Genomic DNA, 57671 nt, shown 5'->3' with positions numbered 1-57671 from the left:
CACCACCACGGCCGATGCCGAGGGTGAAGTTTTGCTGGAGCGCCCGGTGACCGTTGGTCGCGCCGATGTCGAAGCGGTACTGCCAAAATTTCGTGGGCAAATCAGCCAGATACCGCCCATGTACTCGGCGCTCAAGCGTGATGGCCAGCCGTTGTACAAGCTGGCCCGGGCAGGTGAAGTAGTGGAGCGCGAACCGCGTTCTGTTACTATTACGCGCTTGGAATTACTGGCCTTTGAAGGTGATACTGCGCGGCTTGCAGTGGATTGCACCAAAGGTACCTATATCCGCACCCTGGTGGAGGATATCGGTGAGCAACTCGGTTGTGGCGCATACGTTGCTGAGCTGCGACGTACCCAGGCCGGGCCTTTCACGCTGGCACAGACAGTCACGCTGGAAGAGTTGGAAGCAGTACATGCCGAAGGCGGCAACGAAGCGGTCGACCGCTTTTTGATGCCTTCGGACAGCGGCCTGCTGGATTGGCCTCTGTTGCAGTTCTCGGAGCACAGCTCGTTCTACTGGCTTAACGGCCAACCGGTACGAGCCCCGGATGCACCGAAGTTCGGCATGGTACGGGTACAGGATCACAATGGTCGCTTCATCGGTATCGGTGAAGTGAGCGAAGACGGGCGCATCGCGCCGCGTCGACTGATTCGGTCAGAATGACCGGACGAGGGTGGCTGTTAACAGGCACGGTCACTACTCATTTTTAGATACAGGGATTTGTCCCTGGCCTGTTGAAACTGTTTTTTTGAAACAGTTTCCTGATAAAAGGATTGCCTCATGGCTCTCGACGTTCAAGAAAAAGCTCAAATCGTAGCTGACTACCAGCAAGCTGTTGGTGACACTGGTTCGCCAGAAGTGCAAGTTGCACTGCTGACCCACAACATCAACAAGCTGCAAGGTCACTTCAAGGCCAACGGTAAAGATCACCACTCCCGTCGTGGTCTGATCCGCATGGTAAACCAGCGTCGTAAGCTGCTGGACTACCTGAAAGGCAAGGATCTGGGCCGTTACCAGGCTCTGATCGGTCGCCTGGGTCTGCGTCGCTAATAAGCGATTGCGCTAGAGGTTGGTTGTCTGTCGTACGTCAGTGGGTTTCCCGCTGGCGCATGGCAGGCTCCCAGCCTCAAGTTTTATCTGGATACCTGCTTTACCTGGACAATGACAGTCGGGCCGATTCCCGGCGTTGCCCAAGAATTTCGCAAGAAGACAAGTTCCCCAAGAGCCACAAAAGAAGGTAGGACACCGTGAACCCGGTAATCAAAAAATTCCAGTTCGGTCAGTCGACCGTTACCCTCGAGACTGGCCGTATCGCCCGTCAGGCCTCCGGCGCAGTATTGGTCACCGTTGACGACGACGTCAGCGTATTGGTGACTGTGGTCGGCGCCAAGCAAGCCGATCCAGGCAAGGGCTTCTTCCCTCTGTCTGTTCACTACCAGGAAAAAACTTACGCTGCCGGTAAGATCCCTGGCGGTTTCTTCAAGCGTGAAGGCCGTCCTTCCGAGAAAGAAACCCTGACTTCCCGACTGATCGACCGTCCGATCCGTCCGCTGTTCCCAGAAGGTTTCATGAACGAAGTGCAGGTTGTCTGCACCGTTGTTTCCACCAGCAAGAAGACCGATCCGGACATCGCTGCGATGATCGGTACCTCGGCTGCGCTGGCCATCTCCGGCATCCCTTTCGATGGCCCGATCGGCGCTGCCCGCGTTGCGTTCCACGAAAGCACCGGCTACCTGCTGAACCCGACTTACGAACAACTGAAAGCGTCGAGCCTGGACATGGTCGTTGCCGGTACTTCGGAAGCCGTGTTGATGGTTGAATCGGAAGCCAAAGAGCTGACCGAAGACCAGATGCTGGGCGCGGTACTGTTTGCTCACGACGAGTTCCAGGTGGTGATCAACGCCGTTAAAGAACTGGCCGCTGAAGCTGCCAAGCCGACCTGGACCTGGGCTCCTGCGCCTGAAGCCACTGCTCTGCTGGGCGCTATCCGTGCCGAGTTCGGCGACGCGATCTCCCAGGCTTACACCATCACCATCAAGGCCGACCGTTACGCTCGTCTGGGCGAACTGAAAGACCAGGTGGTTGCCAAGCTGTCCGGCGAAGAAGGTCAACCGACTTCCGCTGAAGTCAAAGCTGCTTTCGGCGAAATCGAATACCGCACCGTTCGCGAAAACATCGTTAACGGCAAGCCACGTATCGACGGCCGCGACACCAAGACCGTACGTCCGCTGAACATCGAAGTTGGCGTTCTGCCGAAGACCCACGGTTCGGCTCTGTTCACCCGTGGCGAAACCCAGGCTCTGGTTGTTGCAACACTGGGCACCGCCCGTGACGCACAGCTGCTGGACACCCTGGAAGGCGAGAAAAAAGACCCGTTCATGCTGCACTACAACTTCCCTCCGTTCTCGGTAGGTGAGTGTGGTCGCATGGGTGGCGCTGGTCGTCGTGAAATCGGTCACGGCCGTCTGGCTCGTCGTTCGGTTCAGGCCATGCTGCCTGCTGCTGACGTGTTCCCGTACACCATCCGTGTTGTGTCGGAAATCACCGAGTCCAACGGTTCGAGCTCCATGGCTTCGGTCTGCGGCGCTTCCCTGGCTCTGATGGATGCCGGTGTTCCGATGAAGGCACCGGTTGCCGGTATCGCCATGGGTCTGGTTAAAGAAGGCGAGAAATTCGCCGTCCTGACCGACATCCTGGGTGACGAAGACCACTTGGGCGACATGGACTTCAAAGTAGCGGGTACCGCCAAAGGTGTGACCGCGCTGCAGATGGACATCAAGATCAAAGGCATCACCGAAGAAATCATGGAAATCGCTCTGGGCCAAGCCCTGGAAGCGCGCCTGAACATCCTCGGTCAGATGAACCAGATCATTGGCCAGTCGCGTACCGAGCTGTCGGAAAACGCTCCGACCATGATCGCGATGAAAATCGACACCGACAAAATCCGTGATGTCATCGGTAAAGGCGGCGCGACCATTCGTGCGATCTGTGAAGAGACCAAGGCTTCGATCGACATCGAAGACGACGGCTCGATCAAGATCTTCGGCGAAACCAAAGAAGCTGCTGAAGCTGCACGTCAGCGCGTTCTGGGCATCACCGCAGAAGCTGAAATCGGCAAGATCTACGTCGGTAAGGTTGAGCGCATCGTCGACTTCGGCGCATTCGTCAACATCCTGCCGGGCAAGGACGGTCTGGTTCACATCTCGATGCTGAGCGACGCTCGCGTAGAGAAAGTGACCGACATCCTGAAAGAAGGCCAGGAAGTGGAAGTACTGGTACTGGACGTGGACAACCGCGGCCGTATCAAGCTGTCCATCAAAGACGTAGCAGCAGCCAAGGCTTCGGGCGTTTAATCACTCCCCACGCCTGACCGCTTCAACGTTGTAAAAAATGCCCCGCAGTGAAAGCTGCGGGGCATTTTTTTGCCTGCGAAAAAATGATGCGAGCCATGAAGTTGCCTGACCCCAAAGTCAGTGCTAGGTTTAGCCCACTGCCCGTGTAGCTCAGTTGGTAGAGCAGCGCACTCGTAACGCGAAGGTCGCAGGTTCGATTCCTGTCTCGGGCACGAGCGACACGTTGTTTTCAGATGATCCCGAATGGTTCTGAAGGCCAGACAAACCGGGCTTCAAACGGTTTTTTTGCGTCAGAGAGATCCTTGATGATCCAGATCCATCTTCCATTCCTCAGATCAAAGAGAACGCCATGACCGTTAAAGAATTGACCCAAGAAGCCAGACACGCAGAAGCGCTGAAGAAGTATTTGCTGGATTCGCCCCAGCTAGCCGAAGAAATCAAGGACCTGCCCGCCGACGATCAGAAAGACCAGATCCAGTGGGCATTCGAGGATGAGGCAGAGTCCCAGGGCTTGCAGCCGTGGGAACTGACGCTCAAGTACACCTCAACGCCTGAAGAGTTCGAGGCTGCGCGCCTTGTTCTGCACAAGGAGGCTGCCGAGGTGTTGGGCGTCGAGTGGGAAGAGTACTGCGAGATGAATAATCTGGTGGTCTGACCTGTGGGAGCGGGCTTGCTCGCGAAAGCGGTGAGTCAGGCGACAATTGCGTCGACTGACACGCCCTCTTCGCGAGCAAGCCCGCTCCCACCTTTGAAACGGGCGTTTCTCAATCAAAGGCTCAGGCGCATCGACAGATCGACAGCCTTCACATCCTTGGTCATCGCACCAATCGAGATGTAATCCACCCCGGTCTCGGCGATCGGTAGCAGCGTGCTTTCGTTGATACCGCCGCTGGCCTCCAGTTTCGCCTGGCCTGCGTTCAGACGCACGGCTTCGCGCATGTCATCCAGACTCAATTCATCGAGCATGATGATGTCGGCACCGGCCGCCAGGGCTTCCTTCAGCTCGTCCAGGTTTTCCACTTCGATCTCCACCGGTTTGCCCGGGGCAATCTTGTGCGCGGCTTTGATGGCCTCCGGGATGCCACCGCAGGCGGCAATATGGTTTTCCTTGATCAGGAAGGCGTCGTACAGGCCGATGCGGTGGTTATGGCACCCGCCGCAGGTCACGGCGTACTTCTGCGCCAGGCGCAGCCCCGGCAAGGTTTTACGGGTGTCGAGCAACTTCACCTGAGTCTCGGCAACGTAATCCGCCAGGTACTGCGCGCGCGTGGCCACGCCAGACAGCAACTGCAGAAAGTTCAGTGCACTGCGTTCGCCCGTCAGTAGCGAGCGCGCCGGGCCTTCGAGGTGGAACAGCACCTGATTGGGTTTCACCCGCTCGCCATCGCGCACCTCCCAGTGCACCGCAACACGTGGGTCCAGTTGCCGAAACACTGCATCAACCCAGGCTGTGCCGCAGATGACGGCAGCGTCGCGGGTGATGATCGTGGCTTTGGCCAGGCGTTCGGCCGGGATCAGCTGAGCGGTGATGTCGCCGCTGCCGATGTCTTCGAGCAACGCACGGCGCACGTTGGCTTCGATTTCGGCGGTCAAATCGGCGAGACGTAGATTCGGCATAACGGACTCCACAAACAAAGTGGCCCGATTATAGGGCCATGAAGCTGGGCAACCCAAGGCATCAGAGGCGTTCCCATCGCTCTGTGACCTGCATTTGGTCGATTCGCCTGAGCAATTGGCACTCAGTCAGCGTTTGTCATAAGCGTCTATTTCAATGGGAAACGCAGAGTCTGCTGGTAGAGGGGACATCTTTTGCAAGATAATCCGCCTTGCTTTTGACGTCATGGCTTTGACGTGGATTTGGATTGACGACTTCGAAGACTCACCTTTTCAGGAGGCCTGAATGCACAACGACGGGAATGTAGTGCCTTTGCACAAGGTCGCTACCGACCAGGCGACTCTCTCGCCGCTCGCCCGCCTGCCTGTGATTCTGCTTCAGGTTCGCGACAAGGCCGCTCAACAGCTCAGGCATGGCTTGCAAGAACTGTTCGATAACGCCGACGACACGCTGTTCGAAATGGCCGACCGGGCCCGCAATGACGTCGAACAAAATCTCTTCTTCGAAGCCATGCGCGACTTGCGCCTCAAGCGCAAAAACATCGAACGCGGCTTTCTCGAGCAATTCTTCGCGGCTTTTGTCAGCCTTACCCAGTACGACATCGCTCAATCTGCCTTGCCCCAGACGTTGGCCTTCGACGCCTCGGTGGCGCTGCCCGATGACGACGTGGAGCGCAGCGTGGCAGTGGAGGCGATGGTCAGCAAAGTGCTGAACCGCGACGGCTTCGCCCTGGACCAACTGACCGCCCGACTCAGCGCACTGTTGGGCAGGGAACTGCTCGATCAGCACAATCCCATGGGGCCGGCGATGCTCTGCGAGTACTTTATGCAGGCCGGGCGCAACCTGGGGGTGGAGATCAAGGTCAAGCTGATCATCCTCAAACTGTTCGAGCGCTATGTGCTCAGGGATGCCAATCAGCTCTACACCGAAGCCAATCAGTTGCTGAGCGCCACCGGTGTTCTGCCTGACCTTAAGCCCGCGCCTGCGCGTCGTGCCACGGATCGTGTAGCGGCCAGCGTCGGAGCTGAACCCGCACAGGCCAACACTCGCGCCAGTGGCCCGCCGACCGACGACAGCGTGCAGGAAGTCTTCGCGGCGTTGCAGGAGTTGCTGCTTCACGTGCGTGGCAGTGTCGCGCCGACCCTTGAAGCCAGTGCCCAGACACAGCCGATTTCCACCCGTGATCTCATGCGCCTGCTCTCGCACTTGCAGCAATATGTGCCGGCGCCGGAAGCCCAGGACGACTTCGATCTGCGAAACCAGCTCGAACAACTGCTGACCCGGGTCAGCGTCAAAAGTGGCAAGTCACGCGTGGTCGGGGTGGCTGACGAAGACGTGATCAACCTGATCGCCATGCTCTTCGAATGTATCCTCGATGACCGCAACCTGCCGGATTCGCTCAAGGCGTTGATCGGCCGTTTGCAGATCCCGATGCTGAAAGTGGCGGTGATCGACAAGAGCTTCTTTAGCCGCAGCAGTCACCCGGCCCGACGCCTGCTCAATGAAATCGCCACCGCCGCCATGGGCTGGGGTGAGTGCGATGACCATGAACGCGACAGCCTGTATCTGCGCATCGAGCAAGTGGTGCAACGGTTGCTGAACGATTTTGTCGATGACCCGGCGGTCTTTTCCGAGTTGCTCGCGGATTTTCTCGCCTTCACCAGCGATGAGCGCCGTCGCAGTGAGCTGCTGGAGCAACGTACCCGTGACGCCGAAGAAGGCCGCGCCAGGACTGAGCTGGCCCGTCAGTGCGTCGAGCAGGTGCTGAACCAGGCCTTGTTGGGCAAAGTATTGCCGCAGCGGGTGGTGGTGTTTGTCCAGGAAGCGTGGAGCCAGGTGCTGCTGCTGACCTGTCTCAAGCACGGCGATCAGTCGGCCGAGTGGCACGCCGATGTGCAGTCCATGGAGCAATTGATCTGGAGCGTGCAACGTCATGATGAATCCGATGCGAGCCTGCGCTTGCTGGCACTGGTGCCTGGATTGCTCAAGTCGTTGCGCGACGGGCTGAGCAGTTCGGCCTTCGATCCGTTCGCCACCAGCGAATTTTTCAGTGAGCTCGAAGCCTTGCACGTTCAGCTGTTCGAACGACCAGGGCAAAAGCTTGAACGGCCTGTCGATACGCCGGTAATGGTCGAAGTGCGGCAGGAAGTCGTCCTGCGAACCGCCGACGAAGGTCCGGTCGATGCGGCGTCAGTGCGCTTGCCGGAAGACGATGCCGGCCTGCTTCAGGTCGATCAACTGCGCTTGGGGTGCTGGGTCGAGTTTCAGGAAGACGAAGAAAACACCCTTCGCTGCAAGCTGGCGGCGATCATTGAAGCCACCGGTAAGTACATTTTCGTCAACCGCACCGGGATGAAAGTGCTGGAGCGCAGCCGTACCGGTCTGGCACTGGAATTCCGTCGTGGCGCGGTGCGCGCGCTGGACGACACTTTGCTGTTCGACCGGGCGCTGGAGTCAGTGATCGGCACCCTGCGGCGCCTCAATCACGGCAAGTGATCGCGCCCCGAGGGTCTATCGCGGCATACTGGGCGCCTACACAGTCGTCGTTGAAGGAACCTGTATGCAGTTGGACCCCGCGAGCGGTTGGTGTCAGGGCGTAGATATTTGCCCCTCGCCCAACTTCAATGCGCGCCCCTCGGACGAAATTTCCCTGCTGGTGATCCACAACATCAGTTTGCCGCCTGCGCAATTCGCCACCGGCAAGGTGCAGGAATTTTTCCAGAATCGTCTGGATGTCACGGAGCACCCCTATTTTGAAGGGATCGCCGACCTGCGCGTGTCTGCGCACTTTCTGATCGAACGTGACGGCACCGTCACTCAGTTTGTCTCTTGTCTTGAGCGTGCCTGGCATGCCGGCGTCTCGAGTTTCGAAGGGCGGGAAACCTGTAACGATTTTTCCGTGGGCATTGAACTTGAAGGCACGGATGATCTGCCGTTCACCGATGCTCAGTATCAAGCGTTGACGACCCTGACCCGGCAGCTGCAAAGCGCGTTCACGGCCATTACCGCACAGCGCATTTGCGGGCATAGCGACATTGCACCCGGGCGTAAAACCGATCCTGGGCCTGCGTTCGACTGGGCACGCTATCGCGCCGCCCTGGCAAAAGAGGAACAACAATGAGTTTTCTGGTGTTGCTGTTGGCGGTCTGGATCGAGAAGTTCTCGGCCCTGCGTCATCGAATTCAGCGCGATGGTGGATGGGTTCGCGAGCTGAACAAGCTTGAGGTCAGTCCGCGTCTGGCGAAAAGTCCGTGGCTGATCCTGGTGATCCTGGTGTTGTTGCCGGTGGCACTGCTGGGTTTGCTGCTCCTGGTACTGGACCCGGTGGCTTACGGTCTGCTGGCGTTGCCGGTGCATCTGCTGGTGGTGATTTACAGTCTGGGCCGCGGTGATCTGCTGGCCGGTCTCGGGCCGTTTCGCGATGCCTGGCGCCGGGAAGACCTGCAAGCGGCCGCTCATGTGGCGAACCGCGACCTGGGTATTTGTGCCGATAGCGGCGAACAATTGCTGGAACGGGTCGAAGGGCATCTGCTGTGGGAGGCTTACCAGAGCTTTTTCGCGGTGATTTTCTGGTACTTCCTGCTGGGGCCGGTCGCAGCCCTGAGCTATCGACTGCTGGCCCTGGCCGAAGAACACGGGCAGACCCCGGCCGTGGTCGAGCGCGCCGCAAAACTGCGTCATGCGTTCGACTGGGTGCCGGTGCGTCTGCTGGCAGCGAGTTTTGCGTTGGTCGGCAACTTTGTCGCGGTCGGCCGGGTGATGCTGCACGAACTGCTGAACTGGAACATCAGCGCCGCCCAATTGATCGAGAAAGTCGGGCTGGTGGCCGGTGAAATCCCGGCGCCGGTGGTCGGGCCTGATGGCATCAACAGCCTCGACCGGATCTGGGAACTGCTGCTGCGCGCGGCGGTGCTCTGGTACGCCGGTTTTGCGCTGTGGACCGTCCTTCCGTAAGCACGCTGAACCCCTGTAGCTGTGTTGAGGGGATAAATCCCCTCGCCACAGGGATATCAATCGTCCCAAGTGGGCGTCTCGCCGTTAACCTTAAGTTACAAAACCTCCCGTCGATTTAGGCTATACAGAGACAGCGCCGAATAGTGGCTATCTGCTCTCGACCCGCGCCTGCGAATAAAAATAAGAAATCAAAGGGAGACTTCCAGTGAAGAGCTTGCTCTATCCCGCCGTGGCGCTGATGAACCGCCTGAGCTTTGGCATGAAGTTCAGCCTGATCAGCGTGCTGTTCCTTGTGCCGATGTTGGTGACCAACTTCTATCTGGTGCGCGATTCTTATCGAGAATTCCAGGGCACCCGGATCGAGCTGCAGAGCCTTGATCTACTGGGCAGCAGCCTGACGTTACGACGCGATCTGGAAACCCTGAACAACCTGGTGCAGATCAACGTCACCCTTGGTCAGTCCGGCAAGGCCGGCAATGTCGAGTCGCAGATCAGTACCGTGGGGCAAAATGTGCTGACCCGTTTGCAAGGGCTGACGGCGATGACCGCTGACCCTGAGCAAATCATGGTTTTCGATGGCAAGCGCGATGAAATGATCGCCGCGTTCAAGGCCCAGCAAACGGAAAACTCCCTGCAAAGCAAAAGCGCGATGATCGGCAAGTTGCTCGGTAACGCACAAATTTTCAGCCAGATTATCGCCAGTCAGGCCGGCCTCAGCCGCGACCCCCAGAGCGACATGCGCCAGCTGAGCGAACTCATTACCAATGTCACCCCGCCCGTGACCCAGCTTCTGGGCGAAGGCCGGGCGATGGGTTCTTTTTCGCTGGGGCAGGGCTTTCTCAACTCGGCATCGAGCACCCGTTTTGATGAGTTGCTGGCGCAGATCGAAAAACTGCAGGCCGAATATGCCCTGAAGTTACAGGACGCGCTGGGCTCCAGCAAAGCGGCACGGGAAACCCTGGCCGCTCAGGCCGATATCAGCAAGGCATCGTTGAAAAAGGCCAGTGAACTGTTCGAAGAGCAGGTCGTGATGGCCGACACGCTGGATGCGCCGTGGCAGGGGTTTTACGATCAAGTCACGGGCCTGATGGACCAGACCTACCAACTCAATGAAGCCACCCTGAAGTTTCTCGGCACCCAGTTGCAACAGCGACTGGAGCAGAACCGCACCCACATGGTCTTGCAGGCCATGGCGTTGTCGGTGGTGTTTGTGCTGATTTTTTACCTTTACGGCGGCTTCTACGCCTCGACCCGCACCACCCTCAAGCGTCTTGGCGCGGTGATGGACAAGGTCGCGGCCGGCGACATGACGGTGACCTTCAGCGCTAACAGCCGCGATGAACTGGGCGAGTTGGGCGAGGTGTTCAACGGCACCGTGAAGAAAATCCACGACCTGATCGAGCGGGTCGGCCAGACCGTCAGTGAGGTCGAGCGCCAGGCCGGGCAGGTGGAGAACGTTTCCGCCCAGAGCAACCAGGCGGTGGCGGGGCAGCGCACGCAGATCGAGCAGGTCGCCACGGCCATGAACCAGATGTCCGCGACGTCCCTTGAGGTGGCACGCAGTGCCGCGGCAGCGGTCAGCAGCGCTCATAGCGTCAACGATGAGACCATCAGCGGTCGCGGGCTGGTGGAATCCCAGCAGGGCAGCATCGCGGCACTGGCCAGTGAGATCGACCAGTCGGTGCTGGTGATCAACCAACTGGCCAGCGACAGCCAGTCCATCAGCCGTGTGCTGGAGGTGATCAAGAGCATCGCTGAACAGACCAACCTCTTGGCGCTCAACGCGGCCATCGAAGCCGCTCGGGCCGGTGAGCAGGGTCGTGGTTTTGCGGTAGTGGCGGACGAGGTCCGGACCCTGGCCAAGCGCACCCAGCAATCGACCGAGGAAATCGAGCAGATGATCGCCAAGCTGCACAGCGGTGTTGGCGCTGCGGTGAAGGCGATGGGGACCAGTCATCAAATGGCCAACGGCACGGTGGGGCAGTCGGAAAAGGTTCAGCAAGCGCTGGAAAACATCCTCGGTGCCGTCGGCATGATCGTCGATCAGAACCAGCAAATCGCCGCCGCAGTAGAGCAGCAGACCGCCGTGGCCCACGACATCGACCAGAATATTGTGGAAATCAACCGCGCCGGTGAGCGTACCGCCGAAGGTGCACACCAGACCGAGGATGCCAGTCGCGCATTGTCGGCTCAGGTGGTGGAGCTCAAGCAGCTGATCAGCGCGTTCCGGGTCTGAAACCACCCCGGCACACCTGTGGGAGCGAGCCTGCTCGCGAAAGCGGTCTGTCAGTCGACATCAATGTTGAGTGATAGACCGATTCGCGAGCAGGCTCGCTCCCACAGGTTTTTATGCTCCGTCTGTAGTATTTTTTCCCTTTGTTTGTGGCGTTTTTCCTGTTTTCCTCCACCGTCTGGTTTTTGGTCTTTAATGAAGGAAGATCAATCACTTGGACCCGCCCTGAGGAGGCTCGGTAATGTCAGCTGTAACGATTGGAATCCAGGGTCATTGCGCTCATTGCGGGAGCACACTCCTGCTCAAACCCTGGCAACTCAACGCCATTGCGATCAACGAAGCGTTCGCGTGTTCCCACTGCCAGAAAGCGCTACAACTGAACGATCCGAAACAGATCAAGCGCTTCAAGTCCCTCGACTCACTGGCATTGTTGCGGGCCAGCACATCGCTCATGGTTTGCACCGCGTTGCTGGTGGCGTTGGTGGCGGAATGGATCGGGATATTCAGCGTCGTGGAGCAGCTGAATTTTTCGCTGTTGGCGATTTTCGTCTACTTCGCCGTCATGCGGATTGCCCGGCACCGATACCACATGACGCTGACGCTGGAAGCCGCCAAGGCCCACGCCGACTGATTACCAGTTGAACAGCTCACAAGCGTTGGCCGTGCTGGCGGCGGCCAATTGTTCGGGGCTGATCGCCATGATCCCCGCCAGTGCCGAGCAGATGGCCGGCAGATGCGCCGGGCTGTTGCGTTGGCCGGGGAACATGGCGGGCGCCATGTCCGGAGAATCGGTTTCCAGTACCACCGATTCAAGCGGCAACTCGGCCAGCACACGATGCATGCGCAGGGCCTGAGGCCAGGTCGCGGCACCGCCCAGGCCCAGTTTGAAACCGAGCTTGATGTATTCGCGGGCTTCTTCTTTGCTGCCGGCGAAGGCGTGAATGATCCCCGCACGTTTCAAGCGAAACCGCTTGAGCGTGGCAATCACCGCCGCATGGCTGCGTCGCACATGAATCAGCGCCGGAAGATTGAAGTCCGCCGCCAGTTGCAGCTGCGCATCGAACAGTGCCTGTTGGCGTTCACGGTCCAGGGTTTCGATAAAGTAATCCAGACCGATCTCGCCCACCGCGCACAACTGCCGATGACCCGCCAACCGGGTCAGCCAATCACCCAGTTCGTGTAAGTCTTCAGGGCGATGATCATCCAGATACACCGGGTGCAGGCCGAACGCCGCATACAGGTCGGGATCGCTTTGCACCAGATCCCAGACCCGCTGCCAATTGCCCTGATATACCCCCAGCACCACCATCCGCCGCACTCCAAGAGCGCGGCTCTCGGCCAACAACGCCGTGCGATCCTCGTCGAAGTCCGGAAAATCCAGATGAGTGTGGCTGTCGATCAGCTCCACGGTTCAGTCCTGGCGAATACGCTGCTTGAAGGTCCGCGCGATGGCCTGCACGCCGGGTCGGTAATCCGATTGCTCGATGGCGGCGAGGGCCAGTTCCAGCGCTTTGTCGGCGATGAGCTGATGCTGCTGGGCCATGGCGTTGACCGGCAGCGGCAGGAAATCCAGCAACTGCGTGTCGCCAAAGGTGCCGAGGCGCAGCGGGCGGGTTTTGAGCGGGAAGTCGTGCAAGGCATCGAATACGCCCTGAAGCAGCACGTAGGACGTGGTCAGCAGCGCATCCGGCAAATGGCCCAGACGCTGTAGCAGTTCTTCCATCAACTGTTTGCCACATTCACGGCTGAACGACTCGCCGTGTTCGATCAGTACCTCGCCTTTGAACCCGTCCAACGCGTCTTTGAAACCGCCCGCCCGCTCCTGGCTGATGCTCAGTTCGGGGCGTGCGCCGATCAGTGCGATCTGTTTGGGCAGCGGGTCCAGTAGACTGCGGGTCAGTTGCAGGCTGGCCTCGCGGTCATCACTGATCACCGAACAGAAATGTTCAGGCTCCATGACCCGGTCGATCGCGATGATCGGAATGCCCTTGGCCTGCAATTGGCGGTAGCTGTCATCGCCGGACGGCAGGCAACTGGCAACGATCAATGCATCGCAGCGCCGGGCCCGGAACAGTTTCAGCAATTGCCGTTCGCTGTCTGGCGCATCGTCGGAACTGGCGATCAGCAGCTGATAGCCGCGAGCTCGGGCGCCTTGTTCCAGCAGTTTGGCGATGCGCGCGTAACTGGGGTTTTCCAGGTCCGGCAGAATGAAACCCAAGGTGCGGGTGTGCCGACTGCGCAGCCCGGCAGCTTGGGGGTTGGGCGTAAAGCCATGTTGTTCGACGACCGCGCGCACGCGCTCGACGGTGGCACTGCTGATACGTTGTTGTTCTGCCTTGCCATTGATGACGTAGCTGGCGGTGGTAACGGACACACCGGCCAACTGGGCGATATCACTGAGTTTCAACCCGGTTTTTCCTTGTTTTTTCGAGCTTGCCTCGACATTTTCGCCAATCCTACCCGATTAAGGCAGACGACCATCGTCGCGACGCATCCGACAATTGGACTTCAAGGATGAGACATTATCGAGTAACGTGCCAATCATTCTAGATTAAACGTTTCAGCAAGCGTATTTTCTACGTTATGGGCTCCTTTGCCGGTTCTGCCGCGAAACCGCCAAAAGTTGTGACTAAGGGCCTAAGCTGAATCATTCAAAACAATACCTGGCGTCACAAGACGCCAAAAAGGAGAAAGCATGCTCGAGCTCACCATAGAGCAGATATCCATGGGTCAATCGGCTGTGGATAAGTCCGCAGCGTTGCACCTGCTGGCGCAGCATCTGGTCACCGATGGCCTGGTGGCCGAGGGTTATCTCGCCGGATTGCAGGCGCGCGAAGCCCAGGGCTCGACCTTTCTCGGTCAAGGTATTGCCATCCCCCACGGTACGCCGGAAACCCGCGATCTGGTGTTTTCCACCGGCGTGCGACTGATGCAGTTCCCCGAAGGCGTGGACTGGGGCGACGGTCAGATCGTCTACCTGGCGATCGGTATTGCGGCCAAATCCGACGAACACCTGCGCTTGCTGCAATTGCTGACCCGTGCCCTCGGCGAAACCGACCTGGGCCAGGCGCTGCGCCGCGCCAGTTCCGCCGAAGCCTTGTTGAAACTGCTGCAAGGCGCGCCGCAAGAACTGGCGCTGGATGCCCAGATGATCGGCCTCGGTGTGTCGGCCGATGACTTCGAAGAGCTGGTCTGGCGCGGTGCGCGTTTGCTGCGTCAGGCCGATTGTGTGAGCAACGGTTTCTCTGCCGTGTTGCAGCAAGTCGACGCGCTGCCCCTGGGCGATGGCCTGTGGTGGTTGCACAGCGAGCAAACGGTCAAGCGTCCGGGCCTGGCCTTCGTTACGCCGGACAAACCCATGCGTTACCTCGGCCAGCCGCTCAGCGGACTGTTCTGCCTGGCCAGCCTCGGTGAGGCCCATCAGGCCTTGCTCGAACGCCTTTGTGCGTTGCTGATTGAAGGTCGCGGCCACGAATTGGGCCGCGCCACCAGCAGCCGTAAGGTTCTCGAAGTCCTGGGCGGTGAGCTGCCGGCGGATTGGCCGAGCGCTCGCATCGCCCTGGCCAACGCTCACGGCTTGCACGCGCGTCCGGCGAAGATCCTCGCGCAACTGGCGAAAAGTTTTGAAGGTGAAATCCGCGTACGCATCGTCGATGGCCTGGACAGCGCCGTGTCGGTGAAGAGTTTGAGCAAACTGCTCAGCCTCGGTGCCCGTCGCGGTCAGGTGCTGGAATTTGTCGCCGAACCGAGCATCGCCGCCGATGCCTTGCCAGCCTTGCTGGCCGCCATCGAAGAAGGCCTCGGTGAAGAAGTCGAGCCGCTGCCAGCCGTGAGCCAGCAGCGCGAAGTGATCGCCGATGTGGCCGAGGTAATCCTCGCGCCAGCCTCCGGCAGTCTGGTTCAGGCCATCGCCGCCGCTCCGGGCATCGCCATCGGCCCGGCGCACATTCAAGTGCTGCAAACCATTGATTACCCGCTGCGCGGCGAGTCTGCCGCGATCGAGCGCGAGCGTCTCCAACAGGCGTTGGCGGACGTGCGTCGCGACATCGAAGGCCTGATCGAACGCAGCAAGTCCAAGGCCATTCGCGAGATTTTCATCACCCACCAGGAAATGCTCGACGACCCGGAATTGACCGATGAAGTCGGCACCCGTCTCAAGCAGGGCGAAAGCGCCGAAGCGGCATGGATGGCGGTGATTGAAGCGGCGGCCAAACAACAGGAATCGCTGCAGGACGCCTTGCTCGCCGAGCGTGCCGCCGACTTGCGTGATATCGGCCGCCGAGTGCTGGCGCAACTGAGTGGCGTCGAAACCCCGAGCGAACCTGAGCAACCGTACATTCTGGTGATGGATGAAGTCGGTCCATCCGATGTCGCCCGCCTTGATCCGGCGCGCGTCGCCGGCATCCTCACCGCCCGTGGTGGTGCTACCGCGCACAGTGCGATTGTCGCCCGAGCCCTCGGTATTCCGGCGTTGGTCGGCGCCGGCCCGGCCGTGTTGCTGCTGGCACCGGGTACGCCGTTGCTGATTGATGGCCAACGCGGTCGCCTGCACGTGGACGCCGACGCGGCGACCTTGCAGCGTGCCACCGAAGAGCGCGATACCCGCGAGCAGCGTTTGAAAGCCGCCGCCGAACAACGCCATCAACCGGCACTGACCACTGACGGTCATGCAGTCGAAGTGTTCGCCAACATCGGCGAAAGCGCGGGCGTGACCAGCGCGGTGGAGCAGGGCGCCGAAGGCATTGGCCTGCTGCGCACCGAACTGATTTTCATGGCCCACTCGCAAGCGCCGGACGAGGCAACCCAGGAAGTCGAATACCGTCGCGTCCTTGATGGCCTGGCCGGTCGGCCGCTGGTGGTGCGCACCCTCGACGTTGGCGGTGACAAACCGCTGCCCTATTGGCCGATCGCCAAAGAAGAAAACCCGTTCCTCGGCGTGCGTGGTATTCGCCTGACTCTGCAACGTCCGCACATCATGGAAGCGCAATTGCGCGCGTTGCTCCGTGCGGCGGACAACCGTCCACTGCGGATCATGTTCCCCATGGTCGGCAGCGTCGACGAATGGCGCCAGGCCCGGGACATGACCGAACGTCTGCGTCTGGAAATTCCGGTTGCCGACTTGCAATTGGGGATCATGATTGAAGTGCCGTCGGCTGCATTGCTGGCGCCGGTGCTGGCCAAAGAGGTCGACTTCTTCAGCGTCGGCACCAATGACCTGACCCAATACACCCTGGCCATCGACCGTGGTCATCCAACCTTGTCGGCCCAGGCTGACGGTTTGCACCCGGCGGTGCTGCAACTGATCGACATCACCGTGCGCGCGGCGCATGCCCACGGCAAGTGGGTCGGCGTGTGCGGCGAGTTGGCGGCCGATCCGCTGGCGGTGCCAGTGCTGGTCGGTCTGGGTGTGGACGAGCTCAGCGTGTCGGGTCGCAGCATTGCCGAGGTCAAGGCGCGGGTTCGCGAACTCAGCCTGGCCCAGACCCAAATCCTTGCCCAACAGGCCCTGGCCGTGGGCAGCGCCAATGAAGTGCGCGCACTAGTGGAGGCCCTGTAATGGCCAAGATCCTGACCCTGACCCTCAACCCGGCGCTGGACCTCACGGTCCAGTTGCCGCTGCTTACCCCCGGCCAAGTCAACCGTAGCGACGAGATGCACACGCATGCCGCCGGTAAAGGCGTGAACGTGGCACAAGTGCTGGCGGACCTTGGGCATCAGCTCACGGTCAGCGGTTTCCTCGGGGAGGACAACCTTCAAGCGTTCGAAACCCTGTTCGCCAAACGCGGCTTTGTCGACGCGTTCATCCGTGTACCGGGGGAGACGCGCAGCAATATCAAACTGGCGGAAAGCGATGGGCGCATCACCGACATCAACGGCCCCGGCCCCTTGGTCAGTGAAGCCGCACAGCAGGCGTTGCTTGATCGACTTGATCAAATAGCGCCCGGTCATGACGCGGTCGTCGTTGCTGGCAGCCTGCCTCAAGGCATCAGTGCGCAATGGTTGCAGGCGTTGATTGTGCGTTTGAAAAATCTCGGTTTGAACGTGGCGCTGGACAGCAGTGGTGAAGCCTTGCGGGCCGCGCTCAATGCCGGTCCGTGGTTGATAAAACCGAACACCGAAGAGCTGGCCGACGTGATGGGCTGCGAGATGGTTTCGGTCGCGGCACAGGCTGAAGCCGCGAGCCGCTTGCATGCTCAAGGCATCGAGCACGTGGTGATCTCCGACGGCGCCGATGGCGTGAACTGGTTCAGTGTCGGCTCGGCGATGCATGCCACGCCGCCCAAGGTCAGTGTCGTCAGCACCGTGGGCGCTGGCGATTCGTTACTGGCCGGCATGCTCCACGGTCTACTCAGCGCCGACACGCCTGAACAGACCCTGCGCACCGCCACGGCGATTGCCGCGATGGCGGTCACCCAGATCGATTTCGGTATTGGCGACGCCACGCAGTTGGCGCGGCTCGAACAGGGCGTGCGCGTGCGCCCCCTGACAGAACAATAAGAGGGTTTGTCATGAAGTTAGCCATTGTTACGGCCTGCCCGAACGGCATGGTCACCAGTGTGCTGTGCGCCCGTTTGCTCGACGCGGCGGCCCAGCGTCAAGGCTGGAGCACCAGTGTCGAAGTCAACGATGCCGCGCACCCTGAACGCCAATTATCGGCGGCCACGATCGAGGCGGCCGAGTGGGTATTGCTGGTGACCAGCGCGCCGGTGGATATGTCGCGATTCGTCGGCAAGCGGGTGTTCCAGAGTACCCCGGCGCAAGCCCTGCAAGATGTTGAAGCGGTGCTGCGTCGCGGTGCTGAAGAGGCTCAGGTTTACGTCGCCCCCGAAGCTGTGGTCGAGCCTGCCGCCCTGGTGAAAAACGCTCCGCGTCTGGTCGCGATTACCGCGTGTCCGACCGGCGTCGCTCACACCTTCATGGCCGCTGAAGCCTTGCAGCAAGCGGCCAAGCGTCTGGGCTACGACCTGCAAGTGGAAACCCAGGGCTCGGTCGGTGCGCGCAACCCGTTGAGTGCAGAGGCGATTGCCGATGCGGACGTGGTGCTGCTGGCCTGCGATATCGAAGTCGCCACCGAGCGTTTTGCCGGCAAGAAGATTTACCGTTGCGGCACCGGCATCGCCCTCAAACAAGCCGAGGCGACGCTGAACAAAGCGTTGGCCGAAGGCACGCAGGAAACTGCTTCGAGCGGTGCCAAAGGCCCGGCCAAGCAAGAGAAAACCGGCGTCTACAAGCACCTGCTGACCGGCGTGTCGTTCATGCTGCCGATGGTGGTGGCGGGTGGTCTGATGATCGCCTTGTCGTTCGTCTTTGGCATCACCGCGTTCAAGGAACCGGGCACGCTTGCGGCGGCGCTGATGCAGATCGGCGGCGAGACCGCGTTCAAGTTGATGGTGCCGCTGCTGGCGGGTTACATCGCCTACTCGATCGCCGACCGTCCGGGCCTGGCTCCGGGGATGATTGGCGGTCTGTTGGCAAGCACTTTGGGCGCCGGTTTTATCGGCGGGATCATTGCCGGTTTCATCGCCGGTTACGCGGCGCAGGCGATCAACCGTTATGCGCGCTTGCCACAAAGTCTTGAGGCGCTCAAACCGATCCTGATCATCCCGTTGCTGGCGAGTCTGTTCACCGGTCTGGTGATGATCTACGTGGTCGGCAAACCGGTAGCCGGGATGCTCGAAGGGCTCACGCACTTCCTCGACAGCATGGGCACCACCAACGCGATTCTGCTCGGTGTATTGCTGGGCGGAATGATGTGCGTCGACCTTGGCGGGCCGATCAACAAAGCCGCGTATGCGTTCTCGGTGGGGCTGCTGGCGTCGCAAAGTTATGCACCGATGGCCGCGACCATGGCGGCCGGCATGGTGCCACCGATTGGCCTGGGCATCGCTACGATTATTGCGCGGCGCAAGTTCGCCCAGACCGAACGCGAGGCCGGTAAAGCGGCGTTGGTGTTGGGGCTGTGCTTCATCTCCGAAGGCGCGATTCCGTTTGCTGCGAAAGACCCGCTGCGGGTGATCCCGGCGAGCATTGCCGGTGGTGCGCTGACCGGTGCGTTGTCGATGTATTTCGGCTGCAAACTGATGGCGCCGCACGGCGGATTGTTCGTGCTGGCGATCCCGAATGCGATCAACCATGCGCTGCTGTATTTGCTGGCGATTGTGGCCGGGAGTTTGCTGACGGCGGTGGTTTATGCGGTGGTCAAGCGACCGGAAGTCGTTGAGCTGGCAATAGAGCCCGTCAGCGCCTGACACCTACCCCTTGTAGGAGCCGAGCTTGCTCGCGATAGCGGTGTATCAGTCACCATTTTCGGTGAATGTTAAACCGCTATCGCGAGCAAGCTCGGCTCCCACAAGGGATCTGCTGCACCGGCAGATTTCTGTGTCATGTCCGATAACGTCGTCATGCTTCATTTTTCTTTGAATCCCGGCAAGCCCTGAGCTGCACGCCATTCCTTGATTTTGCGTGTGATGCCTTCTGCCGAATCATCAGCTTCGTCTTCCGGGTAGAAGATCAAATCAGAGCCTGCGGGATGCCCACATATGGTGTTGAAGTGATGCACAAGCTTGTTCTCTTCCTCTTCGCTTTCATCGTTCCCCAGGATGCGTTGAAGCATCCCAATGAATTCTTCTTCTGTGTAATCTGAAACACTACTTTTTATGGTCATTGCCTGTCCTCCCGGTGAATTTCGACGTGCCGCTTCGGTGTAACTACTGAGAGATTGTCCACGTCATAAACTGCACCTCCATTCTTGATGTGCTCAATATGATGTATTTCGTAGCGAGCGTTTTCTCCGTTGTGTTCCGGCCTTTGGGCAAATGGTGCTTTGCCATTCAAGAGCTTGCTTCTGTTATTCGGTTTGAACTGGTTGAATAGCTCGGGATCATTTCCAACGGCAGTCCAAAATGCGGCCCTGAAAGTGTCGAAGTCTCTGAATTTTTGTCCTCGTAGCACATCAGCAATCCGCGTTGGAATGGGGGCGCCTAGCCCGGTGCCAGCCCCAGCAAGCCAAATCCCTGCCACATCCTCACCCACGCCCGTAACACCACCCGGCTCATACCGAGCGTTGAGCACGATGTAAATCGGCTCAAGCCCGGCATCCGCCGGAAACCAGATAATCGCATCCTGATACTCGGGCGGATGCTCCGGGTTCACCAGTATCTTGTTGGCCTGCTCGGTGGGTGGGTAGACCCAGATCGTCGGCAGCGGTGGGGCGCCTTCCAGGGCAGGGACCTTGGGGGCGTCGTCAGGATCTGCCGCGGGCGTCCAGGTCAGGCCGATGCCATTGCCGATATCGGCGACAAATTGCTCGCCTTCCTTTTTTGCCTTGATGACCGGGACAAACTCCCAGTCTTTTTTCCCGCCTGTGTAAAAGCCGTAAGCGTTGACTGAGCCATCCGGCAATGTCTTCACGTTGATGCGCACACGGGTTCGCCCCGCATCCAGCGCCGCGTATTGCTCGTTTTTGTAGAAGGCGCTGTCGGGTGAAAGGCTGGTGTTCGGCATTAATAGCGCAACTGTCCCGACCGCGGTACCAGTCGCCACAACGGCTGATCCTGTTAGTAGACGCAGTGCTAGCGAACCGCCGAGACGTTGGGCAATGGCACCGCCTGTTGCTGAGCCTCCCACCAGTTTCAAGGGAATCCCTTCGGCGGTGATTGCTGCGCCGGTGCCAAGCACGGCCCACAACCCGTAGTCAGCCAGTTTCTCGACGGGGACAAAACCGGCCGGGTTGTCGTGATTAATGACGCCGTCGGGGAGGTTGCAGCTTTTGGCGAATACGCAGCCTCGTGTGGCGAACTGTTTGCTCTGTTCGACATCTTTGAAGATGCGATCTTCATAAGCCTGTTGCCGGGCGAGCATGTCGTCGTAAGTCTTTTGCCTCGCCTCACGCTCGGCTAACTCAGTCGGGGTCATGTCTCGCAGGTAACGGTATCCAATGCCCGAGCCGCCGCCACCAGTGCTGTGTTCCCAGACTTGCGGGATGTCCTTGTCGCGTGGCATTGGCGTCCTTTTTCGCGTGTGTCCGGAGCAGCCTCGAACTTATCCAGGGCGCTCGGGTATTGGCGTTAGGACGTTTCCTAAAAGCGGCGCTGAAATTTCCTATTTCTTGGTGTTGCAGGGGTTTTGGTGGCGAGTCAGCATGACCGCGTTATCCTTCATCGCGGGCAAGCCACGCTCCCACAAGGGATTTGCGGTGTTGGTTAATTTTTGTGTCATGTCTGAGTCACACGTGCATGCTTAAGTTTTCCTTTTCAGGGAGAGCACCATGAGCGAATTCGACCTCGGCCGTCGTCGTGTCATACAAGCCGTCGGTGCCGGGCTGTTGTTGCCTGGCCTGGCACCGGCGGTGATTGCCTCGGTCAAGGATCGGCCGCAACTCACCGATGGCGTGCAGTCCGGCGACGTGCTGGGCGATCGGGCGATGATCTGGAGCCGATGTGATCGTCCGGCGCGCATGGTGGTGGAATGGGACACCCGCAGCCTGTTCAGTAACCCCCGTCGTTTTGTCTCGCCATTGGCCGTGTCCGATACCGATTTCACTGCCCGGGTCGAACTCACTGGCCTGCCCGCCGACCAGGCGATTTTCTACCGCGTGCACTTCGAAGACGCCCAGAGCGGCGTCACCAGCGAACCCTGGTTCGGCCACTTGCGCAGCATGCCGCAAACCCGTCGCGACATCCGTTTCGTCTGGAGCGGCGACACCGCCGGTCAGGGTTTCGGGATCAATCCGGACATCGGCGGCATGCGCATCTACGAAGCCATGCGTTTGCGCCTGCCAGACTTCTTTATCCACAGCGGCGACACCATCTACGCCGACGGCCCGATACCTGCGCAGCTCACCACAGAGAGCGGCCGCGTGTGGCGCAACATCACCTCTGAAGCCAAGAGCAAAGTCGCCGAAACCCTCGACGACTATCGCGGCAATTACCGCTACAACCTGATGGACGAAAACATCCGCCGCTTCAACGCCGAGGTTCCGCAGATCTGGCAGTGGGACGACCATGAAGTGGTCAACAACTGGTCGCCGGGCAAGCAACTGGATGATCGCTATAAGAGCAAAGATATCCACAGCCTGGTCGGTCGCGCGCGTCAGGCCTGGCTCGAATACGCACCGATGCGGTTGCAGAGCGCCGATGGCGGCGGGCGGATTTATCGCAAGCTCGGTTATGGGCCATTGCTTGATGTGTTCGTGCTCGACATGCGCAGCTATCGCGGGGCCAATGATGACAACCTGGGCGCCGCTAAACCTTTCCTTGGCCGCGAACAACTGGACTGGCTCAAACTTGAGTTGAAGGCCTCCAAGGCCCAGTGGAAAGTCATTGCCGCCGACATGCCCATCGGCCTCGGCGTACCCGACGGTGAAGTCAGCCCCGGCGTGACGCGTTGGGAAGCGGTGGCCAACGGCGACCCGGGACCGGCTCAGGGCCGTGAACTGGAAATCGCCGAACTGCTGGGTTTCTTGCGGGCGCAGCAGGTACGCAATTTTGTCTGGCTGACGGCGGATGTGCATTACTGCGCCGCGCACCATTACCACCCGGACCGTGCGGCGTTTCAGGATTTCGAACCGTTCTGGGAGTTTGTCGCCGGGCCTTTGAATGCGGGGAGTTTCGGGCCTGATTCGCTGGATAAGACCTTTGGTCCCGAGGTGGTGTTCGAGAAAGCACCACCGGCACAGAACACCTCGCCGTTTGCCGGGTTTCAGTTTTTTGGTGAGGTGAATATTGATGGGCAGACGGGGGAGATGAGTGTGGTGTTGCGGGATCTGGATGGGGTTGGGGTGTTTGAGCAGAAAGTGCAACCGGTGTAGGGGGAGGTATTGTTCCATCGGTTTCTTTAGTTTAAATCCCCCGTTATATAGCTAATCAGTATATTTGCCTGTCATTTTTTACAGGTGTTTTTTGGCGGGTTTTATATAGGCTGAACCCAAAATCAACCGGGTAACAGCTGATGAAACTTATTCGTGCACAACAAAGATCAATATGGACGGCCGTTGTATCGCTGGTCCTCTGTACGCTTTTTCTTACGGCCTGCAAAGATGCCAATGAAACCAACGCTGGTTTGTGTAATGGGAATTGGGGTATGGTCGGCGCTTATTATTGCGATATTATCCCTATAGGACGAGCGGAAGTGCTTTGTGTTTTTGTGGGGAAGGATAATGATCGTAATGGTGCATATAAAAGTGGTACTAGCGATCAATGTATCGTTGATGGCCCGGAAAATATGGCGCCCATTGATTGCAACGAGATGTGCCGTCTGAACAATAATTGTTCGAAAGTTCAATGCCTAAGTGCTGAAAAGATCGAAGAGCTCAATAAGCGGCTAAGTAAACGATCAACAGGCAGCGATCTATTAAAGTCACCTTGAGTTTTTATTTGAGCAGGCTTCTATCCTGACGCCATGTTGTTAACGTGACGTCAGGATGTTTATCGAATGCTTTGTGGATTCAGTATACGTCCCGCCGATAACGGCCTTGCTCGATCAACCGGTCGACCTCTGCAATTCCGAGTATTTCGTTGAGCACGTGATCCACGCCTGAAGCCATCCCTTGCAAGCTGCCGCAGATGTAAATGACCGCACCCTCGGCCAGCCATTTTTTCAACTCGCCCGCCGATTCGCGCAGTCGATCCTGCACGTAGATCTTCTCGGCCTGATCCCGCGAGAACGCCAGGTCCAGCCGCTCCAGATCCCCCGAAATCAACCACTCCTCAAGCTCATCACGACACAAGTAGTCATGCTCGCGATTGCGTTCGCCGAACAACAGCCAATGACGTTGCTGGCCATCGGCGATCCGCGCCTTGAGCAAACTGCGCAGCCCGGCCAGGCCGGTGCCATTGCCCAGCAGGATCATCGGCAGCGGTTCGACCGGCAGATGGAAACCGCTGTTGCGCCGCACGCGCAGGCTGATGGTGCCGCCCACCGGGGCGTGTTCGGTCAGCCAGCCGGAGCCGACACCCAGGCTGCCGTCGGGATGCAGTTCCTGGCGCACGATCAGTTCGAGGATGCCATCGGCGGCGATCGAGGCGATGGAGTACTCGCGCATGGCCAGGGGCACCAGCGCGTCCACCAGCGCCTGGGCATGCAGGCCGACCAGGTGAGCTCTGTTTTCCGGCAGTTGTCGACTGGCGAGGGCTTGCTCCAGTGGTTGCGACAGGCCATCGAGCGCAACCGTGGCCCGACCGTCAATGCCCAGGCCATCGAGGAAATGTTCGATCGCCCACGGACAATTGCGCGGCAATACTTCCACCAGGTCACCGGCCAGCCAGCTGCTGGTGGTGGGGGCGGTGAGACCGAGCAGGTAAACGCCTGAACCGCTGCTGTCAGGATTGAGCAGCTCACGGCGGGTCAGGTTCCAGTTGTCATAGCTTGGCGCTTGCCAGGTGTCCACGGGTGCCTGTCCGGTCAGCAGGCCCAGTTGCTGCTGCCAGTGACGCAAGGCGTAAGGGTCGCCGCTGTCGACCTCTACCGGCGCGAACAGGGTCTTGCCGCCGTGCTTGCCGAGCCACGTGTGCAAGCGTCGAGCGAATCCGCAGAAGTGCTGATACTGCCGATCACCGAGGCCGAGCACGGCGTAGTTCAGGCTTTCCAGGCTCAACGTACGGCCCAGCACTTTGCGCTCAAACCCTCGGGCGCTGTCCGGCGCTTCGCCGTCGCCGAAGGTGCTGACGACGAACAACGCATTGCTGGACTCACGCAAGTCTTGCTCGCTGACGTCCGCCAGCGGCTGAACTTTCACCGGCAGGCCCGCAGCCTGCAATTGCCCGGCGGTCTGCCACGCCAGTTGCTCGGCAAAGCCGCTCTGGCTGGCAAAGCCGATCAGCCATGCCGGTGCGTCATTGTCCGGTTGTGCGAGCCCTTTGCGGGCATCCTTGATCTGTTTTTTCTTGCTGCGACGATCGAGGTACAACAACCAGCCAGTGACGAAAAACAACGGCATCGTCAGCGCGCTGATCGTCAGGATGATCCGCCCGATGATTCCGAAATAGCTGCCGACGTGCAGCGCGTAAATGCTGGTCAGCAGTTGTGCCTTGAGGCTCTTGTCGCTGTAGCGATCATGCCGCGCGACGATACCGGTCGCCGGGTCCAGCGTGATCTGGTTCAGCGCCCGGTCGTGGGGCGAGCTGTTCAACAGGTAGAACACGGTGGCCGGTTGTCCGGCCACGGGCGGCATGCGGATGTTGTAGGCGCTCAGTGCCGGGCCGGCAGCGCTGTAGATGCTGCTCCACATCGCGGCGTAATCGGCGGTGGGGGCCGGGCCGCTTGGCGCAGGGCCGCGACCGCTGCGGGCGCGCTCGTTCTGCGGTGAGTCGGAAAGCAATCGGGTCAGGCCCTTGTTGTACCACTCATAGGACCAGGACAACCCGGTGAACGCGGCCAGGAGGTAAAACACCAGGCACCAGGTACCGGCCACCGAGTGCAGATCCCAGTTGAAGCTGCGGCCTTTTTTCTTCCAGTCGAGGATCAGCCAGGCACGCCAGCTTTTCCACTGACGCGGCCACCGCAGGTACAGGCCGGACAGGCAGAAGAACAGCAGAATCAGCGTGCACGCGCCGGTGATTTGCCGACCGGTATCGCCCATGGCAAGGAACCGGTGCAGTTGCAGCATCAGGCCGAAGAAATCCTGGCCAGTGGCGTCGCCCACGAACTCGGCGGTGTACGGGTCGAAGTAGCGCATCTGCCCACGTCGTTCGCCCGGTGGCGGGGTAAAGATCACCCGCGCGGCGTTACCGCTGTCGGTCTCGACCCAGAGCATCGAGACTTTCTTGCCGGAGGCGCCTTCGATTTTTTCCACCAGTTCGGCGGGCGGCAGGACGCCGGCGACCTGCTTCTCGACCTGCAACACAGATGGGTTCAGCGCGCGCAGGATTTCGTCCTGAAACGACACCGTCGCCCCGGTGATGCCCATCAGGGCCAGGACCAGTCCGGCGCTGATGCCGAAAAACCAGTGCAACTGGAACAGGGTTTTCTTCAACACGTCACTCGCCTTGTTCGTTCAAAAATAATGATCACGGCGCGCATTATGCCGTGGGTTGTCGAGAAACATTCTTTATTACGCACAAAAGCCCCGTTCATAGAGATGAACGAGGCCTGTCGCTGATTTCAGCTTCCATTCTCAACTGTAGGAGCACAGCTTGCTCGCGATGACGGTGTGTCAGCCAACATCAATGTTGAATGTGCCGGCGTCATCGCGAGCAGGCTCCCACAGGATCAGAAGTGGAAGTTGGCGCTCAACAGGGCGGTACGACCCGCCGCCACGTGGGCGTAGTGCGTCTGGAACACCTGGTCGAAGTAACGCTTGTCGGTCAGGTTCTGCACGTTGAGTTGCAAGTCGACGTTTTTGGTCAGGGCGTAGCTGGCCATTGCGTCGTAGCGCCAGTAGGACGGGATCTCCACCGAGTTGGCGATGTTGCCGAACTGCGAGTCGACGAACGTGGCACCGGCGCCGACGGTCAACTTGTCCGGCACCAGGTCGTAGGTCGACCAGAACGTGAAGTTGTTCCGTGGGGTACTTGGCATGTGATTGCCTTCATCGACGGCGAGGGTGGTTTTGACCACTTCGCTTTCCATGTAGGTGTAGCCGCCGAAGACTCTCCAGTTACGGGTCAGCTTGCCGCTGTAGCTCAGTTCCAGACCATTTACCTGCTGCTCGCCGTCCAGCACTTGCGTGGTGGCGCCATCCGGATCGTTCATGCGCGCGTTGGTTTTTTCGGTGCGGAACAGTGCTGCGGTCAGCGACAAGTCGTCACCGAAGAAGTCCCACTTGGTACCGATCTCGTAGTTGCGGTTTTTTTCCGGGTCCAGATCACTGTTGTTCGCCGCCAGTTCCAGGCCACCGTTGCCGCTGGTTTCACCAGACGGGTTGCTGGAGGTGGAGTAGGCCGCGTAGATGCTGCCGTTAGGCAACGGGTTGTAGACCACGCCGATCTGGTAGTTGACCAGGTCGCTGGTGTTCTCACGGGAGAAGTCGTTCGCTGGCGCGGTGCTGCTGGCGTTGGCGTGGCCGCTGGATTTGACCTGGTAGTTGTCGTAACGCAGGCCCAGGTTCAGGGACCATTGCTCGTTGAATTTCAGTGTGTCGAACACGTAGGCCGCAGCGGTTTTGGTGTCGGTGTCGGTGAACGCGGCGCTGTCGGTGATCGAGCCGTTCCAGTGATCCCCTGGCGTCGGGTTCTGCAGGCTGGTGCAGTCGCCGGAGTTGAACAGGGCGCGGTTGCAGCGGGTGCCGCTGGCGGTCGAGGTCAGGATGTACGGGCGGTTGTGGGTATCTTGATAGGAAAACTCAAGGCCGGTAACCAGGCTGTGCTCGATGGCGCCGGTGTTGAACCTGGCGCTCAGGTCGGTCTGGTTGATCCAGCCGCTGGACGTCGAGTTACGGCTTTTCGCGCCGCGATACACGCTGCCAAGCGCCGCGTTGCCCTTGCTGTCGTCCGGGTTGGTGACGATGTAATCGAGCGTCGAACGGGACATGCGGAAGCTGTTCGACACGGTCAGGTCATCATTCAGATCGTGTTCGATCTTGATGGTGCCGCTGTCGTTGCTGGTCTGGCGATAGTCGCGACTGGTGAGGCCGTAGAAGTTGTCACGATCGACATGCACAGGTTTATCGACGTTGTACTTGCTGCGGTTGGGGCTCAAGGTCAACGGGAGGCCGTAGTCGGGCATGTCGTCGGTTTCGACGTGGTAGTAGCCGACGGTCAGGCGAGTGTCGGTACCCAGGCCGAACGCGAAGGAAGGTGCCACGCCCCAACGGCTGACATCCACAGCATCACGGCCGGCGACGTTGGCTTCGTGTTTCATCAGGTTCAGACGAAAGGCCGAGGTGTCGGTCATCTGCTGGTTCAGGTCGAGGGTGGTGCGCTTGGTCTGGTCCGAGCCCCAGGTGAAGCCGCCGTTGTAGGAGTTGCCCAGTTTGGCGGTCTTGCTCACCAGGTTCAGGCTGCCACCGGTGGAACCGGCGCCGGTGAAGGCTGACCCCGGGCCCTTGCTGACTTCGATCGATTCTATGTCGAAGATCTCGCGGCTCTGGGAGGCCGGGTCGCGCATGCCGTCGATAAACACGTCGCTTTCGGCGTTGAAGCCGCGAATGATCGGACGATCGCCGGCCGGGTTGCCGCCCTCACCGGCACCGAAAGTGATGCCCGGTGTGGTGCGCAGCGCGTCGACCAGGCTGGTGGCGCCCGTGTCGCGAATCACTTGTTGTGGAATCACGGTGACGCTTTTCGGCGTTTCGCGCAGCGGCGCGGTGTATTTCTTGTTGGCCGAGGTATCAGTCTTGTAGGAAGTCTCATCCTGGGCTTCGCCGTTGATAGCGGTAGCGCCCAGGGAAATCACGTTGCTCGGTGCTTTTTCGTCGATCTTTTCAGCCGCGAAAGCCATGTGGCCCGCAGAGCTGGCAGTGATCGCCACGCCAATTGCAGACGCGAGCAAGCGCGGTGAACTGACCGGTAATTGTGGTTGTTGGCGTGACATGAGAATTCCCCTCCCCAAGGATTTGAGGTCGCGGAATATAGGGTAAACAGGTATTTGTATCAATTGCGAAACGTTACTATTCGCGACAAATTTACATTCTTTACAATTTGTCCTTACGGTTTCGAGTGTCTCGTTCGTCGTAGGGGTTTTACAGAGTCAATAAGAATCAATACCATTGGCGCCCCTTTGCCTTCAGGTGTCATCCCATGCTGCTGCACATTCCCGGCGTGTTCGCGAAAGAAGAAGTGCAGCGCATCCGCGAGGCTCTGGAGCAGGCAGATTGGGCCGACGGCAAGATCACCGCCGGCTACCAGTCGGCCAAGGCCAAGCACAATTTGCAACTGCCTGAAGGTCACCCGCTGGCCAAGGAAGTCGGCGCGGCGATGCTGGAACGGCTGTGGAAAAATCCGCTGTTCATGTCGGCTGCGTTGCCGCACAAAGTCTTCCCTCCGTTGCTGAACTGTTACACGGCCGGCGGCAGTTTTGACTTTCACATCGACAACGCCGTGCGCCAGCCCAAGGGCAGCATCGAGCGGGTGCGCACCGATTTGTCGGCCACTCTGTTCTTCAGCGAACCGGCCGACTACGACGGCGGCGAGCTGGAAATCCAGGACACCTTCGGCGCCCAACGGGTGAAATTGCCCGCCGGCGACATGGTTCTGTACCCCGGCACCAGCCTGCACAAGGTCAACGCCGTGACGCGCGGTACTCGCTACGCTTCGTTCTTCTGGACCCAAAGCCTGGTCCGCGAAGACAGCCAGCGCGCCTTGCTGTTCGAGATGGACGGGGCGATCCAGCAACTGACCCAGGACATGCCCGACCACCCTTCGCTGATTCGCCTCACCGGCACGTATCACAACCTGTTGCGTCGCTGGGTCGAGGTATGAGTTATCAACTGCGCCGCCAGGAAGTCCTCGACGGTGATCGTCTAAAAGCCATGCTCGAGGAAAGCCCGGCGCGCGCTGCGCAGGCGATTCTGATCGCCGCCCGCGAAGGTGTACTCGATGCCCAGGCCTTGCTCGGGCAGATTCTTCTGGATGGCCGGGGTATCGCGCAGGATCAACCGCTGGCGTTGCGCTGGTTTGGCATCGCTGCCGGGCGAGGTCATCTGATGGCGCACAACATGCTCGGTCGGTGTCATGAGCATGGTTGGGGATGTGTGGCGGATGCTGCGGTTGCAGCGAGGCATTATCGAATCGCCGCCGAGGCCGGTCTGGACTGGGCGATGTACAACCTCGCCAATCTGCTGGCGACCGGGCGCGGTGTGGCGGTGGATCAGATTCAGGCGCTGGCGTTGTATCAGCGTGCCGCTGAAGCGGGTCACGCCAAATCGATGAATCTACTCGGGCGTTATCTGGAAGAAGGCTTGGTGTGCCCGGCGGACTCGGCAGCGGCGCGTGACTGGTATCGACGTTCGGCCGAGGGAGGGGATTTTCGCGGGCAGTTCAGTTTTGCGGCGGTATTGGCGGATGAGGGGCGTTTTGAAGAGGCACTCAAGTGGCTGGGGGACGCATTGACCGCAGGTAACTTGCCGTTTCTTCGTGTCAGCAGCGAGTCGCTGCTTGCTTCCCCACATCCGGCCATTCGCTCCATGGCCCAAGCCTGCCGGCAGCGAATGGCGTTACTGGGTGCTTAGACCGTGCCCCCTATCTTGTAGTAAAGGGCAACGGACGGCGATCAACCGCGCAGCCAGCGTCCCTGGAGCTTACTCATGTAACTGTGCAGTGCTTGACTGTTCTTGAGCATGAGTTCGCCGCGAGCCAGGATTTCATCGCGGGGCGCATACAGGACGGTGTCGAGAAAGGCATACAGCGAATCGATCAGCTTGTTGGTTTCACTGACATAAGTCTGTTGATGGGGAATGACTTTCTGGGTGTCATTCAACTGGCGGGTCCTGTCGTCATTATCGCGCAACTGTCTTGCCAGAGACGATACCCGTTCCTCACGCTGCGAGATGCGGGTCTGAATGATGCCCCGAGCCTTGGTCAGACTCTGGTATTTGATCAGCTCGTTGGCCTCGTCCAGAAACTTGGTGGCAACTATCACGCCGCCTTCCAGCGCGGCGCTCTGAGGGGTTGCCGGTTTATTGCCGATCAACGACTTCAATTGCTCCAGCAGTGGCTTGAGTCGGTCGATGAATGTCAGCTTCTCGAACTCCTTGATCGCTTCGTTGAGCACGGCCAGATCAGCAATCAGCTCGGCAAGCGGTACTTGTTCGGTACTGTGTTGCTGTTCCAGTTGAACTCTTGCATCGGCAAGTTCAGCGAGCCTGAAGCGGTTGTTGCTGATGCTCGCGCTCTGCACATTGAATACGCCGTCTTCCAGGCTTGCGTGCAGTTGCGAGATTTTATCAGTGCAAAGCTCCATCAGTTGACTGGTAATTTTCGAATAGCTCTCGATTGTGCTTTGAGTTTGCGTGTCTGGTTGGCGCTCTTTCAAAGCGCTCAGGGCATGCAGGGTCTCGCGCAAGTCATCGCTTTCCAGCGCCGTGATTGCTGAAGTGATGGCGTTGGCGACCAGTTGATCTGCTTTGCTGAGGGCACTATTGAGACCGATCAGTTCATCACCCAACGCTTTGATGTACAAGTTGGCAGAGCCCACGAGGGCTTGATAACGGATCGCCTCGCGGCTGTTGCGAATATTCGTCAGGTCGGGAAGTATGTAAGTAGCGAGTGTCATAAAGAAATCCTTTTTCGTTAGTTTTATGAAAGTTATTCGAATGCGCTAATAAGCGCGTTGGCATTGTTTTGAATGGTTTTCCAGTTTTTCAGAACCACTCGTAAACTCGATACGAAACTCCTGAGGGTCAGAAAGTCATTCATGCCCATTATTTTGTTTTGCGACGCGTTGATGTATTCGGAGATCGAAATCCACAATGTTTCAAGTTGCGATGTGCTTTGGATTGCGCCTTCTACGTATAGCAATAGGCTCTCCAGGTCGGTGCTTAGCCGCAGGAGAGTGCCGGCGAGAATGTCTTTTTGTTTAACCTGCTCGACCAGTAAATCTCGTTGATTGATTAGAGGGATTATGTATTTAAGTGTATGGAGTTTCGCAAATTGATAAATTCCTTGCGGATAAGGGCTCATTACAGCAAACACATGTGTGAAGAAACCAGGTTCGGCTTCTCGAAGCTTCTCATCAAGAAGTGCCTGCGCTTTGTCGATAGCCAGGTTCAGATCGGTAATCTGCCGATTGATTTCACTTGTATTGGCCAGTTTCATCTTGCTGCCGATGCCAATGGCCACTTTATCGTTGAGTTCAGTCTTGAAGTACTGCAAACGCAATACAATGTCCTGATTGTTCAGTTTCTTCTCGTCAATGGAGTTGGCAATAAATACCAGTGACTCTCGAATAGAGCCAAATCGTATTTTCTCCGTCTTCCCGATTTCCAGGGGGGGCAGGCTATTGATTTCTTCTTCAGTAAGCGTGCTGATCGTGCCGACATAATTTACATAACCGGGCATGCTCACGATGGCGTCGATAATCTCCTGGCCGAAACTTTCCAGGTCTTCCGAAAATGTTGCCAGGCTGCCACCAACTCGTTTCATAGACGATTCGATATCATTCCACGAGTTGGCGTTGTTAATGATTGTGTGATTGAGTTCGACAATGTCATAAGGTTCAAGGCCGACAATGTTGGTGCTTTTGGCTTGTAGTTGGTTTTCGACGGCTTCAATCGTGCGGGGCAGAGCTTTTGCCGTCGCTATGTAGTTCTTTATTTTCTGGATGTCGTTTTTTGTAATCAGCTTGGTTGAGCTCGTTTGCACTTTTTAATTCCTTTTAAAGTGTGTTGTGAGTTCGCAGGCTAATCGTGATTAAAGTGTTTGGTATATGTCTTGTGTGTAACTTTTTATTGGGCAGTGTTGATTTTTCATGTTTAAATAAAAAACCCGTGCCAAGGCACGGGTTTTCAGGTGCTGCTAACTTTTATACGTAATATGACTTCAGCGGCGGGAAGCCATTGAACTCAACGGCGCTGTAGCTGGTGGTGTAAGCACCGGTCGACAACCAGTACAAACGATCACCGATCGCCAGGTTCAGCGGCAAGCCGTACTTGTAGTTCTCGTACATGATGTCGGCGCTGTCGCAGGTCGGGCCGGCGATGACCACTTCTTCCATCTCGCCTTTCTTTTCGGTCCAGATCGGGAACTTGATGGCTTCGTCCATGGTTTCGATCAGGCCGGAGAACTTGCCCACATCCGTGTACACCCATCGCTCTACCGCGGTACGGGATTTACGGGCGACCAGCACTACTTCGCTGACCAGGATGCCGGCGTTGGCGATCAACGAGCGGCCCGGTTCCAGGATGATTTCCGGCAGGTCGTCGCCGAAGTCTTCCTTGAGGAAACGGATGATTTCTTCAGCGTAGGTTTCCAGGCTGTTGGTGCGGGTGATGTAGTTGGCCGGGAAGCCGCCGCCCATGTTGATCAGCTTCAGGTGAATGCCGTCTTCTTCTTTCAGGCGTTCGAAGATCACTTTGACCTTGGCGATCGCCGCGTCCCAGACGCTGATGTCGCGCTGTTGCGAGCCGACGTGGAACGAGATGCCGTACGGCACCAGGCCCAGGTCGCGAGCGAGGATCAGCAGGTCCATGGCCATGTCGGTCTGGCAGCCGAATTTGCGCGACAAAGGCCAGTCAGCAGTGGTCGAGCCTTCGGTGAGGATGCGCACGTAGACTTTCGAACCCGGTGCCGCCTTGGCGATGTTGCGCAGGTCGGCTTCGGAGTCGGTGGCATACAGACGCACGCCCTTCTCGTAGAAGTAGCGAATGTCTTTGGATTTCTTGATGGTGTTGCCGTAGCTGATGCGATCCGGGCCGACGCCCTGGTTCATCACTTTGTCGAGCTCGTAGATCGAAGCGATGTCGAAGTTCGAGCCTTTCTCTTTGAGCAGGTCAATGATTTCGACGGCCGGGTTGGCCTTGACTGCGTAGTAGACCTTGGCGAATTCGAAACCGGCGCGCAGGTCGTCATAGGCCTGGCTGATCATCGCGGTGTCGATCACCACGAACGGGGTTTCTTGTTTGTCGGCGAAGGCCTTCATTTTGTTGAAGGTATCGCGCGCGAAATAGTCTTCGACGTTGATCGACATGCTGGGAACTCCTACTGGCAAACTAGATTAATCAATGGGTGCAAATGAACGTCCTCCGTATCCCCACTTTGGTTCGCCTACTTCCCAAGGCATGTCGCCGAAAGCAAAAAGGCCATGGGAAGCGGTGCTTTCCCTTGGCCTTGCTGTCTCGTCGTCAGTACTTGAGCCGGATGGATCGTTTCCAGCATGGACGTTCGGCGCGAACTTTAGGGCGTGAGGGGCTTGAGATCAACAAAAAATGTCGCGTTTTTACACGCATCCGTCGTGCGGTCCCGGACAGCTACTGATGTAACCGACCTGCATGACAGTGTGATGTTCCCTTTATAGGGATATTTGAGGTGTATCAGAGGGGTTTGTAGTGCTGCCCTTCGCGAGCAAGCCCGCTCCCACAGAGGATTTGTGTTGTTGCACAGATCCAATGTGGGAGCGGGCTTGCTCGCGAAGGCGTCAGATCATGCGACAGCAGTCTCAGCCGGCGAAACAATGCTGGTCTTGCCCCCGCGGGACTTGCCGGAGCTCAGGTACTCGGCAATCGATTCCTGAGTCACTTCACCCAGGAACACCCGCTCCGCATCCATCACCGGCAACCACGAGCGGTTGAACTCGTACATGCGCGACAGCAGAATGCGCAAATGTTCGTCGAACGCGGCGGTGGCGTTGAACTCGCGCAAGTATTGCGCGCAAGTACCCGTCTGACGGTGCAGGTCGCGACGGCGCACGTAGCCCAGTGCTTTATTGTCGGCGCAAGTGACCACCACATAACGACGGTCCAGTTCGTCCATCAACTCCAGGGCTTCAGCCACCGGCGTTTCCGGGCTCACCGACGGCGCGTTATCCGCCGCATCTTCGGCTTTCACCAGCAACAGACGCTTGAGCGTACTGTCCTGGCCGACGAAGTTGCTGACAAAGTCGTCCGCCGGGTGCGCCAGCAGCGTATCCGGGTGATCGATCTGCAACAGCTTGCCGGCGCGGAAGATGGCTATCTTGTCGCCCAGCTTGATCGCTTCATCAATGTCGTGGCTGACCATGATCACGGTCTTGTTCAACGCCCGTTGCATCTCGAAGAACTCGTTCTGGATCATCTCGCGGTTAATCGGGTCGACCGCGCCGAACGGCTCATCCATCAACAACAGCGGTGCATCCGCCGCCAGCGCACGGATCACGCCGATCCGCTGCTGCTGACCACCGGACAACTCACGTGGATAGCGATTCAGATACTGCTTGGGTTCGAGCTTGATCATGCTCATCAACTCGCGGGCGCGGTCGTGGCATTTCTGTTTGTCCCAGCCCAGCAGGCGCGGAACGATGGTGATGTTTTCCTCGATGGTCATGTTCGGGAACAGACCGATCTGCTGGATCACATAACCGATGTTGCGGCGCAGGGTCACGGCGTCGAGGTCGGTGGTGTCTTCGCCGTTGATCAGGATCTTGCCGGAGGTCGGCTTGATCAGGCGGTTGATCATTTTCAGCGTGGTGCTTTTGCCGCAGCCCGATGGCCCGAGGAACACACAGATCTCGCCTTCATTGACGGTCAGGCTTACCGAGTCCACGGCTTTCACATCTTTGCCGTTGCTTTGGAAGGTCTTGCTGAGGTTTTGAAGTTCGATCATTTGAGGAGTCCTTTTGGAGTCAGCGTGCGTTGCAGCCATTGCAGAAGCAGGTCGGCGAAGATGGCCAGGAGACTGACCAGCACGGCGCCGACGATCAGCATCGACATGTCGCTGCGGCTGATTGAAGCGAGAATAAGTACACCCAGGCCACCGGCGCCGATGGTGGCGGCGATGGTCATTACACCAATGTTCATGACCACGGCGGTGCGCACACCGGCGAGGATTACTGGCACGGCGATCGGCAGTTCGACCATGCGCAGGCGTTGGCCGAAGGTCATGCCGATGCCGCGGGCGGCTTCGCGAATGCCGGGGTCGACGCCGGTCAGGGCGAGGTAGGTGTTACGCATGATCGGCAGCAGCGAATAAAGAAACACCGCGGTGATCGCCGGCATCGGGCCCAGGCCCTGGCCGAATTTGGAGTAGAACGGCAGCAGCAGGCCGAACAGGGCAATCGACGGAACGGTCAGCAGCACCGTGGCGCTGGCTTGCAACGGGCCGGCGAGGGTCGGGAAGCGCGTCATCAGGATGCCCAGCGGCACGCCGACCAGAATCGCCAGGGTCACGGCAATGCCGACCAAGGTGATGTGCTGCCCGGTCAATTGCAGGACCAACGGCCAGTCGAGATGGGAAAAGGCGTTCAGAAATTCCATGTCTTTTCCTCCTTATTTGATTGGATGCTGGCGCAGGAAATCGGCGGCAACGGATGAAGGACTTTCGTGATCGACATCGACCCGCGCATTGAGCTGACGCATGGTGGCGTCGTCGAACAGTTCGGCCAGCGGCTTGAGCTCTTCCGCGAGTTTCGGATGGGCGTCGAGGTAGACCTGACGCACCACCGGCGCAGCGGTGTAGTCCGGGAAGTAGTGTTTGTCGTCTTCCAGCAGTTTCAGCTTGAAGGCGTTCAAGCGACCGTCCGTGGTGTAGACCAGACCGGCGAACACCTGACCATTGCGCAGGGCGGTGTAGACCAAACCAGCATCCATCTGCCGGATGTTTTTGCGGGTCAGGTTCATGCCATAGAGGTCGACCATGCCGTCCAGACCGTCGGAGCGGTTGGCGAACTCGGTGTCCAGGGCGACGAGGTGATTGGTCTTCGCCTCAGCCTGCATCACCGTGTTCAGCTCGCTGATGGTGTTGATCTGCGGGTAAGCCTTGGCGGTGCTTTCTGGCAGGGCCAGGGCGTAGGTGTTGCTGAATTTCGACGGGGTAAGCCAGATCAGGCCTTTTTTCGCGTCGAGTTCTTTCACCTTGGCATAGGACTGAGCGCTGTCGAGCTTGTCAGTGATGTGGTTGTAAGCCACCAGCGACACGCCGGTGTATTCCCACATCAGGTCGAGCTGACCACTTTCGTGGGCGCTGCGGGCCAGGTTACTGCCCAGACCGCCGGTCACTTGAGTGTCGTAACCCTTGGTGCGCAGGTATTGGGAGGTGATTTCCGCCAGCAGGGTTTGTTCAGTGAACACCCGGGCGCCGATGCGGATCACCGGTTTTTCAGCGGCTTGGGCAAATCCTGCGAACAGCAGGGCGCAGCCTAGTAAAAAGCTAAATGTCTTCATAAAGATTCCTTTGCCGAGGCTTAAGACGGGCGCAAGCCGCGTTCGAGCCAGAGGCGGCTGGCGAGTGTCACCAGGCCGTCGAGCAGCAAGGCCAGCAGGGCGGTGCAGGCCGCGCCGAGCAGCAGTTGCGGCTGATTGTTCAAGGCGATGCCAGGGAAAATCAGGCTGCCCAGACTGTTGGCGCCAATCAGGAACGCCAGCGGTGCAGTACCGACGTTGATCGCCAGCGCCACGCGCACGCCACCGATGATGATCGGCACGGCGTTCGGCAGTTCGACCCGCCACAACACCTGAGTCGGTGTCATGCCGATGCCGACGGCCGCTTCCTTGAGCGAACCCTGGACGTTTTTCAGGCCTTCATAGGTGTTGCGCACGATCGGCAACAGCGAGGCGAGGAACAGGGCGAAAATCGCAGGGCCGCTGCCGATGCCGAGGATACCCAGGGCGATGGCCAGTACGGCAAGAGGCGGCACGGTGTTGCCGATGTTGAAGATCTGCATGAAGCGTTCAGCGCGGCCCACCATGTTCGGGCGGCTGAGAAAGATACCGGCGGGTATGCCCACAACAAGGGCGGCCAGCATGGAAGCGAGGACAAGAATCAAATGGGCTTGCAGGTAAAACAACAAATCGTCGCGGTAATGTTCGATCGTGTTGATGCCAATCCAGTGGACCAGCAGGGCCAGAAGGGCGACGACAACCGCACCTCCTATCAGCCCCTTGCCATAGCGAATAGCCACAGGCGGACTCCTTTTTTCTTTGTCGGCGAACGCAGTCCCGAGTGGCAAGGCCATTCCTGGCTGCCGGGATGATCAACGTTCGCGAGAAGCAGCTCTTCATGCTGATAAAACCGCATGAGATCGAGCCATAAGCGCAGCCTCGTCAGGCCAACTTGCTGATTTTTCAGCCCCTGGTACGAGTGCCGTAACAGGGGAGTGGACGTCTGCACCTTTTAAAAGGTTCCATATTTAGCAGCAATTAGCCACCCATGATCTCCCTTCTGGCCCATCCTTCGCCATTGGCGACAGGGCGAACGGTGGTCCGTAGAGCTCGGTTTGCGCTATACTCGCCGCCCTTTTTTGAATCACCTGCCAGGCGATTTCCCATGACCAAACAGGCCGCCGAAGTCGCGAAACGCCGCACTTTCGCCATTATTTCCCACCCCGATGCCGGTAAAACCACCATCACCGAGAAGCTCTTGCTGATGGGCAAGGCGATTGCGATTGCTGGCACGGTGAAATCTCGCAAATCTGACCGCCATGCCACCTCCGACTGGATGGAAATGGAAAAACAACGGGGTATTTCCATTACCACGTCGGTCATGCAGTTCCCGTATCGCGACCACATGATCAACCTGCTCGACACCCCGGGCCACGAAGACTTCTCCGAAGACACCTACCGCACCCTGACGGCAGTGGACTCGGCCTTGATGGTCCTCGATGGCGGTAAGGGTGTTGAGCCTCGGACCATCGCGCTGATGGACGTCTGCCGTCTGCGTGACACGCCGATTGTCAGCTTCATCAACAAACTCGACCGTGACATCCGCGACCCGATCGAACTGCTCGACGAAATCGAAGCGGTCCTGAAGATCAAAGCGGCGCCGATCACCTGGCCGATCGGCTGCTACCGCGACTTCAAGGGCGTCTATCACCTCGCCGACGACTACATCATCGTCTACACCGCGGGCCACGGCCACGAGCGCACCGATGTGAAAATCATCGAGAAGCTCGACTCCGATGAAGCCCGCGCGCACCTCGGTGACGAATACGATCGCTTCGTCGATCAGCTGGAACTGGTACAGGGCGCCTGTCACGAATTCAATCAACAGGAATTCCTCGACGGCCAGCTGACCCCGGTGTTTTTCGGGACTGCATTGGGCAACTTCGGTGTCGATCACGTGCTCGACGCCGTGGTCAACTGGGCGCCGAAACCGCTGGCCCGTGTCGCCAACGAGCGCACCGTGGAACCGGTTGAAGAGAAATTCGCCGGCTTCGTGTTCAAGATCCAGGCGAACATGGACCCCAAACACCGCGACCGTATCGCCTTTATGCGTATCTGCTCCGGCAAGTACGAAAAAGGCATGAAGATGCGCCACGTGCGCACCGGCAAAGACGTACGGATCGGCGATGCGCTGACCTTCTTCTCCTCCGAGCGTGAGCAACTGGAAGAAGCCTTCGCCGGCGACATCATCGGTTTGCACAACCACGGCACGATCCAGATCGGCGACACCTTCACCGAAGGCGAAGTCCTGGGCTTCACCGGTATCCCGCACTTCGCCCCGGAACTGTTCCGTCGCGTGCGCCTGCGTGATCCGCTGAAATCCAAGCAACTGCGTCAGGGCCTGCAGCAACTGGCGGAAGAGGGTGCCACTCAGGTGTTCTTCCCGACGCGCAGCAACGACATCATCCTCGGCGCCGTCGGTGTGCTGCAGTTCGATGTGGTCGCCAGCCGTTTGAAAGAGGAATACAAGGTCGAGTGCTCCTACGAGCCGATTACTGTGTATTCCGCGCGCTGGATCGATTGCAGCGATAAGAAAAAGCTCGAAGAGTTCAGCGTCAAGGCTGTGGAAAACCTCGCCATCGACGGCGGCGGTCACCTGACCTACCTGGCCCCGACGCGGGTCAACCTGGCGCTGATGGAAGAGCGCTGGCCGGACGTGAAATTCCGTGCGACGCGTGAGCACCATTAATTTGTAGCCGCCGGGGGCGTCTAGCCCTTGCTGGCGATGGCGGTTTTGAGATTGCCATCGCGAGCAAGCTTTGCTCCTACGGATTGTGTGGTGCACCCGAAAGCCCGTGGCGAAAGCTGCGGGTTTTTTTTGATTTTTTTTAGCTCCAAGCGATCGGAGCGTGAGGTTTTTCTGTAGGTCTTTTTTCCTGACTTTGTAGCTTGCCTCTGTTTTTTCGTGACCAGGTTTTTTACCCGTGACAACGCAATTGTTGGGGGCTAGTGTTCGGAGGACCTTTCGCAAACAGCGATTTTCCACGGAGCAGGAGCACAAGGGATCAATGGAATGACCAGTCGGCTTACTCACCTGCTGCGGCTGGACGGCTATTTCTGCGTAATGGCCTGGGTGCTGGCGGCGTTGTTGTTCATCAATCGCTTGAGCACCATGGTCAAGCTGTTCATGGCGTTGTACTTGCGCCAGGAACTGGGGCTTGCGATTGAAACCGTTGGCTGGTTGTTATCCGGATACGGGGCTGGTTTGCTGATCGGGTCAATGGTCGGCGGACTGCTCAGTGATCATTTCTCCACGGCGCGGCTCACTGCCGCGTTGTTTTTTGTCTCGGCATGGGTATTGGTCTTGTTGGGGCTGGTGACTGACGTGCCTTTGCTGGCTGGGTTGCTGCTGTTCAGCGGTGTACTCGATGGTGCGATTCGCACCCTTCATCAGCGGTTGATCATGGAGTATTGCCAGGTTGCGCAGCGTGCTCGTGCGCAGTCTTTGAGTCGTGTTGCCAGAAACCTGGGTATGGCGGTCGCCGGGGTGGTGGGTGGGGTGCTGGCGCAGACTGATTTTCGCTGGGTGTTTTTTGTCAGTGCAGCCATGACGCTGTTGGCGTTTTTGTGGTTTGTCCGAACGACATTTCATCGACCGGTCTTGATACCGGATGAGGTGCCTGAAATTGCTTCAGGTTCATGCGTACCGTATCGAAACAAACCGTTCCTGTGGTTGTTGGCTGCTGCCGTCGTGCTCGGCCTGGCCTTTGACCCGGTCTACAGCATGTTGGGCAACTATTTACTCGAGTATTACCGGTTGAGCACTGAAGTCATTGGGTGGCAATTTGCACTCAATGCAGTGTTGGTGGTGGTGCTGCAAATACCGTTATCTCATTGGAGTGAGCAATGGGGTACGCGCCGGCAACTGCTTGCAGGGAGCCTGTTATTGGCCTGCGGGCTCGGGATGTTGCCGTTGGGGGCGGGGGTGCTTTTTGTCTGCCTGTCGACCGTGATTTGGACGCTTGGCGAAGCTCTTTTCATGCCGCCCCTGAACGTGCTGGTCATGCAGCATGCGCAAGGAGGAAAAAGCGGGCATTACTTTGGTCTTTTTTTCATGTGCTGGAGTGCAAGTGCCCTGCTTTCGCCTGCGCTTGGAGGGCAACTCTATGGTCATTTCGGTGGGCATAGCGTCTGGCTCGCCAGTGCGGCTCTGGCGCTGTTGTCCATACCGCTGATTTATCAAGCGACTCGCTTGTCAGGACAGCAAAAGGTTCTTCCAACAGCGCGCGCCGAGCCTGCTTCACTTAGCTGATCCGGTTATAGACGTTATTCAAAACCAATCTCCCCACCAAGGGCATTCCGTCCATCCGTTAGCGTCCTATCTGGAGAACCGAATCAATCGGAACTAGATTCTATTCAACGCCAGAGAAGGCATCGCTGTTTCACCTACAAATGGATGGAATCGGCTATGAACAGGTTGCTACGCGTTTTATTGATGTTGAAAGTATTGGTAATGCTGACCCTCGGCAGTTCGGCGGTCTGGGCCGAGTGCGAGAATCACGATACCCAGGCTTCGAGCGGGCAGGTCGGGCAGGGTGAATTGATGCTCGCCAAGTCCGAATCGGAGCCGGGCGATCAGGGGCAGGGCGGCAGCGCAGACGATGACGACTCGACCACTGACGAACCGGACGATGAGGATGAAGGGGCTTAAGTGACAGACAAAAGAAAACCCCTCCTGCCCGACTGATGCGCAGCCGAAGCAGAAGGGGTTAGTGAACAGGTCGTCTATCCCTGTGGGAGCGAGCAGGCTCACTCCCACATTTTTATGCCGCGCCGTCGAGGAATTGCTCCGCGTAGTGGCAAGCCACCTGGCGGCTGTCGAGCAGGCGCAGGGCCGGCTCTTCAGTGCTGCAACGCTCGGTCGCGTACGGGCAGCGCTTGTGGAAAGCGCAACCCGATGGCGGGTTCAACGGGTTGGGCAACTCGCCGACGATCTTGATTTTCGGCTTGTTCGGGTCCGGGTGAATGGTCGGGGTGGCCGACAGCAGCGCCTGGGTGTACGGGTGCAGAGGACGCTCGTAGATGTCGTTCTTCGGGCCCATTTCTACCGGGCGACCGAGGTACATCACCATCACGTCATCGGCGACGTGTTGCACCACCGCCAGGTTGTGGGAGATGAACACGTAAGCGGTGTTGAACTCTTGCTGCAAGTCCATGAACAGGTTCAGCACCTGCGCCTGAATGGACACGTCCAGCGCCGAGGTCGGTTCATCCGCTACCAGCACTTTAGGCTGCAACATCATCGCGCGGGCCAGGGCGATCCGCTGGCGCTGACCGCCGGAGAACATGTGCGGATAACGCTGGTAGTGCTCAGGGCGCAAGCCCACCTGCTTCATCATCGCCTGCACTTTCTCACGACGTTCGGCGGCGCTCAGGTTGGTGTTGATCAGCAGCGGCTCGCCGAGCTGGTCACCGACCTTTTGCCGCGGGTTCAACGACGCGTAAGGGCTCTGGAACACCATCTGCACGTCTTTGCGCAATTGCTTGCGTTCAGCTTTGTTCGCACCGGCGACTTCCTGCCCGGCGATTTTCAAGGAGCCGGAGGACGGCTCTTCGATCAGCGTCAGGGCACGGGCCAGGGTGGATTTGCCGCAGCCCGATTCGCCGACGACAGCGAGGGTCTTGCCGGCTTCCAGTTCGAACGACACACCGTTCAGGGCGCGAACGGTCGCATGGCCCTTGAACAGGCCACGGGACACTTCGTAGTGACGGGTCAGGTCGCGGGCGGTAAGTACGACGGCCATTACGCCACCTCCTGATTCAACGGGTAGAAGCAGCGGGCGAGGCTGTTGCTTTTCGGGTCGAGGGTTGGACGTTGCTGACGGCAGGTCTCCTGCACGTACGGGCAACGCGGCGACAGCAGGCAACCCTGCGGACGGTCATAACGACCGGGAACGATGCCCGGCAGCGTGGCCAGGCGCGTGGCGCCGAGGCTGTGTTCCGGAATCGCCTTGAGCAGCGCTTCGCTGTACGGGTGCGCCGGAATGTCGAACAGCTGAGGCACCTGACCCACTTCGACCGCTTGGCCGGCGTACATCACGCACACGCGCTGGGCGGTTTCGGCCACGACCGCGAGGTCGTGAGTGATCAGCACCAGGCCCATGTTCTGCTCTTTCTGCAGGGCCAGCAGCAGGTCCATGATCTGCGCCTGAATCGTTACGTCCAGTGCCGTGGTCGGTTCGTCGGCGATCAGCAGTTTCGGTTCGCCGGCAATCGCCATGGCGATCGCAACACGCTGGCTCATACCACCGGACAGTTGATGCGGATAAGCATCCATACGGCTGGCGGCGCCCGGGATTTCAACTTTTTCCAGCAATTCGATGGCACGTTTGCGGGCTTGCTTGCCGGACATTTTCAGGTGCAGGCGCAGCACTTCTTCGATCTGGAAACCGACGGTGTAGCTCGGGTTCAGCGCGGTCATCGGGTCCTGAAAGACCATGGCCAGGTCTTTGCCGACGATCTGCCGACGCTGACGGTTGCTCAGTTTGAGCATGTTCTTGCCGTCGAAATTCAGGGCGTCGGCGGTGACGATCCCCGGATGTTCGATCAAGCCCATCAGCGCCATCATGGTCACGGACTTGCCGGAACCCGATTCGCCAACGATGGCCAGAACTTCGCCCTTGTCCACGGTAATGTCGAGACCGTCGACCACCGGAACGGCGTTCTTGTCGCCGAAGCGAACGTTGAGATTCTTGATTTCTAACAGTGACATTTGAATCTCCTCAGGCGGCGTTCTTGAGTTTCGGGTCCAGCGCATCGCGCAGGCCGTCGCCCATCAAGTTGATTGCCAGCACGCTGAGCAAAATGGTCAAACCAGGCAGACTGACGACCCACCAGGCGCGTTCGATGTAGTCGCGAGCCGAAGCCAGCATGGTGCCCCACTCAGGGGTTGGCGGTTGAACGCCAAGGCCGAGGAAGCCCAGTGCGGCGGCATCGAGAATCGCCGAGGAAAAACTCAAGGTCGCCTGAACGATCAGCGGCGCCATGCAGTTAGGCAGCACGGTGACGAACATCAGGCGTGGCAGACCGGCACCGGCCAGGCGCGCGGCGGTCACGTAGTCGCGGTTCAGCTCGCCCATCACCGCGGCGCGGGTCAGACGAACATAGGACGGCAACGAAACCACGGCGATGGCAATAATGGTGTTGATCAGGCCAGGGCCGAGGATGGCGACAATCGCCACGGCCAGCAGCAGGGACGGCAGGGCCAGCATGATGTCCATCAGACGCATGATGGTCGGGCCGAGCAAGCGCGGGAAGAACCCGGCGAACAGACCCAAAAGGATGCCCGGAATCAGCGACATCACCACCGACGACAAGCCGATCAGCAGGGACAGGCGCGAACCGTGGATCAGCCGCGACAGCAGGTCGCGACCCAGTTCATCGGTGCCGAGCAGGAACTGGAGCTGCCCACCTTCCAGCCAGGACGGCGGGGTCAGCAGGAAGTCGCGAAATTGCTCGCTCGGGTTATGCGGTGCCACCCAAGGGGCGAACAGGGCGCAGAAAATCACCAGCAGCATGAACAGCAGGCCGGCGACGGCGCCTTTGTTCTTGGAGAACGCTTGCCAGAATTCTTTGTAGGGAGACGGATACAGCAGGCTTTGATCGACTGCTACCGGTGTAGTGAGAGTGGTCATGGTCTTGATCTCAGCGCTGATGACGGATGCGTGGGTTGGCAAAGCCGTAGAGGATGTCCACCACGAAGTTGACCAGAATCACCAGGCAGGCAATTAACAGGATGCCGTTTTGCACCACGGGATAGTCCCGTGCGCCAATGGCTTCGATCAGCCATTTGCCGATGCCGGGCCAGGAGAAGATGGTTTCGGTCAGGACCGCACCGGCCAGCAATGTGCCGACTTGCAGGCCGACCACGGTCAGCACCGGAATCAGCGCGTTACGCAGGCCGTGGACGAACACCACGCGCGAGGGCGACAGGCCTTTGGCGCGGGCGGTACGGATGTAGTCTTCACGCAGCACTTCGAGCATCGAAGAACGGGTCATCCGCGCGATCACTGCCAGCGGGATGGTGCCGAGCACAATGGCCGGCAGGATCAGGTGATGCAGGGCATCGAAGAACGCACCGACGTCATCGGCCAGCAGTGTGTCGATGAGCATGAAACCGGTCCGCGGCTCGATGTCGTAGAGCAGGTCGATCCGCCCGGACACCGGGGTCCAGCCCAGGGATACCGAGAAGAACATGATCAGGATCAGGCCCCACCAGAAGATCGGCATCGAGTATCCCGCCAGGGAGACGCCCATCACCCCGTGGTCGAACAGGGATCCTCGCTTGAGTGCCGCGATCACCCCGGCCAGAAGGCCCAGGATGCCGGCGAACAACAGGGCGGCCATGGACAGTTCCAGGGTCGCGGGGAATAGAGAAGTGAATTCGCTCCAGACACTTTCACGGGTACGCAGGGATTCGCCGAGATCGCCGTGGGCCAGTTTGCCAACGTAATCCAGGTATTGGGCATACAGGGGTTTGTTCAGACCTAGGCGTTCCATTGCCTGAGCGTGCATTTCGGGGTCGACTCGACGTTCGCCCATCATTACTTCCACGGGGTCGCCTGGAATCATGCGAATCAACGCGAAAGTCAGCAAGGTGATGCCGAAGAACGTGGGGATCAATAACCCCAATCGGCGGGCAATAAAACTAAACATCTTGTGGTGTACCTCATCAGCCGGTTAGGCGTGCCTGGCGTCCCTGGGGTCAGGGACGCCGGGAGTTTTCTTATCTACTTCACCTGGGTGGTGGCGAAGTTATTAGTGGTGAGCGGGCTAATGTGATAGCCCTCTACGTTGTTACGCATTGCGGTGAACATACGGGTGTGCGCCATGCTGATCCATGGCTGGTCCTGATTGAAAACCTCTTGGGCTTGCTCATAGAGCGCTGCACGTTCCGCCGGGTTCACTTTAGCCCTGGCTTCATCGATCAGCGTCTGGAACTTCTCATTGCACCAGCGTGCGTAGTTTTCGCCGTTTTTGGCGGCCTCGCAACTGAGCATAGGCGTCAGGAAGTTATCCGGGTCGCCGTTATCGCCCGCCCATCCGGCAGAAACCATGTCGTGCTCGCCGTTTTTCGCGCGCTTGAGCATTTCGCCCCACTCCATGACGCGAATATCGACCTTGATCCCGACCTGGGCCAGATCGGCCTGCATCATCTGCGCGCCGAGCATCGGGTTCGGGTTGGTTGGACCGCCGCCGTTACGGGTGAACAGGGTAAACGTAGTGCCATCCGGTACGCCGGCTTCCTTGAGCAAGGCACGAGCCTTGTCCAGATCACGCGGCGGATTCTTCAGGGCATGGTTGTAGCCCAGCAGGGTGTCCGGGTACGGATTGACCGCCACGGTCGCATTGCCTTTGCCGAACAGCGCGTTGACGTAGGCGGCCTTGTCGAAGGCGATATCGATGGCTTTACGTACGCGCACATCGCTCATGTACTTGTGCGAGGTGTTCATGGCGATGTACGAGACGGTCATCGCGTTCAGTTCATCGACACTCAGTTTGGCGTCTTTCTTGATGCTCGGGATGTCATCTGGCTTGGGATACAGCGCAATCTGACATTCGTTGGCTTTCAGTTTTTGCAGGCGCACGTTGTTGTCGGTGGCGATGGCCAGGATCAGCGAATCAGCCGGTGGCTTGCCACGGAAGTAATCCGGGTTGGCCTTGAAGCGGACTTGAGCGTCCTTGTTGTAACGCTGGAAAACGAACGGGCCGGTGCCGACAGGCTTGTTGTTCAGGTCGCCAGTCTTGTTGGCCTTGAGCAACTGGTCCGCATATTCGGCGGAGTAGATCGAGGAGAAGGCCATGGCAATGTCGGCCAGGAACGGCGCTTCGCGGCGGGTCAGGGTGAAGGTGACCGTGTTGTCATCGATCTTCTCGACACTTTTGAGCAGTTCCTTGAAGCCCATGCTTTCAAAGTACGGGAAGCCCACGCTCGACAGTTTGTGCCACGGGTGATTCGGGTCCAGCTGACGCTGGAAGCTCCAGACCACGTCGTCGGCGTTCATGTCGCGGGTCGGCTTGAAGTAGTCGGTGGTGTGGAACTTGACGCCTTTGCGCAGGTGGAACGTGTAGGTCAGGCCGTCCTCACTGATGTCCCAGGAATCGGCCAGTGCCGGAATCACTTCAGTGGTGCCGGGCTTGAAGTCCGCCAGACGATTGAAGATGGTTTCGGCCACCGCATCGGCGGTGACTGCAGTCGTGTACTGGACCATGTCGAAGCCTTCCGGGCTGGCTTCGGTGCAGACCACCAGGGGTTTGGCCGAGACGCCAACAGCGACACTCAGCAACGCGGCTGCAATGGCCGCACGTAGGGGAAGCATTTTCATCAAAGAACCCTCTGCAATCGGTTAAAAGGACAAAGCCGAACGGCCGATTCGTCACTGAATCAGCCGTTCGGCAGGTTTATTACAGAATGTTGAACGGGATGGTGGTCACGAGACGGAACTCGTTGATGCTGCCATCAGACTGGTTCTCGCTGGCGCGGTGAGCGGTGTAGGTCGCGCGAACAGTGGTGGCCTTGAGTGGGCCGCTCTGCACGGCGTACGAAGTACCGATGCCGTATTCGTAGTGGGTTTCGCCGTCCATCGTGGTCACGCTGTCGTAGGCGCCACCTTTGTAGTGAGTACCATCGATACCCCAGCCGCGAGCCTGGTAGATATTGAATTTCAGACCGGGCACGCCGTATTCAGCCATGTTGAGGCCGTAGGCGATCTGGAATGATTTCTCGTTCGGGCCGTTGAAGTCCGACAGCAGGGAGTTGGCCAGGTAAATGCCGTTGGTTTCGTGCAGGTAGTCGAAGTACTCGTTACCGTTCACTTCCTGGTACGAGAAAGTCAGGCTGTGGGCCTGGTGGGTCAGACCAAGTGACAGGGAGTACGTGTCGTTGTCGATTTCGCCCAGCAGTTTTTTGCCTTCATCGACGGTTTTGTAGTAGTTCAGGCCAGTAGTCAGGCTCAGTACCGAGCTGTCACCCAATACATGGCTGGCGCCGAAATAGTACTGGTTCCACAGGTCTTCGGCCTGGGTGCCCCACAGACTGGTGGTCAGGCTCGCGAACGGCTGGTAAGTGATACCAGCGGTGTTCACGTGATCGGCTTCGATGACAGTGTCGGCGTATTCGGAGCGGAACTTACGCTGGCTCTCTTCGGTACGCGGTGAGTTGCGATCGAAGGTGCCGAGGTCGAACGACAGGTTCTCCAATTCTTCACTGTGCAGGCTGACACCCTGGAAGCTCGAAGGCAGTGCACGGTTGCCGATTACATCGACCTGCGGGCTGCTGAAGTTTTGACGACCGGCGGTCAGGGTGGTGTTGGATACACGCGCCTTGACGTTGGCCAGGCCCAGTTTGCTCCACTGACCCTGGGCGTCGCCGCCGTCTTTGGTCAGGGTACGGTTGTTGCCAAGGCCGCCAACACCATTCAGTGGTGCGCCACCGTTAGCAGACGCAAGGTCTTTACGGTCACGGTCCAGGGCGATGGCGTTGTAAGCCGCGACTTCAGTGCTGAAGCCGACAGTACCCTCGGTGAAGCCCGAGTTGTACTTGAGGATGGTGCCTTGGACCCAGTTGATACGACGATCCGTTTCGGTCGATACACCGTTTTTGTTGTACTTGAAATGGGCGCCACGCTTCAGTTGCTCGTTCGCATACCAGTTACGCGTGCTCCCGGTGATCGATTGGCCTTCGACAAAGCCAGTGGCTTCACTCTGAGCGCTTTTCTCTTTCACGGTAACCGGGGTGTACGCCTGGCTCTGGGTTTCTGCGTACGCCGAGGCGGTTACGCTGCTGATGGCCAAGGCCAATAACGCGGTGCTGCTCAGTTTCATGGGGTGACGCTCCTTTCTTTCTTTTTTTAATGCCGGTCTTATTGGGTGATCCGGCTATTTGGTTTGGAACTCATACAAGGCATCGCAAACGTTTGCTGTAGGCCGGATTGACGAATTACGGCAATACGCTTGCGTGAGGGCGGAATCCGCCCCCAGCGTTTCTGGCTAATCGGTTATTTTTCTATGCTGACGCCCGAGAACACGTTACGACCGAAAGGACTGACCTTGAATCCTTCGATTTTGGCGCTCAACGGCTGGTTAACCGTCGAGTGGGCGACTGGCGTAATCGGCACCTGCTGCTTGAGGTACTGCTGCGCCTGTTTGTAGAGCACGGTGCGCTGGTCGCGGTCGGTGACGACTTTGGCCTGCTTGATCAGCTTGTCGTAAGCCGGATCACACCACATGGAGTAGTTGTTGCCGCCAATGGCGTCGCAGCTGTAAAGCGTGCCGAGCCAGTTGTCCGGGTCCCCGTTGTCACCGGTCCAGCCGATCAGGCTGACGTCGTGCTCGCCATTCTTGGTGCGCTTGATGTACTCGCCCCATTCGTAGCTGACGATCTTCACTTTGAGCCCGATCTTCGCCCAATCAGCCTGGAGCATTTCGGCCATCAATTTGGCGTTCGGGTTGTAAGGGCGCTGAACGGGCATCGCCCACAAAGTAATTTCCGTGCCTTCCTTCACGCCGGCGGCCTTGAGCAGTTCCTTGGCTTTTTCCGGGTTGTAGGCGGCGTCTTTAATGGTCTCGTCGTAGGACCATTGGGTCGGTGGCATGGCGTTGACCGCCAGCTGACCGGCACCTTGATAGACGGCGTTGAGAATGCCTTGCTTGTTCACCGCCATGTCCAGCGCCTGGCGCACTTCGAGCTGGTCGAAAGGCTTGTGGCGTACGTTGTAGGCGATGTAACCCAGGTTGAAACCGGGCTTCTCGATGAGCTTGAGTGACGGGTCGTTTTTCAGCGCAGTCACGTCGGCAGGGCGCGGGTGCAGGGTGATCTGGCACTCATTGGCCTTGAGCTTCTGCACCCGCACCGAGGCGTCGGTGTTGATGGCGAAAATCAGGTTATCGAGCTTGACCCGACTCGGGTCCCAGTACTGCTTATTGCCGGTGTAACGGATGTTGGAATCTTTCTGGTAGCTCTTGAATACGAACGGCCCGGTGCCGATCGGCTTCTGATTAATGTCGCTGGGCTTGCCTTCGGCCAGCAGTTTGTCGGCGTACTCGGCGGACAGGATGGCGGCGAAGCTCATGGCGATGTTCTGGATGAACGCGGCGTCCACGCTGTTGAGCGTCATGACCACGGTCAGCGGCCCGGTCTTCTCGACCTTGGCGATGTTCTTGTTCAGGCTCATTCCGTTGAAATACGGGAATTCGGTCGGATAAGCCTTACGGAAAGGTTGCTGCGGATCGAGCATGCGATTGAACGTGAACAGCACGTCATCGGCGTTGAAATCACGGGTCGGCGTGAAGTATTTGGTTGTGTGAAATTTCACCCCTTCGCGCAGGTGAAAAGTGTACTTGAGACCGTCCTCGGAAATATCCCAGCGAGTGGCCAGGCCTGGTACGACGTTGGTGGCGCCTTTTTCGAACTCTGCCAGTCGGTTGTACAACGGCTCGGCGGCGTCGTTATCGGTCGCGGTCGTGTACTGCGCGGTGTCGAAGCCAGCCGGGCTGCCTTCGGAGCAGAACACCAGGCTGTTATTGGCGGCCTGGCTGATGGAAGTGGCGGCCAACAGGCCGGTGCCCAGCAATGCGGATAAAACCAAGGTATGGCGCATGACGCTCCCTTTCTCTTATGTGTTTTTCAATGAGCCGCCATCCCGTCCGGGGACGTGGAGGCATCATTGATCTCAAACCATGGCATGCAGCAATAACCGAGAGCCCACGCACGAACTGGTCAGATCCCGACGGTAGGAGCCGTGGGTCTGGCAGTAAATACGTAGAGTCCTAAAGACTCGTAGGAAATGGCAACGCGTCCGACGCCGCTGCTGTAATACTCAGCGGAATTGGATGTAGGTGGTTTCCTACTTTCTCGGCAGATAAAGCAACGGCGACGTCAAAAACGTCGCCGTTGCAAAACCTTATTTGCTGACGCTGACGCCGTAGAAGGAGTTCAAGCCAAACGGGCTGATCTTGAAGTCCTGCACGCTGTCGCGCATGGGTTGGAACACCGTCGAGTGAGCGATAGGTGTCATTGGAACGGCGTCTTTGAGGACGTGTTGCGCCTGTTTGTACAGTTCGGTGCGCTTGGACTGGTCGGTCGTGCGCTTGGCTTCTTTCACGATGCCGTCAAACTTCTTGTCGCACCACTTGGAGAAGTTGTTGCCTTGCAGCGAATCGCAGCCGAACAGCACGTTCAGCCAGTTGTCCGGGTCACCGTTGTCGCCGCTCCAGCCAATCAGCATCGCGCCGTTTTCGCCGCCTTTGGAGCGCTTGATGTACTCGCCCCACTCGTAGGTCACGATCTTGGCTTTGATACCGATCTTGGCCCAGTCGGACTGCAGCATTTCAGCCATCAGTTTGGCGTTCGGGTTGTACGGACGTTGTACCGGCATCGCCCACAGGTTGATCTCGGTGCCTTCCTTGATGCCGGCTTCCTTGAGCAGCTCTTTGGCTTTCTCAGGGTTGTACGGCGCATCCTTGATGGTGGTGTCGTAAGACCACTGGGTCGGCGGCATGGCGTTGACAGCCAGTTGACCTGCACCCTGGTAAACCGAGTCGATGATCTGCTGCTTGTTGACGGCCATGTCCAGCGCTTGACGCACTTTCAGTTGGGCCATCGGGTTCGGCTGATCGCTGCCCTTGATCTTGTCCATCACGTTGTAGGCGATGTAACCCAGGTTGAAACCAGCCTGGTTAGGCACTTTCAGAGTCTTGTCTTCTTGCAGCGCCTTCAGGTCGGCCGGACGTGGGAACAGAGTGATCTGGCACTCGTTCTTCTTCAGCTTCTGGATACGCACCGACGGGTCGGTGGTGATGGCGAAGATCAGGTTGTCGATCTTGACGTCGTCAGGCTTCCAGTAGTCCTTGTTCCCGGTGTAGCGGATGTTGGAGTCTTTCTGGTAGCTCTTGAACACGAACGGACCCGTGCCGACCGGCTTCTGGTTGATGTCGGCGGCTTTGCCTTCTTTCAGCAGCTGCGCGGCGTACTCGGCGGACTGGACGGACGCGAAACTCATGGCCATGTTCTGGATGAACGCGGCGTCGACTTCTTTCAGGGTGAACTTGACAGTTTTGTCGTCGACTTTATCGATCTTGGTGATGTTGGTGTCCATCCCCATGTCGGTGAAGTACGGGAATTCGGTCGGGTACGCCTTACGGAACGGATCATCCTTGTTAATCATGCGATTAAAGGTGAACAGCACGTCGTCGGCGTTGAACTCACGAGTCGGCTTGAAGTACGGGGTGGTGTGGAACTTCACGCCGTCGCGCAGGTGGAAGGTGTAAGTCAGGCCATCATCGGAGATGTCCCATTTGGTCGCCAAACCAGGAATAACGGCGGTGCCGCCGCGCTCGAACTGAGTCAGGCGGTTGAACATGGTTTCTGCAGAGGCGTCGAAGTCGGTTCCGGTGGTGTACTGACCAGGATCAAAACCGGCCGGGCTCCCTTCGGAGCAAAACACCAGGTTAGTCGCCGCTTGGGCGAAAGGTGCGCTGGCTAACAAGCTTGCGCCGACTAAAAACGGAATGACCGCGTGTTTAAGCATGGTGGCCTCATGATTTGTTGTCATTTTTGGAATTAGAGGACGACCTCGTGAGTCGACCTGCGGATACTTATGCAGGGGCCATACCCAATGCAAGATCCGGAGCGACCACAGGCGTTAAACAGTGGCACGAACGTACCTTAATGTCGCATTTGTATAAATTCGCGCGCATTTGACCGTTTGCGCAGGTTTTTTTCAGTGCAAATCGCGCACCTGTGCGGTGCGATCTGGATGTTTTGCGCACTCGATTGGAGCGCGGTGTTACTTATTTATACCCATCATTGAGGGGTGTGAACGGGGAGTGCGGGCCTGAATGAGATTGAGTTCTGGTTTGGTGGCCAGGTGGTTGTTGTTTAAAGGGTTGTTGTGTCTGTGGGGGCAGATTGTTTCGTTACTGTTTGTCAGTGGACATCTGTGGGGGATGCCTGGCTTCGGGATTTGGTGGGGGGGCTTGGGGGTGTTGGTAGTACCGGGGGGGGCAACCTTTGCTGCTTGCGGTAGCGCTTTTGGTTTTTTCCAAATGTTGAGCCCGTAACGAGCATTTTCTGACCCGATTGATCGTTCCCGCGTTCCGGTTTTTGGTTTTGGTCGGGCATAAAAAAACGGCGATCACTTCGGTGATCGCCGTTTTTGTGTATGGGTTATCGAATCAAGGCATCAACACTTCAATCGAACCATCCGCCGTCATGCTGACCTGACTTGTACCAGCTTCGACTTCCGGCGTAACCGGCGCACTGTCCATGCTCGCCGCTTTCATCATCATTGGCGCGCGCATGTACGGTTGTGGATAACCGTTACTGTTCAGGTTCAGGTTGACGATTTTGTAACCCTTGCCGCCCAGCGCGTCGGTGGCCAGTTGCGCACGGGCCTTGAAGGCAGTCACGGCGTCTTTGAGCAGCGCATCTTCGCTGGCCTTGCGGGTTGGGGTGGCGATGGCGAAGTCCATGCCGCCCATTTTCAGGTCGGTGAGCAGTTCGCCGGTCAGTTTCGACAGCGCCGCAAAGTCGGAGCTTTCCAGACGCAGTTCGGCGCGTTCGCGCCAGCCGGTGATTTTCTGGCCCTTGGTATCGTAGATCGGGTAACTGTTGCGGCTGCCCTGGCGCAGGGTGACTTCCTTGACCTGTTTGGCCTGGGCCAGCGCTTTGTTCATGGTGGTGCTGACGTCGGCGGCGAGTTTGGCCGGATCGGTGTTTTGCTCTTCTGTATAGAGGGTCACGATCATCAGGTCGCGGGCCACTTCCTGACTGACTTCGGCGCGCAGGGCGATCTGGTTGTAGTGCAGCTCGTCGGCAGCCAGGGCCGGGAGGCTGGCGACGGTGCCAACACTAAGGGCAAGAAGAGCGGCGCTGCGGCGGAATGTGTGCATGAAAGCTCCTTGGGCGATGCGCAGGGGTAATGTCCGAGCCTGCGTGAAACCATCAGACTCTAGCTTTTATGATCCGGTTCGCACAGTTACAACTTCTATACAGATCGATCACAGGTGACCCTGTGGTGAGGGGATTTATCGGAACGCCGCACCGCCCCGTTCGGCTGCGAAGCAGTCGTAAATATCGCCCTGAAGTAGGCAGGCAGGATTCGGTTGTGAATTTTGGGGCGGCTTCGCCACCCAACGGGGATAAATCCCCTCACCACATTAGGCCTTCAAGCCGCTCACACCTGTGGTCGTTTGCCGCACTTTCGCCTCTCAGGCCCGCGGCTTGGTTATACTCCGTGCGATCCGCCTGGAGCGCTCATCAGGAGAGCTCATGCTCGCCCCCGTTCAAATCACTTCCGCAACTCGCCAGAATCTCTGGCGGCTGACGTTCATCCGCACATTGGTGTTGGCCGCTCAGGCCGGTTCCGTGGGCTTGGCCTACTGGCTCGACTTGCTGCCGCTGCCCTGGTTTCAACTGGCCGCGACCCTCGGTTGCTCGATGTTGCTGTGCGCGTTCACGGCCATTCGCTTGCGTACCACATGGCCGGTTACCGAACTCGAATACGCCGTGCAACTGGCCTGCGACCTGTTTATCCACAGTGCCTTGCTGTACTTCTCCGGCGGCTCGACCAACCCCTTCGTCTCTTATTACCTGGTACCGCTGACCATCGCCGCCGTGACGTTGCCGTGGCGTTATTCAGTGATTCTGTCCGGTATCGCGTTGACGATGTACACCCTGCTGCTGGCCCGCTTCTATCCGCTGCAAACCTTCCCGATCGCTCGGGAAAACCTGCAGGTATACGGGATGTGGCTGAGTTTCGCCCTGGCCGCGGCGGTCATCACTTTCTTCGCTGCACGCATGGCCGAAGAGCTGCGTCGTCAGGAAGAACTGCGTGCCATCCGTCGCGAAGAGGGCCTGCGCGATCAGCAACTGCTGGCCGTCGCCACCCAGGCTGCCGGCGCCGCCCATGAACTGGGCACGCCGTTGGCGACCATGAGCGTGTTGCTCAAGGAAATGCGTCAGGACCATCACGACCCGATGTTGCAGGACGACCTGAGCGTGCTGCAGGATCAGGTCAAACTTTGCAAAGAAACCTTGCAGCAACTGGTGCGCGCCGCCGAGGCCAATCGCCGATTGGCCGTGGAGATGCAGGACGTCACCGATTGGCTCGACGAAGCCCTGAACCGCTGGCACCTGATGCGTCCGGAAGCCAGTTACCGCTTTCAGCGCTTGGGCCAAGGCGCCGTGCCGCGCATGGCGCCGCCGCCGGACCTGACCCAGGCGCTGCTGAATTTGCTCAACAACGCCGCCGACGCTTGCCCCGAAGGGCTGCAAGTGACGCTGGACTGGAATGCCGAGGACTTGACCATCAGCATCCGCGACCACGGTGCCGGTGTACCGCTGGCCATCGCCGAGCAGATCGGCAAGCCATTTTTTACCACCAAGGGCAAAGGTTTCGGCCTGGGCCTGTTTTTGAGCAAGGCCAGCGTGACACGCGCCGGCGGCTCAGTGAAACTCTACAGTCATGAGGAAGGCGGCACGCTCACCGAGCTGCGCCTGCCCCGTGTCGCCCGAGGAGACGAACATGAGTGACGAGATCCAAGTCGAAGGCGAAGAACTGCCGCATTTGCTGCTGGTAGACGACGACGCAACGTTTACCCGGGTGATGGCCCGTGCCATGGCCCGCCGCGGCTTTCGCGTCAGCACCGCCGGTTCCGCCGAAGAAGGCCTGACCATCGCTCAGGCGGACCTGCCAGACTATGCCGCGCTGGACCTGAAAATGGACGGCGATTCCGGCTTGGTGCTGTTGCCCAAGCTCCTTGAGCTGGACCCGGAAATGCGCGTGGTGATCCTCACCGGTTACTCGAGCATCGCCACCGCCGTCGAGGCGATCAAGCGCGGCGCCTGCAATTACCTGTGCAAACCGGCGGACGCCGATGACGTGCTGGCCGCGCTGCTCTCCGAACATGCCGACCTCGACACACTGGTACCGGAAAACCCGATGTCGGTGGATCGCCTGCAGTGGGAACACATCCAGCGCGTGCTGACCGAACACGAAGGCAACATCTCCGCCACTGCCCGGGCCCTGGGCATGCACCGCCGCACGCTGCAGCGCAAACTGCAGAAGCGTCCCGTTCGTCGCTGAACCTGCGCTGAATGAATGCAGGTCGCTCCTCGCGGGGAACCGAACCGATCATCTATGATCGGTTCGTGTGTGTTCTTTTCTTTATCGAGCCTTATCCATGAATCAGAACGCTGAATATTCCGCGGTCAACGATGCTGTGCGCGGGCAGTTTTTTCGCAAAGTCTGGGCGATGACCACGCCTTATTGGCGCAGCGAAGAGAAGGGCAAGGCCTGGACGTTGCTCATCGCCGTGATCGCACTGTCGTTGTTCAGCGTGGCGATTTCGGTGTGGGTCAACAGTTGGTACAAGGATTTTTACAACGCCCTGCAAAAGAAGGACGAAGCGGCCTTCTGGCAGTTGATCCTGTATTTCTGCGGCATTGCGGCGGTGGCCATTCTCGGCGCGGTGTATCGGCTCTACCTGACCCAGATGCTGACCATCCGCTGGCGGGCCTGGCTCACCGAGAAGCACTTCACCCGCTGGCTCGACAACAAGAATTACTACCAGCTGGAGCAGGGCGGTTACACCGATAACCCGGACCAGCGCATTTCCGAAGACCTCAATAAATTCACCACCAACACCTTGCTCCTGGGCCTTGGTTTGATCCGCAACATCGTCAGCCTGGTGTCGTTCTCGATTATTCTGTGGGGCGTCTCAGGCAGCATTGAAGTGTTTGGCTATACGATTCCCGGCTACATGTTCTGGTGTGCACTGGTTTATGCCGCCGTCGGCAGTTGGCTGACGCATGTGATCGGTCGTCGCTTGATCGGCCTCAACAATAACCAGCAACGTTTCGAAGCCGACTTGCGTTTCTCCATGGTGCGGGTCCGCGAAAATGCCGAAAGCATTGCGCTGTACAACGGCGAGCCCAACGAGAATCGTCGCTTGAGCAGCCGTTTCGGGCTGGTCTGGCACAACTTCTGGGACATCATGAAAGTGTCCAAGCGCCTGACCTTCTTCACCTCCGGTTACGGCCAGATCGCGATCATCTTCCCGTTCATGGTCGCCGCGCCGCGTTACTTCGCCGGCAAGATCGAGCTCGGTGAGCTGATGCAAATCAACTCCGCGTTCGGCAACGTCCAGGAGAACTTCAGCTGGTTCATCAGCGCGTACCAGGATCTCGCCGAGTGGCGTGCCACGTGTGATCGTCTGCTGAGTTTCCGCCAGGCCATGACCGACAACGAAGAGCGGGCACCGGCCATCGATGTGCAGAACCAGGGCTCGGCGTTGAAGGTGCATAACCTTGGCCTTGACCTCGCTGACGGTCGTCACTTGCTGACCAACGCCGACATGACCGTGGAGGAGGGCGAGCGCGTCATGCTCAGTGGCCGTTCCGGCAGCGGCAAGTCGACCTTGTTGCGGGCGATGGGGCATCTGTGGCCGGCTGGCCACGGCAGTATTCGTCTGCCCGCGGCGCGTTATTTGTTCCTGCCGCAAAAACCCTATCTGCCGATTGGCACGTTGCGTGAAGCGCTGAGTTATCCACAGCCGGGCGATACGTATTTGCACGAGCGCTACGTTCACGTACTGGAGGCGTGCCGTTTGCCGCACCTCGTTGCTCGTCTGGACGAAGCCAATCACTGGCAGCGCATGTTGTCGCCGGGTGAGCAGCAACGTCTGGCCTTCGCTCGTGCGCTGCTTTACGCACCGCAATGGCTGTACATGGACGAAGCGACCTCGGCGATGGACGAGGAGGACGAAGCTTCGCTGTATCAGAGCTTGATCGA

Annotated in this window: 45 protein-coding genes and 1 tRNA gene (2 of these 46 running past the window's edge); 23 read left to right on the top strand and 23 right to left on the bottom strand. The window is 58.7% G+C overall.

What is annotated here, in order from left to right; translation table 11 throughout:
* From truB to KW848_RS22280, 5 genes are all read left to right on the top strand, one after another.
* Positions 1-664, top strand: the 3' portion of a protein-coding gene (truB, locus tag KW848_RS22300; RefSeq protein WP_074873678.1) for a tRNA pseudouridine(55) synthase TruB. It extends 254 nt beyond the left edge of the window; 664 of the gene's 918 nt are visible here — the last part of the coding sequence; its start codon lies off the left edge, out of view; its stop codon occupies positions 662-664.
* A gap of 117 nt (positions 665-781) precedes the next feature.
* On the top strand, positions 782-1051 hold the full coding sequence (gene rpsO, locus KW848_RS22295) for a 30S ribosomal protein S15 (protein ID WP_003176135.1): 270 nt from the start codon (positions 782-784) through the stop codon (positions 1049-1051).
* Positions 1052-1248: 197 nt separating this feature from the next.
* Positions 1249-3354, top strand: coding sequence for a polyribonucleotide nucleotidyltransferase (gene pnp, locus KW848_RS22290; RefSeq protein ID WP_111450462.1), 2106 nt, complete (start codon positions 1249-1251; stop codon positions 3352-3354).
* A 139-nt stretch (positions 3355-3493) separates the two neighbouring features.
* Positions 3494-3566 (top strand) — tRNA-Thr (locus tag KW848_RS22285).
* Between the two features lie 137 nt (positions 3567-3703).
* Entirely contained in the window at positions 3704-4009 is a 306-nt protein-coding gene (locus KW848_RS22280) for a DUF6388 family protein (RefSeq protein WP_111450461.1), read from the top strand.
* A 113-nt stretch (positions 4010-4122) separates the two neighbouring features.
* On the opposite strand, the gene nadC is transcribed toward KW848_RS22280, so the two are convergent.
* A complete protein-coding gene (nadC, locus tag KW848_RS22275; protein WP_218538063.1) occupies positions 4123-4971 on the bottom strand; it encodes a carboxylating nicotinate-nucleotide diphosphorylase in 849 nt (282 codons plus the stop codon).
* 283 nt (positions 4972-5254) lie between these two features.
* Between nadC and KW848_RS22270 the strand changes: the two genes are divergently transcribed.
* The 5 genes from KW848_RS22270 (at position 5255) to KW848_RS22250 (ending at position 11787) form a co-directional block, all read left to right on the top strand.
* Positions 5255-7465 (top strand): DUF1631 domain-containing protein, encoded by a 2211-nt coding sequence (locus KW848_RS22270; RefSeq protein WP_218538062.1) that lies wholly within the window; start codon positions 5255-5257, stop codon positions 7463-7465.
* Between the two features lie 64 nt (positions 7466-7529).
* Positions 7530-8090, top strand: a complete 561-nt coding sequence (ampD, locus tag KW848_RS22265) for a 1,6-anhydro-N-acetylmuramyl-L-alanine amidase AmpD (RefSeq protein ID WP_008149001.1) — start codon at positions 7530-7532, stop codon at positions 8088-8090.
* Complete coding sequence (gene ampE / locus KW848_RS22260) at positions 8087-8923, top strand: regulatory signaling modulator protein AmpE (protein WP_218538061.1); 837 nt, start codon at positions 8087-8089, stop codon at positions 8921-8923. Before ampD ends, ampE begins: the two co-directional genes overlap by 4 nt.
* Positions 8924-9128: 205 nt before the next feature.
* Positions 9129-11159 (top strand): methyl-accepting chemotaxis protein, encoded by a 2031-nt coding sequence (locus KW848_RS22255; RefSeq protein ID WP_218538060.1) that lies wholly within the window; start codon positions 9129-9131, stop codon positions 11157-11159.
* 238 nt (positions 11160-11397) lie between these two features.
* Positions 11398-11787, top strand: coding sequence for a hypothetical protein (locus KW848_RS22250; RefSeq protein ID WP_218538059.1), 390 nt, complete (start codon positions 11398-11400; stop codon positions 11785-11787).
* Here the strand turns inward: KW848_RS22250 and KW848_RS22245 are convergent, their stop codons facing one another.
* Both KW848_RS22245 and cra read right to left on the bottom strand, forming a co-directional pair.
* Entirely contained in the window at positions 11788-12564 is a 777-nt protein-coding gene (locus KW848_RS22245; RefSeq protein ID WP_123365231.1) for a TatD family hydrolase, read from the bottom strand.
* Between the two features lie 3 nt (positions 12565-12567).
* Positions 12568-13563, bottom strand: a complete 996-nt coding sequence (gene cra / locus KW848_RS22240) for a catabolite repressor/activator (RefSeq protein ID WP_218538058.1) — start codon at positions 13561-13563, stop codon at positions 12568-12570.
* A gap of 288 nt (positions 13564-13851) precedes the next feature.
* Between cra and ptsP the strand changes: the two genes are divergently transcribed.
* Genes ptsP through KW848_RS22225 form a run of 3 tightly spaced genes read left to right on the top strand, consistent with a single transcriptional unit; the run spans position 13852 to position 19405 of the window.
* Positions 13852-16713 carry a phosphoenolpyruvate--protein phosphotransferase gene (gene ptsP, locus KW848_RS22235; RefSeq protein WP_218538057.1) on the top strand — a complete coding sequence of 954 codons (2862 nt, stop codon included), beginning with the start codon at positions 13852-13854 and terminating at the stop codon, positions 16711-16713.
* Positions 16713-17654 (top strand): 1-phosphofructokinase, encoded by a 942-nt coding sequence (gene pfkB, locus KW848_RS22230; RefSeq protein WP_111450452.1) that lies wholly within the window; start codon positions 16713-16715, stop codon positions 17652-17654. Before ptsP ends, pfkB begins: the two co-directional genes overlap by 1 nt.
* A gap of 11 nt (positions 17655-17665) precedes the next feature.
* Positions 17666-19405 carry a PTS fructose-like transporter subunit IIB gene (locus tag KW848_RS22225; RefSeq protein ID WP_218538056.1) on the top strand — a complete coding sequence of 580 codons (1740 nt, stop codon included), beginning with the start codon at positions 17666-17668 and terminating at the stop codon, positions 19403-19405.
* A 158-nt stretch (positions 19406-19563) separates the two neighbouring features.
* On the opposite strand, the gene KW848_RS22220 is transcribed toward KW848_RS22225, so the two are convergent.
* The gene (locus KW848_RS22220; protein WP_218538055.1) at positions 19564-19821 is read right to left on the bottom strand and encodes a bacteriocin immunity protein; all 258 of its coding nucleotides are present in this window, start codon (positions 19819-19821) and stop codon (positions 19564-19566) included.
* On the bottom strand, positions 19818-21158 hold the full coding sequence (locus KW848_RS22215; RefSeq protein WP_256365238.1) for an S-type pyocin domain-containing protein: 1341 nt from the start codon (positions 21156-21158) through the stop codon (positions 19818-19820). The genes KW848_RS22220 and KW848_RS22215 overlap by 4 nt, the downstream gene beginning before the upstream one ends.
* Positions 21159-21423: 265 nt before the next feature.
* On the opposite strand from KW848_RS22215, the gene KW848_RS22210 reads away from it, so the two are divergent.
* On the top strand, positions 21424-22965 hold the full coding sequence (locus tag KW848_RS22210) for an alkaline phosphatase (protein ID WP_218538054.1): 1542 nt from the start codon (positions 21424-21426) through the stop codon (positions 22963-22965).
* 140 nt (positions 22966-23105) lie between these two features.
* Positions 23106-23522, top strand: coding sequence for a hypothetical protein (locus KW848_RS22205; protein ID WP_218538053.1), 417 nt, complete (start codon positions 23106-23108; stop codon positions 23520-23522).
* 79 nt (positions 23523-23601) lie between these two features.
* On the opposite strand, the gene KW848_RS22200 is transcribed toward KW848_RS22205, so the two are convergent.
* Together KW848_RS22200 and KW848_RS22195 are read right to left on the bottom strand one after the other, a co-directional pair.
* Complete coding sequence (locus KW848_RS22200) at positions 23602-26130, bottom strand: sulfite reductase flavoprotein subunit alpha (protein ID WP_218538052.1); 2529 nt, start codon at positions 26128-26130, stop codon at positions 23602-23604.
* Positions 26131-26363: 233 nt separating this feature from the next.
* Positions 26364-28625 (bottom strand): TonB-dependent siderophore receptor, encoded by a 2262-nt coding sequence (locus KW848_RS22195; RefSeq protein WP_218538051.1) that lies wholly within the window; start codon positions 28623-28625, stop codon positions 26364-26366.
* A gap of 206 nt (positions 28626-28831) precedes the next feature.
* Here KW848_RS22195 and KW848_RS22190 point away from each other — a divergent pair, with 206 nt between their 5' ends.
* Both KW848_RS22190 and KW848_RS22185 read left to right on the top strand, forming a co-directional pair.
* Entirely contained in the window at positions 28832-29512 is a 681-nt protein-coding gene (locus KW848_RS22190) for a Fe2+-dependent dioxygenase (protein ID WP_218538050.1), read from the top strand.
* Positions 29509-30261, top strand: coding sequence for a tetratricopeptide repeat protein (locus KW848_RS22185; protein WP_218538049.1), 753 nt, complete (start codon positions 29509-29511; stop codon positions 30259-30261). Before KW848_RS22190 ends, KW848_RS22185 begins: the two co-directional genes overlap by 4 nt.
* Positions 30262-30302: 41 nt before the next feature.
* Here the strand turns inward: KW848_RS22185 and KW848_RS22180 are convergent, their stop codons facing one another.
* From KW848_RS22180 to KW848_RS22150, 7 genes are all read right to left on the bottom strand, one after another.
* Positions 30303-31304, bottom strand: a complete 1002-nt coding sequence (locus KW848_RS22180; protein WP_218538048.1) for an alpha-xenorhabdolysin family binary toxin subunit B — start codon at positions 31302-31304, stop codon at positions 30303-30305.
* A gap of 32 nt (positions 31305-31336) precedes the next feature.
* On the bottom strand, positions 31337-32392 hold the full coding sequence (locus KW848_RS22175; protein ID WP_218538047.1) for an alpha-xenorhabdolysin family binary toxin subunit A: 1056 nt from the start codon (positions 32390-32392) through the stop codon (positions 31337-31339).
* Positions 32393-32552: 160 nt separating this feature from the next.
* Entirely contained in the window at positions 32553-33716 is a 1164-nt protein-coding gene (locus KW848_RS22170; protein WP_218538046.1) for a type III PLP-dependent enzyme, read from the bottom strand.
* 452 nt (positions 33717-34168) lie between these two features.
* On the bottom strand, positions 34169-35326 hold the full coding sequence (locus KW848_RS22165; RefSeq protein ID WP_008148962.1) for a betaine/proline/choline family ABC transporter ATP-binding protein: 1158 nt from the start codon (positions 35324-35326) through the stop codon (positions 34169-34171).
* Positions 35323-35976 carry an ABC transporter permease gene (locus tag KW848_RS22160; protein ID WP_008148960.1) on the bottom strand — a complete coding sequence of 218 codons (654 nt, stop codon included), beginning with the start codon at positions 35974-35976 and terminating at the stop codon, positions 35323-35325. Before KW848_RS22160 ends, KW848_RS22165 begins: the two co-directional genes overlap by 4 nt.
* A gap of 12 nt (positions 35977-35988) precedes the next feature.
* Positions 35989-36882: a glycine betaine ABC transporter substrate-binding protein gene (locus KW848_RS22155; RefSeq protein ID WP_218538045.1), complete on the bottom strand. Its 894-nt coding sequence runs from the start codon at positions 36880-36882 to the stop codon at positions 35989-35991.
* A 20-nt stretch (positions 36883-36902) separates the two neighbouring features.
* Positions 36903-37619, bottom strand: a complete 717-nt coding sequence (locus KW848_RS22150; protein WP_218538044.1) for an ABC transporter permease — start codon at positions 37617-37619, stop codon at positions 36903-36905.
* A gap of 365 nt (positions 37620-37984) precedes the next feature.
* Here KW848_RS22150 and KW848_RS22145 point away from each other — a divergent pair, with 365 nt between their 5' ends.
* From KW848_RS22145 to KW848_RS22135, 3 genes are all read left to right on the top strand, one after another.
* Positions 37985-39568 (top strand): peptide chain release factor 3, encoded by a 1584-nt coding sequence (locus KW848_RS22145; protein ID WP_056742891.1) that lies wholly within the window; start codon positions 37985-37987, stop codon positions 39566-39568.
* Positions 39569-39892: 324 nt separating this feature from the next.
* Positions 39893-41131 carry an MFS transporter gene (locus KW848_RS22140; RefSeq protein ID WP_218538043.1) on the top strand — a complete coding sequence of 413 codons (1239 nt, stop codon included), beginning with the start codon at positions 39893-39895 and terminating at the stop codon, positions 41129-41131.
* 156 nt (positions 41132-41287) lie between these two features.
* Positions 41288-41530 carry a hypothetical protein gene (locus KW848_RS22135; RefSeq protein ID WP_192410138.1) on the top strand — a complete coding sequence of 81 codons (243 nt, stop codon included), beginning with the start codon at positions 41288-41290 and terminating at the stop codon, positions 41528-41530.
* A gap of 112 nt (positions 41531-41642) precedes the next feature.
* Here the strand turns inward: KW848_RS22135 and KW848_RS22130 are convergent, their stop codons facing one another.
* From KW848_RS22130 to KW848_RS22090, 9 genes are all read right to left on the bottom strand, one after another.
* Complete coding sequence (locus tag KW848_RS22130) at positions 41643-42623, bottom strand: peptide ABC transporter ATP-binding protein (RefSeq protein ID WP_033058071.1); 981 nt, start codon at positions 42621-42623, stop codon at positions 41643-41645.
* Positions 42623-43591 (bottom strand): ABC transporter ATP-binding protein, encoded by a 969-nt coding sequence (locus KW848_RS22125; RefSeq protein ID WP_111450435.1) that lies wholly within the window; start codon positions 43589-43591, stop codon positions 42623-42625. The genes KW848_RS22130 and KW848_RS22125 overlap by 1 nt, the downstream gene beginning before the upstream one ends.
* 10 nt (positions 43592-43601) lie before the next feature.
* Positions 43602-44513 carry an ABC transporter permease subunit gene (locus KW848_RS22120; RefSeq protein WP_111450434.1) on the bottom strand — a complete coding sequence of 304 codons (912 nt, stop codon included), beginning with the start codon at positions 44511-44513 and terminating at the stop codon, positions 43602-43604.
* A 10-nt stretch (positions 44514-44523) separates the two neighbouring features.
* Entirely contained in the window at positions 44524-45534 is a 1011-nt protein-coding gene (locus KW848_RS22115) for an ABC transporter permease subunit (protein ID WP_008148942.1), read from the bottom strand.
* A 74-nt stretch (positions 45535-45608) separates the two neighbouring features.
* Positions 45609-47204 carry an ABC transporter substrate-binding protein gene (locus KW848_RS22110; protein WP_192410139.1) on the bottom strand — a complete coding sequence of 532 codons (1596 nt, stop codon included), beginning with the start codon at positions 47202-47204 and terminating at the stop codon, positions 45609-45611.
* A gap of 79 nt (positions 47205-47283) precedes the next feature.
* Positions 47284-48702: an OprD family porin gene (locus tag KW848_RS22105; protein ID WP_218538042.1), complete on the bottom strand. Its 1419-nt coding sequence runs from the start codon at positions 48700-48702 to the stop codon at positions 47284-47286.
* A gap of 173 nt (positions 48703-48875) precedes the next feature.
* Positions 48876-50477: an ABC transporter substrate-binding protein gene (locus KW848_RS22100; protein ID WP_218538041.1), complete on the bottom strand. Its 1602-nt coding sequence runs from the start codon at positions 50475-50477 to the stop codon at positions 48876-48878.
* 303 nt (positions 50478-50780) lie between these two features.
* Complete coding sequence (locus KW848_RS22095) at positions 50781-52406, bottom strand: ABC transporter substrate-binding protein (RefSeq protein ID WP_111450430.1); 1626 nt, start codon at positions 52404-52406, stop codon at positions 50781-50783.
* 646 nt (positions 52407-53052) lie between these two features.
* Positions 53053-53769, bottom strand: a complete 717-nt coding sequence (locus tag KW848_RS22090; protein WP_111450429.1) for an SIMPL domain-containing protein — start codon at positions 53767-53769, stop codon at positions 53053-53055.
* Positions 53770-54148: 379 nt separating this feature from the next.
* Between KW848_RS22090 and KW848_RS22085 the strand changes: the two genes are divergently transcribed.
* The 3 genes from KW848_RS22085 to KW848_RS22075 form a co-directional block, all read left to right on the top strand.
* Positions 54149-55411 carry an ATP-binding protein gene (locus KW848_RS22085; RefSeq protein ID WP_111450428.1) on the top strand — a complete coding sequence of 421 codons (1263 nt, stop codon included), beginning with the start codon at positions 54149-54151 and terminating at the stop codon, positions 55409-55411.
* Positions 55404-55964, top strand: a complete 561-nt coding sequence (locus tag KW848_RS22080) for a response regulator transcription factor (protein WP_007942792.1) — start codon at positions 55404-55406, stop codon at positions 55962-55964. The genes KW848_RS22085 and KW848_RS22080 overlap by 8 nt, the downstream gene beginning before the upstream one ends.
* 97 nt (positions 55965-56061) lie before the next feature.
* Positions 56062-57671: the 5' portion of an ABC transporter ATP-binding protein/permease gene (locus KW848_RS22075; protein WP_111450427.1), read on the top strand. Its footprint extends 118 nt past the window's final position; only the first 1610 of its 1728 coding nucleotides appear in the window; the start codon lies at positions 56062-56064; its stop codon lies beyond the right edge, outside the window.

Source organism: Pseudomonas sp. PDM25, from assembly GCF_019219045.1.
Taxonomy (GTDB): Bacteria; Pseudomonadota; Gammaproteobacteria; order Pseudomonadales; family Pseudomonadaceae; genus Aquipseudomonas.
Note: the sequence above shows the minus strand (reverse complement) of the source record. Positions and strands in the feature narration are given on the sequence as shown.

Coding starts and splice junctions, on each gene's coding strand:
- rpsO (WP_003176135.1), top strand. CDS start 782: ATGGCTCTCGACGTTCAAGAAAAAGCTCAAATCGTAGCTGACTACCAG.
- KW848_RS22280 (WP_111450461.1), top strand. CDS start 3,704: ATGACCGTTAAAGAATTGACCCAAGAAGCCAGACACGCAGAAGCGCTG.
- nadC (WP_218538063.1), bottom strand. CDS start 4,971: ATGCCGAATCTACGTCTCGCCGATTTGACCGCCGAAATCGAAGCCAAC.
- KW848_RS22270 (WP_218538062.1), top strand. CDS start 5,255: ATGCACAACGACGGGAATGTAGTGCCTTTGCACAAGGTCGCTACCGAC.
- ampD (WP_008149001.1), top strand. CDS start 7,530: ATGCAGTTGGACCCCGCGAGCGGTTGGTGTCAGGGCGTAGATATTTGC.
- ampE (WP_218538061.1), top strand. CDS start 8,087: ATGAGTTTTCTGGTGTTGCTGTTGGCGGTCTGGATCGAGAAGTTCTCG.
- KW848_RS22250 (WP_218538059.1), top strand. CDS start 11,398: ATGTCAGCTGTAACGATTGGAATCCAGGGTCATTGCGCTCATTGCGGG.
- ptsP (WP_218538057.1), top strand. CDS start 13,852: ATGCTCGAGCTCACCATAGAGCAGATATCCATGGGTCAATCGGCTGTG.
- pfkB (WP_111450452.1), top strand. CDS start 16,713: ATGGCCAAGATCCTGACCCTGACCCTCAACCCGGCGCTGGACCTCACG.
- KW848_RS22225 (WP_218538056.1), top strand. CDS start 17,666: ATGAAGTTAGCCATTGTTACGGCCTGCCCGAACGGCATGGTCACCAGT.
- KW848_RS22220 (WP_218538055.1), bottom strand. CDS start 19,821: ATGACCATAAAAAGTAGTGTTTCAGATTACACAGAAGAAGAATTCATT.
- KW848_RS22215 (WP_256365238.1), bottom strand. CDS start 21,158: ATGCCACGCGACAAGGACATCCCGCAAGTCTGGGAACACAGCACTGGT.
- KW848_RS22210 (WP_218538054.1), top strand. CDS start 21,424: ATGAGCGAATTCGACCTCGGCCGTCGTCGTGTCATACAAGCCGTCGGT.
- KW848_RS22205 (WP_218538053.1), top strand. CDS start 23,106: ATGAAACTTATTCGTGCACAACAAAGATCAATATGGACGGCCGTTGTA.
- KW848_RS22195 (WP_218538051.1), bottom strand. CDS start 28,625: ATGTCACGCCAACAACCACAATTACCGGTCAGTTCACCGCGCTTGCTC.
- KW848_RS22190 (WP_218538050.1), top strand. CDS start 28,832: ATGCTGCTGCACATTCCCGGCGTGTTCGCGAAAGAAGAAGTGCAGCGC.
- KW848_RS22185 (WP_218538049.1), top strand. CDS start 29,509: ATGAGTTATCAACTGCGCCGCCAGGAAGTCCTCGACGGTGATCGTCTA.
- KW848_RS22180 (WP_218538048.1), bottom strand. CDS start 31,304: ATGACACTCGCTACTTACATACTTCCCGACCTGACGAATATTCGCAAC.
- KW848_RS22170 (WP_218538046.1), bottom strand. CDS start 33,716: ATGTCGATCAACGTCGAAGACTATTTCGCGCGCGATACCTTCAACAAA.
- KW848_RS22165 (WP_008148962.1), bottom strand. CDS start 35,326: ATGATCGAACTTCAAAACCTCAGCAAGACCTTCCAAAGCAACGGCAAA.
- KW848_RS22160 (WP_008148960.1), bottom strand. CDS start 35,976: ATGGAATTTCTGAACGCCTTTTCCCATCTCGACTGGCCGTTGGTCCTG.
- KW848_RS22155 (WP_218538045.1), bottom strand. CDS start 36,882: ATGAAGACATTTAGCTTTTTACTAGGCTGCGCCCTGCTGTTCGCAGGA.
- KW848_RS22145 (WP_056742891.1), top strand. CDS start 37,985: ATGACCAAACAGGCCGCCGAAGTCGCGAAACGCCGCACTTTCGCCATT.
- KW848_RS22140 (WP_218538043.1), top strand. CDS start 39,893: ATGACCAGTCGGCTTACTCACCTGCTGCGGCTGGACGGCTATTTCTGC.
- KW848_RS22135 (WP_192410138.1), top strand. CDS start 41,288: ATGAACAGGTTGCTACGCGTTTTATTGATGTTGAAAGTATTGGTAATG.
- KW848_RS22130 (WP_033058071.1), bottom strand. CDS start 42,623: ATGGCCGTCGTACTTACCGCCCGCGACCTGACCCGTCACTACGAAGTG.
- KW848_RS22125 (WP_111450435.1), bottom strand. CDS start 43,591: ATGTCACTGTTAGAAATCAAGAATCTCAACGTTCGCTTCGGCGACAAG.
- KW848_RS22120 (WP_111450434.1), bottom strand. CDS start 44,513: ATGACCACTCTCACTACACCGGTAGCAGTCGATCAAAGCCTGCTGTAT.
- KW848_RS22115 (WP_008148942.1), bottom strand. CDS start 45,534: ATGTTTAGTTTTATTGCCCGCCGATTGGGGTTATTGATCCCCACGTTC.
- KW848_RS22110 (WP_192410139.1), bottom strand. CDS start 47,204: ATGAAAATGCTTCCCCTACGTGCGGCCATTGCAGCCGCGTTGCTGAGT.
- KW848_RS22105 (WP_218538042.1), bottom strand. CDS start 48,702: ATGAAACTGAGCAGCACCGCGTTATTGGCCTTGGCCATCAGCAGCGTA.
- KW848_RS22100 (WP_218538041.1), bottom strand. CDS start 50,477: ATGCGCCATACCTTGGTTTTATCCGCATTGCTGGGCACCGGCCTGTTG.
- KW848_RS22095 (WP_111450430.1), bottom strand. CDS start 52,406: ATGCTTAAACACGCGGTCATTCCGTTTTTAGTCGGCGCAAGCTTGTTA.
- KW848_RS22090 (WP_111450429.1), bottom strand. CDS start 53,769: ATGCACACATTCCGCCGCAGCGCCGCTCTTCTTGCCCTTAGTGTTGGC.
- KW848_RS22085 (WP_111450428.1), top strand. CDS start 54,149: ATGCTCGCCCCCGTTCAAATCACTTCCGCAACTCGCCAGAATCTCTGG.
- KW848_RS22080 (WP_007942792.1), top strand. CDS start 55,404: ATGAGTGACGAGATCCAAGTCGAAGGCGAAGAACTGCCGCATTTGCTG.